Below are 57,671 nucleotides of genomic sequence, written 5' to 3' on the forward strand. Positions count from 1 at the left end.
CGCAATATAACTCCGGGAAGGCTTTGATATCTAATGAAGCAAAACCACTTTTACTTATATGGAAATGTCGTAACTGATAAAAGAATAGATGAAAATATGTTTGTTGAAGTCAAGGACGGAATCATTTTGTCCGCAGGCAAGAAAGCGGGCAACTCAATAAACGACCTGCCATGCCATGAAGTAAAAGGCTGGATCTGTCCCGGTTTTATTGATACTCATATACACGGTCTTAATGGTCATGATTTTATGGACGGCACAAAGGAAGGTTTTTATCGCATTCAGGATGGGCTTCCAGCTTTTGGGGTGACAAGTTTTTTGTCGACATCAAGGGCAGCACCATTGGAGGATATTAAAACCTTCCTTTTACTTAGTCTAGAAATCGCAAAAGAAGAACGGCGCGGGGCGGAATTACTGGGTGTTCATTTGGAAGGGCCCTGGATCAATCAAAAATTTAAAGGTGCCCAGAAAGCCGAGTATATGATTGCTCCAGAGATCAAGGATGTTCAGGAAATACATGGTCTGGCTGAAGATATGATTGTCATTATAACATTGGCCCCAGAGCTCCAGAATGCTAATGAAGTAATTCAGTTTTTACATGAAAAGAAGGTTACTGTTTCAGCTGGCCACACAGATGCTACCTATGACGAAATCCAGAATGCGATTCAAAATGGCCTTTCACGTGTGACCCATTGCTTCAATGCAATGGGGCCGGTATCACACCGGAATTTAACTGCTTCATTTGCTGCCCTCTACTTACAAGCTTTATCCTGTGAAATTATCGCAGATGGCTATCATGTTCATCCAAAAATGATTGAATTCCTGTACAAATTAAAGGGCGCAGATCAGCTGACGTTAATTTCCGATTGTACCGGAACCAATTCATTAAACGATGGATGTCATCAGATTGGCGGGAAAACGATCTATAAACACAAAGGGAAGGTTACACTTTCAAATGGCCAGCTTGCAGGCGGCTCGTTAACTTTGGATAAAGCAGTTAAATATATGGTACAGCATTGTGATATTCCGATTGAAGAGGCAGTGCAAATGGCGGCCTACAATCCAGCTATTGTGTGCAAAGCAAGTGATCGGAAAGGCAGGATCAGTGCAGGATACGACGCCGATTTAGTCCTTCTGTCAGAGGAGCTGGATGTTGAGTGCACGATTATAGCAGGAGAATTTGCTTTCAATAAGCATGAATAGAAATGGCAGTTAATTTTCAAATACTTCAAATGAAATGAGGTATCTTGTGTGCAAATTAATTTAATGGGTGAAACAAAACCGATTTTAACAGGATTACAGCTTTTAAAAGATGAGCTGAATATTCAACTACATAATCAAGGATACCCGATTTTTGTAACTCAGAGGGTCGGACCAATCCAAGTTAGCAATAAAGGTGGAAGGGGTGAAATCTTCTTCCAGGAAAAAATTCACTTCTACCGGGCCATCGGGTTATGGCTGGAACATTACAATAAAAATGAAGAATTTGAACTGACGGAACAGCCTCAATTTCAAACGAGCGGTGTGATGCTTGATGTTTCCAGAAATGCTGTTCTAAAAGCGGGTGAAGTGCAGCAGTTGCTTAGAAAAATGGCAATCATGGGATTGAATGTCGTTATGCTCTATACAGAAGATACGTATGAAATCCCCGACTATCCGTATTTTGGGTACATGCGCGGAAGATATACAGAAGCAGAACTAAAGACATGTGATGACTATGCAGATCATTTTGGGATTGAAATGATTCCTTGCATCCAGACACTCGCTCATTTAACAATGGCATTAAAATGGGGCTTTGCCTCAGAAATAAGGGATACCTATGATATTTTGCTAGTCGGAGAGGAAAAGACCTATCAATTTATTGAAAGTATGATAAAGGCTGCCTCAAAACCGTTTAGATCGAAAAGAATTCACATTGGCATGGATGAAGCGCATCAGCTTGGACTCGGCCGTTACCTGGATTTGAATGGGTATGAAAATCGGTTTGAAATTATGAATAAGCATTTAAATCGGGTAGTTTCCATCGCCGAGCGCCATGGGTTAAAGCCGATGATCTGGAGTGATATGTATTTCCGCCTGGGGTCAAAACATGGTGAATATTATGATGAACATGTACATATTCCAAAGGAAGCAATTGAATCGATTCCTGAAAATGTGCAGCTTGTGTATTGGGATTATTACCATGATGATGAAGAGTTTTATCGTTCATATTTTAAGAAACATAATGAGTTGGGGAAAAACACGGTTTTTGCGGGTGGAGCATGGACTTGGAATGGCATCTCCCCGAATTACGGCAGGGCGTTTGCGACATCGGAGGCTGCCCTGGCAGCGAGCAAAAAAGATGGGATTAAAGAGATATTCACGACATTATGGGGCGATAACGGAAACGAAACCCCAGTACTTACAGCATTGCCGGTCATGCAGCTTTTCGCTGAACATACCTACCATGAAACAGTTAAGAAGGAACAATTATCTGATCGCTTTCATTTTTGTACAGGGAACCATTTAGATGATTTTCTGTTGTTAAATTTATTTGATGAAACGCCTGGGGTGATGAAAAATAATCCAATGTCATCGAATGCCTCGAAGTTTTTATTATGGCAGGATCTTTTAATCGGGCTATTTGATGAAAATATCCGCGGCTTAAATATGAAAGAACATTATCATAGGCTTGTTCCAAAATTAAGAAAGGCCAAGGAACGAAACAAGAATGCAAGGTTATTATTTGAATTTTACGAACAGCTGGCAACGGTATTAAGCCTGAAGGCAGAAATTGGTATTGAGTTAAAGGCTGCCTATGACCAACAGGATAAGGTGGAAATGTCCTCTTTAGTGAAAAAAGTGAAGGAGCTGACTCTCGAAGCAGAAGTCCTCCATGGCAAACATAGGGATGTATGGTTCTCTTTGTATAAGCCATTTGGCTGGGAAGTAATCGAGCTTCGCTATGGCGGACTAATAGCCCGGATGGAAACGGCACAATTCCGGATCCAGCAGTGGCTGGATGGCGAGACCGGCAAGTTGGATGAATTGGAAGAAAAGAGATTAGTGCATGATGGGCCAAACGGTATTCCTGAAGGTTCTTTAGGTAACCACTTTTATTATCGTATTGCCACAGCAGGCAATTTCAACTTATAGGTTGTTACTGATCCAGGAGGGAAAAGCATGCCAATCATTCAGTTTCCAAAAACAATGAAATGGGGAACAGCAACCGCGGCATATCAAGTAGAAGGGGCAGCGTTTGAGGATGGGAGAGGGTTATCAATTTGGGACACCTTTTCCCGCACTCCGGGTAAGGTGAAAAATGGTGATAATGGCGATATCGCTTGTGACAGTTATCATCGTTATCCAGAGGATATAGACTTGTTGAATCAATTAGGTGTGAATGTATATCGCTTTTCAGTTTCCTGGCCAAGAATTTACCCAAATGGGATGGGAGAAATCAATCCTAAAGGGCTGGAATATTATCATAGGCTTTTGGATGGACTGTTAGAAAAAGGAATAGAACCAATGCTGACCCTCTACCACTGGGATCTTCCCCAAGCATTACAGGATCAGGGCGGATGGGCGAACCGCGAGACTGTAGCTGCCTTTAAGCAGTACGCTGAAACAGTTTTCAATGAATTTAATGGGAAAGTAAAGTACTGGCAAACCATTAATGAACCATTTTGTGCAGCCTTTTTATCAAATTATCTAGGCGTTCACGCGCCTGGTTACCAGGATTTGCAGTTGGCTGTCGATATATCCCATCACCTATTGCTGGCACATGGATACGCAGTCCAGTCTTTTAGGAAAATGGGGATTTCAGGCAGTATTGGCACTGCAACCAATACAACCTGGAGAGAACCATTTAGCACTGGATTAGAAGATATCGAGGCATGCAGAAGGGAAATCGGCATAAATATTGACTGGTTTTTAGATCCTGTCTGTAAGGGTGAATATCCTCACTATTTGCTGGATTGGTTTAAGCAAAAGGGTGCAGTGGTTCATATTGAAGCCCGTGATATGGAAATCATCCATCAGCCAATTGATTTTATTGGCGTCAACTACTACTCAGGCAATATTGGCCGGTACAAAGAGAAGGCTGGATTATTGGATATTGAGAATATTGAAATCGATTATGAATTCACCAATATCGGATGGCCGATCTATGCTGAAGGCTTTTATAAAGTTTTTCGTTATTTGTCAAAGCGCTATGGAAATATCCCGTTATTTGTAACAGAAAATGGGGCTTGCTGCATTGATGAGCTTCTGGACGGAAAAGTGAATGATCAGGATAGGATTAAATATTACCAGCAGCATTTAACAGCCGTCAGCAGAGCGATCGATTCAGGCATCAACATCGTTGGTTATCTGGCATGGTCGCTGTTAGACAACTTTGAATGGGCAGATGGCTATGGAAAACGGTTTGGTCTGGTTTATGTAGACTTCAGTTCATTGGAAAGAGTAAAAAAGGAAAGCTACTTCTGGTACAAAAAAGTAATTGCCAATGGGTGGATGGAAATTTAATTGGCATTTATGATTTATAACACTATTAAGCTACTGATTACTTCATGCTGTATCGGGAAATTCAGTTAGCAGCTAAGGAGGGGTTGATCTTTGCAAAAAATCGTTTTGGTGGGCGCAGGGACAATGGGGATGGAACACGCCGCTTCCTATTATTCAATGAAGGATGTTCATTTAGCTGGGATTGTTGACTTAAGCAAAGAACGAGCTGAAAAGGTAATAGGCAACCATGATACAACTTTCTTTCAGACATTAGAAGAAGCAGTAAAGAGCTTTGATCATATTGACGTGATTGATATTTGTCTTCCGACCTTCCTGCATAAAGAGTATGTAATGAAAGCAGCTGATTACGGCATTGATGTAATTTGCGAAAAGCCTTTAGCTTATACACTTCAGGATGCAAAAGACATGATGAATTATTGTGAAATGAAACAGGTCAAATTATTAGTGGGCCATGTCGTCCGGTTCTTCCCCCAATATACAAAAGCACGAGAGCTCGTGTTGAATGGAAAAATCGGGGACATCGGAGTCGTCCGTACGAGACGTGGGGGTGATTTTCCCGCTGGATGGAAGAATTGGTATTCTGATCAAACGAAAAGCGGTGGAGTGATCCTTGATTTAATCATCCACGACTTTGATTTTCTGCGCTGGACCTTTGGAGAGGTTGAGAGAGTTTTTGCAAAAGGACTCGCTAACCGCAACAATGAAAACCTTGATTATGCATTAGTAACACTTGTTTTTAAATCAGGAGTGATCGCGCATGTCGAAGGAACATGGGCTCATGAAACGTTCTCTTCACAATTTGAATTTGCCGGGAAAAGCGGGATTATTGAATATGATAGTTTAAAAGAAGAGCCAGTTGTGCTGTCGGTAAGACAATCAATTACAGTACAAAAGGGAGTATCTGTACCGCAAAGTCCTTTGAAAATATCTCCTTATCAAGCTGAACTGGAACATTTCCTGCAATGTTTGAAGACGAACGAAACTCCGATTGTAACGGCAGGAGATGCGTATAAAGCAATGGAAATATCAGTCGCTGCACTTCATTCATTAAGGTCGGGTGTACCTGTAACCCTTGATGGTAAAGGGGGAGAGGGGGCGTGAAAATCGGAATCATCAGCTTCGCCCATATGCACGCTGTCAGCTATGCGTCCGTTCTAAAAGAGATGGATGGTGTCACCTTAACGGCTATCGCCGATGTGAACAAAGAAAGAGGCGAAAAATATTCAGAACTTTTCGACATCGTTTATTATCAAACTTATGAAGAGTTATTAAAAACTGATATTGATGCTGTAGTTGTTACATCTGAAAATAATCAGCATAAAGAACATGTTATAGCAGCAGCAAAGGCTGGCAAGCATGTGCTTTGTGAAAAACCATTAGCAACAAACTTAGACGATATGGAAGAAATGATCAGAGCTTGCGAACAGAATAATGTCATATTGGGAACAGCATTTCCAGTCCGGTTCAATACTACGATTCAACAAGCAAAAAAGATCATTGACCAGGGTGTTTTGGGAGATATTTTAGCCATTAAAGGAACAAATCGCGGAACCAATCCTGGAGGCTGGTTTATTGATCCTGAAAAATCAGGCGGCGGTGCAGTCCTCGACCATACTGTCCATGTTGTGGACATTATGAGATGGTTCACAGGAGCAGAGGTAACGGAAGTATATGCGGAAATTGGCAGTCTATATACAGAACAGCCTATTGATGATTGCGGGATTATTACGATGGAATTCAGCAATGGAATGTTCGCGACTTTAGACTGCAGCTGGTCAAGGAATAAGTATTATCCAACCTGGGGCGATGTAACACTGGATATTCTGGGGACGAAGGGTTCCTTAAAAGTAGATGCCTTTGATCAAAAGGTCGATTTTTATTCTGATCAGGAAGGTGTTCAATGGGTTGGCTGGGGTGATGACATGGATGCTGGCCTAATAGAGGATTTTGTCATGAGCATCAAGGAAGGAAAGAACCCGCTTGCAACAGGACATGCGGGATTAAAGGCTGTAGAAACAGCTCTGGCAGCCTATCAATCTTTTGAAGAGAAAAAACCGGTAAAACTGAATAAGTGAGAAGGAATCAAGATGTGCTTGATTCCTTAAATACATCCTGAAAAGAAAAAGTTTTGGAGGTGGAAAAATGCATTCCATTCTAAACAGTTTAAAAGGCGGTCTAATCGTTTCTTGTCAGGCACTTGAAAATGAACCTCTCTTCGGTGCAGAAACAATGGGGAAAATGGCAACAGCTGCAAAAATGGGCGGAGCAGTTGGGATCAGAGCAAACACGGGAGCAGATATTTTTGAGATAAAAAAAGCCGTATCACTGCCTGTAGTCGGTCTAGTAAAGAAAGAGTATAAAGACAGTGAAATTTATATTACTCCCACTTTAAGAGAAGTAAAGGAGGCAGTCGAAGCTGGTGCTGAATTCATTGCTTTTGATGCTACCAATAGATTGCGGCCGGATGGCCAAACGCTGACTGAGTTCGTAGAAGAAGTGAAGGAGAAGTATCCAAATCATTTATTGATGGGAGATATATCTACATATGAAGAAGGCCTTTTTGCAGTAAAGCTGGGATTGGATATGATTTCTACTACTCTATGCGGTTATACCCCATATACGAGTGAATACAATTCCTTTAATAGGCAGCTATTGGTTGATCTCATTGATGCAACTGACGTGCCCATTATTGCGGAGGGAAGAGTCCATACCCCAGAACTAGCTGCAGAATGTATTCGATTAGGGGCATATGCCGTTGTGGTCGGCTCTGCGATAACAAGACCGCATGAGATTACGAACCGGTTTGTCTCAGAAATACATACTGCGAAGGGGAAGTAGTCTATGAACACATTAGGGATTGATATTGGCGGTACGAAGGTCAAGGCCGGGATAGTGGATCAAGCCGGCCAGATATTGACTATGATTGAGGAACAGACAAATAAGCAGGATTTAATGGGACAATTATTCTCAATTATTGAAAGACTATCACTCAATGAGAATTTATCATTTGAGGCGATAGGTATCGGTACAGCCGGAAAGGTGAATGTCAGAGATGGCTCGATACTCTATGCAACTTCTAACTTGCCGGGATGGACAGGAACAAAGGTGAAACAGCTGGTAGAAGAACGTTTTCATTTACCCACAGTAATCGATAATGATGCGAATTGCGCGGCTTACGCTGAAATGGAAATAGGCGCTGCCGCAAATCTTGAAAACTACATGTGTATCACGTTAGGCACTGGAGTAGGTGCAGGAATCATCATAAATAAAGAATTATATCATGGATCGAAAGGTGGAGCTGGCGAAGTAGGGCATATGATCTTTCTCCCTGATGGCAGGCCGTGTAATTGCGGAAAACGGGGGTGCTGGGAGCAATATGTTTCGGGTTCAGCCTTAAGGCTTGATATAAAAGAAGCTGCTTTCGCTGATCAAGGCCTGGATCCTGAGGAAGTGTTTAAGCTTGCCAAGGAAAATCAGCCAATCGCGGTTCAAATTGTTGATCGTTTTATTACGAACCTTGCCGTCGGCATTGTGTCCTTGCAAAATATATTAGATTTAGACAGTTTCATTGTAGGAGGCGGAGTGATCAATTCAAGTCCGTATTGGTGGGATCTCTTCTTATCTAAATTGAATACAGTTGCCAGCCAGCCTCCGTCTGTTAGGATCGCTATTTTAAAGAATGATGCCGGTATGCTCGGAGCAGCATTTTTGGCCAGGAAATATGCAAAAATCCAGCCTGCAATTTAGTTGGAGAACAAGTTTTTATTCGGTAAAGATACGATATTAAGCGGTAAAACTAAGGGGTGTATAAAATGACAGAGTCTCGAGAGCTGCACGGAGATCTTATTATTATTGGCGGAGGGCTGGGTGGATGTGCGGCTGCCTTGTCTGCACTGAATTCCGGGAAAAAAGTCATCCTGACAGAGGAGACATCTTGGATTGGCGGCCAAATCACCAGCCAGGGAGTACCGCCTGATGAACATCCCTGGATTGAAAGCTTCGGTGCCACAAGAAATTATCGGACATTTCGAAAAAGGATCAGAGAATATTATTTTAATAATTTCCCAGTTAAGAACAGCCTGCGGATGAATGAGCAATTTAATCCAGGTAATGCCCTTGTCAGCAATATTAGTCATGAACCAAGAGCAGCATTGCGAGTCCTATATGATATGCTGGCACCCTTCCTCCATAGCGGAAAGCTTACTTTGTTAACGGAGTATAAAATTACTGATGCAGAAACAGAAAAGGATCAAGTAGTGTCTGTTACAGTTCAGAATACTTTAACAGGACGCTCACGAATTTTAAAGGGAAGCTATTTTCTGGATGCAACCGAAATGGGAGATGTCTTACCGCTGGCGAAAGTAGAGTATGTCATTGGGGCGGAATCCCAGGCTGATACCGGTGAAGCCCATGCACCTGTTGGGGAAGCAGAGCCCTCCAATATGCAGGCTTTTACTTATTGCTTTGCGATGGATTATATAGAAGGGGAAGACCATACGATTGAAAAGCCAGCACAATACGAATTTTGGAAACAATATCAGGCGTATTTTTGGCCAGCAAAGCAATTGAGCTGGTGGGGTCTGGTTCCTCATACATTAGAACCAATTGAATATTCGCTCTTCCATGAGCCCAATCGCTTCTCATTATGGAATTACCGAAGGGTTATTGATACGGCGAATTTCGAACTAGGTACCTTTGAGAGTGATATAACAATCGTTAATTGGCCGCAAAATGATTATTGGCTCGGACCTATTATTGATGTAAGTGAGGAAGAGAAAGAAAAGCATATAACAAATGCAAAACAACTAAGCTTATCCTTGCTGTATTGGATGCAGACGGAAGCACCCAGACCAGATGGGGGCTGCGGATATCCTGGGTTGCGGTTGCGAAAAGACATTTTGGGAACAGAAGATGGATTGGCCAAGTATCCATACATTCGAGAATCAAGAAGAATAAAAGCAGAGTTCACCGTGAAAGAACAGCATATCAGTGGTGAAATAGAAGGGAAGAATTCTGCCACTTTTTTTGAAGATAGTGTCGGAATTGGCTGTTATCGTTTAGACCTGCATCCTAGTACTGGAATGAATACATATATTGATATCTCTGCTTATCCATTCCAAATTCCGCTAGGGAGCTTAATTCCGGTTCGAGTCAAAAATTTGCTGCCAGCCAGTAAAAATATCGGAACGACTCATTTAACGAATGGTTGCTACCGATTGCATCCGGTTGAGTGGAATATAGGAGAAGCCGCCGGACATTTAGCGGCATACTGCATCGAACATGATGTAAGTCCGAGTGAGGTTAGAAGCCATCAATTAAAGGATTTTCAGGCACGATTAGTAAAAGCGGGAATTGAACTGAAGTGGCCGGAAATTCATAAAGTATGATTGGAGTGAGAAGAATTGATCGCTCTTGTTGACAAAAGTGGGCAAATGAAAAATCGTATAAACTTCAATGATTACTATTCTAATATTGAAGAATTGGCAGATAAAGATCTTTCAAAATATAAATCAATTTTTTTAAATGGCAACGAAAATGGCCAACCTTTGAAGTTGTCTTATCACATTCTTGAGAAGTTATATGGTTTTGTTGAACAAGGTGGCTTTTTATATGGGGAACTGATCAATTGTGAGGACTTCCCCAGTTCCAGGCTCTTTGGATTTAAGCAGGATTTTGCTGTGACCAATCGCCGGCTTGAAAAATTAGTGATCAGCAAAGATACACAACTATATAAAAAAGGCCAGCTGCTCGAGTGGCAGGGCCCATTTTTAACTGGCTTCACCTTTGATACGGAAAGAATTTTGGATATCGGATTTTTTAAAGAAACTCATTGGACGAAAGCGGAAGGAACCTATCCTGGATTAATAGTGAAAAATCATGGGGAAGGAAGAACGATTTTTTCCACCTTCGCTTTTTTAAGCAATGATCAAATCTGGACGCTGCGGCCTAACTGGCTATGGAACGATGTCGTGAAAGAATTGCAGCAGGATTTTCAATTGCCAATATCGATGATTCCTCCTGTCGTTCAATTGGCCAAAGGAACAAACATAGACAAAACAATCGCAAAGGGAGTGAACTGGTTTTTAACTTCGGGAATTTTACCAAAAGAAGATGGAAGTGCCGGTGTATATGAAAATGTTCATTCAATCCGAAGCGACATCAGCGAGGATTTCCGTCCTGACTGTCATGCTCATACTGCACTGCTATTTTACTTATATGGTGAATATACAAAGGAAAGTAAATGGAGTGAGATTTCAGCAAACTTACTTACTTATTTGTTCGAAGCAGGCTACCAGGATATAGATGTTCGATCGGATACTTATGGATTTTGGAAATGGTTTCAGAGTCCGAGAAATAAGCCAGACCAAATTTTTTCAGATGATAACAGCTGGGTAGCACTGGTTCTGTTATATCTTTACCGAAAAACCGGAAACGAAGAATACAAAGAAAGAGGCCTGCTAACTGCCTATGCTCTCTTAAACACGCAAAATCGAAATGGACTGCGTCCAGAATGTATTCGAGAACGAGAATTAAAAGAGAAAGGGATTGCTTATTTTCAGCATTCAACTGAAGCCAGCATGAATCCCCATTTTGAAGCGATCGTCCACGCTGCGTTCATACAAGCCTACTACGTTTCAAATGATGAAAAATTTTTAAAGACGGCCCACCGGGGTGCTTTAACATTGCTGGAAGATAAAGAGAATCTTAAATTCATGTACAGCAAAACAGCTGGCTACAGCAGATTTCTTTTGTCGTTAGCACAAATATATGCAGTTACAAAGGATGAATCAATCCGAAAAGGCTTAAATGAAGTGATTGAATATTTAGCTGGCCATCAGCATGAATCAGGGGGGATTGAGGAAAGTGATAACCCGGACCCTGAAAGATATGGTACAGAAGATACCGGCGTTTTTAGATTGAATGGTGAGGGTATAGCCGATCAATTGTATACAAATAATTTCTTGCTTATGAATGCCTGGGAAGCCTGGAAAGCAACTGGTGACCCCGCAGTTAAAGATCTTTATGATAAACTAGCCCAATTTGTAGCTGACATTCAAATTTCTTCTTCGAAAAAAGAGTTCAACGGCGGCTGGATGCGTTCCTTCCATATGGAACGAGGAGAGTATTTTGGCAATAATGGCGACACAGGCTGGGGTGCATATGTACTTGAAAGCGGCTGGACCAATGCGATTATCTTATCAGGAATGCTGTTAAAGGAAATGAATCAATCGTTACTGGATTTTTAGTAAAAAGAGGTGTCTAAATGTCAAGCATACAGTGTTCCATTCTGAATGATGCTCCCGCTATCAAGTTTGCGCAATCGGAATTATTTAAATATGCCGAACAGGTCAGCACGAACTTGAATTATTCATTTATTTTGGGGCAGGAGCAGGATTTCCTACAAAAAGATTTAATTAATGAGCCCGTTTTTCAAACCGATGAAGCTATAGATACTTTTCAGCTTTTGGAGAATGGGAATGATTTATACATTATTGGTTCAAATCCGCGTTCGGTGCTTTTTGGAGTATATCATGCTCTGAAAAAACTATATGGGTATAAATGGGTTCATTTTTTATCCAAAGAAAATGCAGCTGTCACAGGGGAAGGGCTAAAGCAAACGCCTATTCTTACAGGGAAAATGAAAAGAAGAGGCCTGGTTGTTGAAAATTATAATGACCCGGAATTTCTCTTGCAGCTAGTCGACTGGGCAGCTAAACATTATATCAATGAACTGTTTTTTACTTTCATGCTATGGGATAAAGTAAAGCATATTCTTGCGAAAGAAATCGAGAATCGCGGCCTTTCCATTACAATTGGAGGGCATAGTATGCACTATTTAGCAGAGGGACTGTCGGCAGCTGGGAAAAAACAAATCGATTTTTCAGATGAAACATGGAAGAGCAAGATAATAGATAAAATTAAGGAATATTGTGAGGAAACCAGTTCTATAAAACGAATATCCTTATGGCCTGCAGACGTAGGAATTGAAGATGATCCACATTTTTTAGCAAGATATATTTCATTTACTGAGCTTATACAAAAGCAGCTTCCTGGTGTTGCAGTGGAGCATATTGCCTATAATGCAGGGTTATCCTGGGAAATGCTTGAACTCTCCGAAGAAACTCCAGGCTCTAAGTCGGTTCATACTTTATTTGCATACTGGGGAAGGAATTATCAGCAGTCTTATAAAAAAGAAGACAGAGCCATCAAGGCGTTGGAAACTTGGTGCTATGCTACGAAGGAAAGTGGCCGGGAACTTACGATTTTTGAATATTATAGTGACCATTTTATGTTAGGCAATTTGTTTCCGCCATTATTCCAAAGAATTCATGAGGATCTTAACCTCTATTCTCAGATGGGTATCGACCAAATGGTCAACTTGATTGTCCCCTATATTCCGAAGGCTGGATCAGATGATAGTGATTCCCTGTATCCTTGGAAATCAGTTCAGTTAATGAATGATTACTTTTTTGCCCGTTTAAGCTGGGGTGATTCTTTTAACGAAATCGAAGAAGATTTTTACTCAATGTTTGATCAGCGCCATACCGAAGTAAGGCAAGTAATTAGGAGCATTGAAAAAGTGCTATCAGAAGTTTCTAAATGGAATGTACCTTTGTTCCCTAATCGTCTTATTGATCCGGAAAAAGTAGAATTCCATGACGAATTGCACTTAATAGTGGATGACTTAAAAAAATGGAAACAAGAGATTGAACCATTTGCAGGAAAGGCAGTTTCCGGTATCGAGGACCCGTATAGCATGATTTCCTTCTATATTAACTATTTAGTTGAAAAGTTAGAGGGGTATCTATGTACCTGGGAAGAAATGGAATCGAAGGGCCGGGAAATCATTTAATCTTAGATTAGGAGGAATAACATGAAACAGCGGATCGTTTTTATTGGTGACAGTATTACATGGTGGGGAATCAGTGAGAATGATGAAATCGGTACCGGATATGTACGATTGGTTCATGACTATTTAAAGGTTACTTATCCAGAGAGAGAGCTGGAGATTTTTAATAAAGGCATAAGTGGACATCGGGTAAATGACCTGGCTGAACGCTGGGATCAGGATGTCATTTCCTTAAATCCAGATATTGTTTCCATCTCAATTGGGATTAACGATGTTGCGAGACAATTTGATTCTCATGACCTTGAACAAATGTATCCTGAACCATACGAAAAAATATATGAATCTATGCTTAAGAAGGTCGTTGAAAACACCAACGCTTCCCTTGTGCTAATGGAGCCGACCGTTATTAAAGAAGACCCCCAAAGTGAAGGGAATAAGAAGCTGGCCGCATATGTTGAGATCATCCATAGGTTAGCAGAGAAATATAATGCTACACTTGTACCAACACATCAAGCATTCATGAAATACTTGGAGTCTGGGAATGGCCAGCCACTGACCAATGACGGTGTTCATATGAATACTATGGGGAATACATTAATGGCAAAAACTTGGATTCAGGCAACTAAGGGTTTATTTGAGGGAATATAATTTTTTTAGATACAACTAAAGGGACAAAAATGATATTCCCTTAGTTTTTGATTGAAGAAGAATGTGCGCTCCCATGCTATCATATCACTCGCGCATAGTCGTAAGTGAACCTGGTTTAAGAGGCGATAGGATGCTGGGAAAAACAGAGGAGAGTGGATCAAATTAGGGGATCCGCTCTCCTTTTTGCTTTACCAGAAGTTTGGATGGAAGCAAAAGGTACGTCCCCGTGCTTATATTGGTATTTATATATTGTTTAAGATAGAATAGGACTTACTTAGTTATGTTGGGAGAAGGATAATGGGTAATTCTAACTATGAGATAAAAGTGAACAAAAATCAGTTCGTATGGAATAGCTATGAAGGTCAGCTGACGTTTGATGGTGCCCCTGCTTTGCTGTTCTGGGATTCGGCGATCGAGCTGTTCTTAAAAACAATAGAAGAAATATCCGGAAGTGACGTGTCCAAGACGGTTTATGAGGTAACCGGCTTTCGTATGGGACATCTTGTAAGCTCATATTACGAAGGCAGAACAGATGTGGTGCAGCTGCTGGAGGAATATGGGGATATCTATAAGAGTGCAGGCTGGGGACATTTTGAAATTCATGAGTATTCTTATGAAGAGAAAAGGGCTGTCGTAAGAATCCGCAACAGCTGGGAACATCGGATTTTCAAGCTTTCCGATAAAAATAAAGCAGGGGTCCTGCTGCCAAGTCATTGGGCAGGGATTTTCACTGGTCTGTTCCAGCAAAATATGTGGTATGAAATGGTGAAGAGCCAGCAGGGGGGCGATGAATACGATGAGATTGTAATCAGCCCATCGACTGTGACCATTTCGCAAAACATTCATGAATTAGCGAGGAAGAAAGAACAGGAAAGCATCTCGGAGTTGGAAGAGATGGTCGAGACTCGTACAGAGGAACTCAATTCGATGATTCAGGAGCTGTCTTCTCCAGTCATTCCAGTTCTGAAGGATATTCTCGTTATTCCTTTGATCGGAAAGTATAATGATGAGCGGTTAAGCAGTATGATAGAAAAAGCTTTGGTGGAGATCACCAGATTGAAGGCTAAATACCTGCTTATCGACTTAACTGGAATCAAGCAGGTTGATTCATACACCATCCATGGCATCCAAAAAATGATCCAGTCGGTCCGCTTGATCGGCGGACAATGCTTTGTTGTCGGTGTGTCCGCTGAACTAAGTATTCAAATCTTAAGTTCAAACGTTAATCTAGCAGGAATCCACACCTTCTCAAGCCTCCAGCAGGGGGTAGAGTACGCTATTCAGCAGAATGGGTATGAATTAGTAAAGAAAGATTAAGTAGAAACATGGGGACGTACCCTTTGCTTCCATTTGGAAGCAAAGGGTACGTCCCCATGTGTTTATTTCGCAAAAAAAGACCATATTAATCTATTAAACTGATATTGATCTTCTTTCGGATAAGACTGTATCTGGAGTTTTATTATATTTTCCTTCCCAAAAGTCTGCACCCTCGATCCCTAACGTTTCAGGCTTGAAAACTGGGTTTTTTCCAGCGTTCTTTTGTTTTACGTAGTCTTTATATACCTTTAGAGCTGGTTTGGTCAGCAATAGGATGACTGTTAGGTTAATCCAAGCCATTGCGCCCATTCCTAAATCTCCCATTGCCCAGACAAAAGTAGCTGATTTGATGCTTCCGTAAAATGTACCCGCTAATAGGACTACTTTCAGAATATGATTTGCCCAAATAGGCATTTTCTTTATATGGCCTGCAAGGAAAGCAAGATTTGTTTCGGCCTTATAATAATAAGATAAAAGTGTCGTAAAGCAGAAAAAGAATAGGGAGATTGCCAGAAAGGCAACACCGAATGTTGGGAACACTGACTCTACTGCCAGCTGTGTATAGATAGAAGGTTCGGCATTACCGAGTTTATCAATAACAGGGGTCATCCCTTCCGGTTTAACATCATACATCCCGGTAATCAGAATCATAAAGGCAGTGGCTGGGCAGATAATCAACGTATCGATGTAAACGGAGAATGCCTGGACCAGTCCTTGTTTTGCCGGATGGGAAACTTCAGCAGCGCCGGCTTCGAATGTTTCACTGCCCAGGCCCGCTCCATTAGAATAAACGCCTCTTTGTACTCCCCAAACAATCGCAGAACCCATCAGGCCGCCAAATGTTGAATTGAAGTTAAATGCACTTGAGATAATTAAAGAAAAAACTTCTGGAATTTGATTTAGATTAAAGCTAAGAATAGCAATACAAAGCAATATGTAGCCGATGGCCATGAAGGGAACCATTACTTCAGCAACTTTAGCAATCCGTTTAACCCCGCCAAAAATGATAAAACCCAGTAATATGCAGAGCACGATTCCAGTCGCGATCGAAGGAATCCCGAAAGTATTGTTCATTGTTAATGCCACAGTATTTGCCTGGATGCCAGGCCATAAATAACTCATAACAATCATGGTCAATACTGCTGAAACGACGGCAAACCGTTTCGATTTCAGCCCTTTTTCAATATAAAAGGGCGTTCCTCCGCGATATTGACCATCAATTTTCCTTTTATAAACCTGGGTAAGCGTAATTTCGATGAAGGAAGTCGCACTTCCCAACAGGGCAGCCACCCACATCCAGAATACAGCCCCTGGACCTCCGAACGCAATGGCTGTTGCCACTCCAGCAACATTACCTGTACCAACACGGCTTCCTAGTGACATGGACAATGCCTGAAAGGAAGAAACGCCTGCCTTAGATTCGCCTCCATTAAAAGTCAGTTTGATCATATCCTTAAAAAATCTTAACTGAACAAAACGAGTAAGAATCGTATAAAGCAAACCTAACCCTAAGAACGCGAAGACTAAAAATGAACTCCACACATACCCATTCAACCAATTTACTAACTCCATAGATGAACCACCTTTGATGAAAGATTTTTGATGCTATGCTATCAAATTTTAAAGAACATATAATTGAGTTATTTACACCCAGATACGCCCCCGACAGACATGGTGAAATAACAAGTTACCTACTGTTTTATTTAGTAAATTTACCCTTAATTAAAATTGGACAAACAGAATTTGAAATATTTCTACTATTTTTACATTCTTGAATATAAATTTTTCGGGACAGATTGCTTTAGGCGAGGGGCTAGAAAAAGATTGAGGGATAAGATAGATTTTATAAAATATGATCAGCGGGCTGGACACTTTTGGACTAAGGGGCGATTTGATGTTAATAGTTTTTATAGACTGATACGAAGAAAAATGGATATTTATATTGGTGTTTTAAAACTAAAAAAGCGTCCCGGTGCTTTTTTAAAGCAAGGGGACGCTTCATTTTATACTTCTCGCGGTTTTTCAATAAAGAAAGTTACAACCAGGAATAAAATGAATGCTAGTAGCAACAGTGACCCTCCGACGATAAATAGAACCATGACGAAGGTTTTGTCCATGTTGAATGGATTCAGGTTGTACATCCACATTCCGATGGTGAGTCCTAGTGAGCCAATCATGCCGAGGATGCTGTGGATGGCTACTAGTTTTTTGTACTTAATTTTATAGTTTTTGTAAAAGATTCCCCAGGCGAATACGGATAGCCAGCCGACTAACAGGATGTGGGCGTGGATGGGGCGCATGGCATAGTCGCCGGCACCTGCCATATGTGAGCCCAGGAAGGTTCCAATCAGTCCGAATAATGCTGAAAATCGTATAAGCCGAATACTCCAAGTTTGTTCCATGTTTTATTCCTCCGTTTGTTTTTCTCTAGGGAGCTTTATCGTAAAAGTCGTTCCTGAATCTTTCTCGCTCTCCACTTCAATATTTCCGTTGTGCAATTCGATGATATGTTTGACAATCGACAGGCCTAATCCTGTTCCGTTCTTTTTGCGGGCGGCATCGACACGGTAAAAGCGTTCGAAGATTTTCGAGGCCTGCTTTTCGTTCATTCCGATTCCGGTATCCGCGAAGGTGATGTTGATCCAGTTATAGGTTTCGGTTATCTGGATAAAAATGCTTCCGCCAGCTCGATTGTACTTGATTGCATTCGTGAGCAGGTTGTCCCAGACGTTCATCAAAAGTTCCGGATCTGCGAGGATCGGGGCAGGGGGGAGATGGTAAGAGATTTCAATCTCTTTTTCCTCCAGACGCCATTGATGCCTTCTGACTGTTTCCTTGATCTGTGTGTCAATCCTGACCGTAGACAACTTCATCGGATAGGATTTCTGATCCAAGGATGTAAGCAGCAGCAATTGTTTTGTCAGATTGGACAGCCGCTTGGATTCCTCGTCGATGATTTCGACATACTCCCGATGCTCCTCGTCGAGCTCCTGTGTTTTTAAAAGCTCAGCGTATCCCTGAATATTCATCAATGGTGATTGAAAGTCATGGGATACATTATTAATGAATGATTTACGTGCTTCATCATTATGCTGCAGCTGAGTCTGCATTCTGCTGAAGCTTTCGGCAAGCTGGCCGATTTCATCACTCCGATAGATGTTCAAAGGATAGTTGAAATTCTCTCTTGTGATTTCCCTTGTCGCTTCTGTCAGCTTTGTAATCGGCTGGATCAGGTGTTTGGCAAACCAGAAGACCCCGCTTATACTGACGATCGACACCGCGACAAAAAACCAGGCAAAAATGACATGTACGTCGGAGAATAACATTTTATTATTCGGCCTCAGGTACAAGCCAAAATCCTCGTCTCCAATGGTGAAGGGGACGCCGACGGTATTATCAAGCTGATTTGAAAAATGGCTCATCATCAGCCATGGTGAGCTTGTTTTATCCATGCCGTGATAGATTTCTTTTTCCTCAATTACGTCAATAGCTTTAGCAGGCAGGTTCTTTTTCGAAAAAGCTTCGCCAAAAAAGAATTCCTCACCACTTTCGCTTAGAACATAAATTTGATACCCCAGTTTACTGATTGAATCAAGATAGGCTGTGAAGCTTAAATGCGATGTAGAATGCATTTGCTCGAGACTTGAAGTAACCTCTTTGGCAATTTTAACGTTTTGTTCATCGATTCTTTCCCTTGTCGATGTCATATAGACCCAGTTTGCCAGGATGAAGGCGATGACAATGCTGATGCCCAGGATGAGAATGGTTGCGATGATGAACTTCCTGTACAACGTATTCATTTCACGTCCTCAAGTCTGTAGCCAATCCCGCGAATCGTCTGGATTTCCACAGTGGCTCCATGCTTCTTAAGGCGTTCACGGATCCGGTTGATATGAGTGTTTAGCGTTTGTTCACTGCCCTCATAATCGGCTCCCCAGGCCTGTTCAATTAAAGTTGAACGAGGAGTGGTTTTATTCATCCGTGAAGCAAGGATGCTCAACAGCTCGAATTCCTTCAGCGGAAACAGGATGGTCTCCTGATCGATTTCTACCTCAAAGCTGTTGCGGTCAATCTTCATATTGCCAGCCTGGATGACCGAATCGATGGCCCGCTGCATCCTCCTTAATACAACAGCAACCCTGAAGAGCAGCTCCTTCACCTCGAATGGTTTTACAATATAATCTTCACTGCCTGAAAGGAAGCCTTGCTCTTTATCGCTTAGCTGGCCTTTCGCAGTAAGGAGGATGACGGGAATCTCCCAATCATCAGTCAGGATTTTCGTCAGTTCAAAGCCATTCATCCCAGGCATCATCACATCGACAATTGCAAGGTCGACATTTTGCTTTTCAATCAGGGATAAAGCCTCGTCAGCATCGCTGGCCTTGAAAACCTGGTACCCTTCCTGGGTTAAATGGATGGTCACGAGTCTTTGGATATTCGCATCATCATCAACAACAAGTATTCTCATTCTTTACGCCTCCTTAAGGGGGAAGAGGAGAGGAGGCCTCTCCAGCTCTTATTGATTCTCCACACTTGTCTGCTTATCTTTTTCAAAGAAAAGAATCAGTGCAGGCAGCAGCATGCCGCGAACGAGGAAGGTGTCGATCAGGATGCCGACAGCGACCATGAATCCGAAGATAAACAAATCGGCGATTGGCATCGTCGTCAGCGCTGCGAACGTTGCCGCCAAAATTACACCTGCGGACGAAATCACTCCGCCTGTATTGCGTATGGCAATTTCAAGGGCTTCCTTCACTTTGTGTTTACTGCGCTCTTCATTAAAGCGGGAAGCCAGGATAATATTATAATCGATTCCCAGTGCAACAAGGAAGATAAACGCATACACAGGAACACGAGTACTGATAGCATCGTATCCGAACAGAACATCAATCAGGAATACACCGAGGCCAAGGGCAGATGCATAAGAAAGCAGGATGGTTGCCATCATGTAAATCGGCATTTTCAGTGAGCGTGTCAATACAATCAGCAATACAAGGATCAACGCTGTTTCAAGCAGGACAATTTTCACGATGTCAGAATTATTGACTTCACGCTCATCCACAAGCTTTGGTGTGACCCCGCTAAAATAAGCATCGGCTTTCAGTCCGAGATCTTCCTGCAGCTCAGGAGATTGATTGCGCAAATCCTCCATATAATCCATTGCTTCAACCGAGTACGGATTCATGTCCAGCGCGATGCTGAACTTCGCCGCATCACCATTTTCCGTGATACCAGCCAATCGGACAGAAGCGATTTCTTTTTCAGCATTCAGCTTTTCGGTAATCTTCAGTGCATCTTCTTCTGTTAATGGTGTATCACTTTTAATCAATAGCGTGGTAGGGGCCAGTTCACCCTTATCATATCTCTGTTCTACTATTTCATAACCAACCCGGGATGGCAAATCCTCTGGGAAGCTTTTAACCATGTCGAATTCATAATTCAGATTGAAAATGTTTAACGCGGATAGGACGAGAAGCACGCCGACCACTCCGCCGGAAAGGCCAGGCTTATTGACAACGAATTTGGCAATTGGTCCCCAGACACCATGCTTGATCTCTGTCTCGACACCATACTTAGGAACCTTCGGCCAGAACGCCTTGCGTCCGAATAACGTGAACAGTGCTGGCACCAGGGTAACGGAAGCGAGCATGATGAAGAACATCGCCGTACCGAAGATCGGTGCAAAGTTCTGATAATCACGGAAATCCGCAAACAGGAGCACGAGCATCGCAGCAAGGACAGTTCCGCCGGCAAAAAAGACAGGCTCGCCCGTCGCGCGCATCGCATGCTTCATCGCATCGAATTTGCTTTCATAATGGTTCAGCTCTTCGCGGAAGCGAGAGAATACAAACAATGAATAATCAATGACGGCCGCAAAAAGCAAGATGCTCATGATGGAGGTCGTCTGATTATTGATTTCAAGTCCTCCAGCTCCAAGCAGGGCGACACTCTGGTTCACGACTTGATAAACGATAACTGTAGCCAGCAATGGAATGATGGCCAGGAGCGGTGAACGGTAAATGACAATCAAGAGAACAAGGATGATCCCGACTGTAGCCAGCAACAGAACGAAGTCCGCCCGCTCAAAAAGCTTGATCGTATCACCTGCAATCCCGGCAGGACCGGTGATATAAAACGATGTGCTTTCAAGCTTGTCAGCAATGCCCGTACCAATTTCGGTAGCCCGGTCATTGATTTCGGCATACTGATCATTGCCCAGGCCTGGTTCAAGCTCCATCGGCACAATCATCGTTGATTTGTCTTCAGAAATGAACGACCCCAGCGCCTGTGGGGGAAGTTTCCGAGTATCAATGATATTCTTAATCCCTTCAATGTCCTCGGAAATGATTTCATCAAGGATTTGATTCACTTCATCAAGATTGATGTCCCCATTCTCGTTATGGAATACAAGAATGCCCGGAGTACCCTGTTCATTCGGGAAAAAGTCCTCCGTCTTATTTTGCGCGATGACGGACTTCGCATCATCCGGCAGCGATTGAAAATTGTTCACCTTGTAATCGCCAAGCTTAGGGCCAGCACTTAAGCCCACCATCAATACCAGCCAGGCGATGATTGTAATCCACATCCCGCGTTTGGTAGAAACCCAGTCTGTGATGAAATAGAGCATCTTCTTCATGTATAAACCTCCTATGGTAAAACTTTTCTCAATGGCTGGCTGCGTTCCACCCATTTTTTACATCAAAGCTCTTCATCAGAAAAAAACGAAGTGCCTTTGTCAATGAACATCATATAACATGAAAATAAACACAACCTCAACTTTCAATTACAAATTGCGATAACAGTCAAAAAGGTGAGCCAGCAATAGCTGCAAATCCTTTCACCTTTCACCGTCATAAATGATATACTCAGGTTCTACTATATATAGAAGAAACTATTCAGGCCGACTTTCTGTCATATAGAGCAAAGGAGTTAAAAATATGGCGAATGTACATATCTTTACGAAGAGAGAGGAAATCGCAAATGCGGTGATCCATGGAATCGGGGGACTATTAAGCATTGCAGCCCTCGTGATCCTGATTGTCTTTGCCTCGCTGTACGGTACAGCATGGCATGTCGTGAGCTTCACCTTGTTCGGGACAACAATGGTCCTGTTATATACATCATCCACCCTCGTCCACAGCTTTCCGCCCGGCAAAGCAAAGGATGTATTCGAAATCATGGACCACTCATCCATCTATTTTTTCATTGCCGGCACCTATACGCCATTCCTGTTCATTGCGGTAAAAGGAGCACTTGGCTGGACACTGTTCGGCATCGTCTGGGGACTCTCCATCGCCGGAACCGTATTCAAATCCCTGTTCGTCAAAAAGTTCCTGCATACATCAACCGCGCTCTATGTCGTCATGGGCTGGCTGATCGTGTTTGCTTGGGGACCGCTGACTGAAAACGTCTCAATAGAAGGACTGCGATTCCTGGTGATCGGAGGCGTCCTATATACACTGGGAGCGATATTCTATGTATGGCGCGGCTTCCATTATCACCATGCCATCTGGCACCTGTTCGTAATGGCAGCTTCGATCATGCACTTTTTTGCGGTGTTGTCTTTGTTGCCGTAACTGATTGTTCTCTTAGCTGGAAAACATACGAATGCTAACCGTAGAAACGGAAAAAATCAAGTGAGGGAAGAAGCACCGGAAGCGTCCACGTGCTTTTGATAAAATCATGGAGAAATACAGACTAAAGAAGAATTTTAGAGGCTTTAAAAGGGGCATGCAATTTTATTTGGTGGCCCATTCTGAATTTATTGGTGTCAAAGAGTTTGTCCTGCGAACGGAAGACTTGTCGATCAGGATATCGATCAATGAAGCAGAGCTGCAAAAGAACTTTGTTTTAATGAAATGATCGTTTGATGACAGAATTAGAAAAAATGGCAGCTCTATCTTTGATAGGGCTGTTTTTTCTTGGATAAATCAAAGGATAATGAAGCAAAGGGAAAGAATATAAGAAGCATAAGAATTTGTATCCGACCAAGGGAGTGAGGCTCATGGCTGAAACAAGGCTTTCCAACAAGAGTTCCGCCGCTGGATATAAAGGTAAAAAGCATAGAAAACCACTATTGGAAGGTATCTCTTTCTTTCGCATACTCCGCTTTGCCTTCTTATTATTGCTATCCATACTATTAGTCTACATCTACTATCTGTACCTAAAAGACAGCCTTCAGAAGACCATTCTCGATCTTTGGAAAAATAATAAAAAAGTCATCATACCTGTTTCGATTTTCATTGGTTATTCAGTGTTCATCTTTCAACTGGGTGTTTGGAAGGGGAAAAGAAGGTAAAACAACTTAGGAAAAATCATTTAGCTAAATAGATAATAAAGAAAGACTTTAATTAAATGCTTCTAAGAACCTAGTATTAGTGTAAGCCGTTCTCTTTTAGAGCACAAGGTATAAAAACACGTATAAAAGCAGTGGATTTAACAACTTTAAATCACACTGCTTTTGGCGTTTTTATGAGCAAATATAAAAAATAATTTAAATAACCTCTTAAACGCTCAGTTTAGGGTAACAGGACAGAATAGAAAGCTTCATCATAACGATGAAGGCCAATGCTTTATAAAATTATAATATTTTCACTTGCTCAATCTTTAACCCGAATATTTGAGGGGGTTCAATTTTGTTCATTTGTAAATACGTAGAGATTTGCCCACGATGATGGATTTCATGTTCTGGAATTGCCATAAGAATTCTCCATGCACTAACTTCATGACCATGTAAAGTTAAAAGCTTTTTTTTCAACACATCATTGCCAACTTTTAATAGACCCTCTTTTAGTTCAATATGAGATGCCTCTAAATAAATTGAAATATCCTCAATAAATGCTCCCTTACCTATATCATGCCCTGGATATTTCCACGTTCCATGTTCAAATATACCAAGAAACATCACTCGGGATGATGCGATATGCCGCAATAAATCACCTGTAGAAAATTTATCTTCAGAAGGCTACCATTGTAAGAAATCATTTGGTATTACTTTCACATATTGCATTGTTCGTTTATGAATACCATCTAAATATTTTATATACTCCTCCATATCATAAATCATGACCCACTCTCCAATTTTTGGAATTTTATTATGTTTATTCTAGATTCTTTGGAAATAATCCTGTAAATTATTGAATCCAACTGCTTTAAGCATTTAAAAAAGCAATTTTGTTGATATAACCAAAAAACCAATAACAAACGATTTAGGTTTCACAAGAAGGGACAAATACCATAACAGGTTGGGGTCACCACAACGCATCGCTTTTATACAAGTTTTAATAGTTGCGGGTACCAAAATAGAGAATGGCTTGACATTAGTCCAGGTTCATTATTTTTGGTTGTTTATATCTCTTTTTCTGTTGTTTTTAATTCGGCTTCTTTAATAAAAATATGGATATTATTTTAATGGGATATATTTAAGTGTGGTCAAATAGCAGTCCATCTGAATATTATTTAGCCGTGAGAAAATGTAAATGTATGAAAAAGGATAGCAACCGCTTTCAGAAATTATGATAAAATATTAATTGCATTGTGTTTATATCATATATCTGGAGGACTTACATTGGCTTATCAATTATCAAAGCGTTTTAAAATGTTTACGTTGAATTCTAACCCTAAATTAGCTGCAGAAATGGCCTCACTTTTAGGATGCGAGTTAGGGAAAAGCTCTGTGAAAAAATTTAGTGATGGAGAAATTCAAATTAATATAGAAGAAAGTGTTCGCGGAAGTGATGTTTATTTGGTCCAGTCGACTTCACAGCCTGGCAATGAACATCTTATGGAGCTACTCATCATGATCGATGCTTTAAAAAGAGCATCAGCTAAAACGATTAATGTTGTAATTCCTTACTACGGATATGCGAGGCAAGACCGGAAAGCACGTTCACGGGAACCGATTACAGCTAAACTAGTTGCAAACCTTCTAGTAACAGCAGGAGCGAACAGAGTTCTTACAATTGACCTTCACGCCCCGCAAATACAAGGTTTCTTCGACATCCCCGTTGACCAGCTGGTAGGTGTCCCGATCCTTGCTCAATATTTCGAGAATAAAGGATTAGAGGATGTTGTCGTTGTTGCCCCTGATAACGGAGGCGTAGTAAGAGCAAGAAAATTGGCCAACCGTCTGCATGCACCAATCGCATTAATCGATAAGCGCCGTCCTCAACCGAATGTTGTAGAGGTTATGAATATCGTCGGTAACATTGAAGGGAAAAACGCGATTCTGATAGATGATATGATCGATACAGCCGGCACAATCACTTTGGCAGCTAATGCATTAATGGAAAAAGGCGCAAAAGCAGTGTACGCATGCTGCACTCACGCCGTACTTTCCGGCGCAGCCATCAGCAGAATAGAAGGATCAGCAATAAAGGAATTAGTTGTAACGAATTCAATTGAGCTGCCAGAAGAGAAAATGATAAATAAAATTACAACATTATCAATCGCACCATTACTTGTTGATGCAATTGATCGTATTCATAATGAAAAAGCAGTAAGTCCTCTTTTTGAATAATTAGAAACACAGGGACGTATCTTTTGCTTCGAAGCAAAAGATACGTCCCTGTGCTTTGTTCATGCTTTTAGATCAATACTATAAAGCTTCAGTTCTTCCGTGTCATGTGGAAGAGTCACATATCCTTCAAGAACCATGCCAAGGTTTTCCAGCAGCTGATAAGAGGCTCTGTTATCTTTAGTGGTGATGGCAACAATTCTATTTATACCCAATTTGCCGGCGTATTTTAATGTACCCTTAGCGGCTTCATAGGCATAACCCATTGACTGATATGCTTCAAGAAAGGCGAAGCCAAGATCCACATCCTCTAGGCCATCTCGTTTGATCAATCCGCATATACCTAATGGAATTTGAGTTTCTTTCGTTTCAACAGCAAAGAGTCCAAACCCATGACGTTCATACATGCTCCATGGACCGGACGAAATATAATTCTCCGCATCCTCAAGGGACCGAATACCTTTATCCCCTATATACTGAGGCCATCCCGGTTCGTTCAATAATTGTAAAATAAATTCCGAATCGCGAACTTCTAGCCAGCGGACATTCAAGCGCTCCGTTTCAAAAACCTGCACATTCCTTACCTCATTTCGGCAAATATTCGGTGGTCGTACCTGCTTATGATTATAGAAGACTTTTAAATAGTTACAAGGGGCTTCTTTGCTTTGTTACTGAATAAACGCTGCTTTATAAATATAATTGGAAAAAGATGGTTTCGCTATTTGCAAATCGGGTATTTTTGTTAAAAAAGTGTAGCTATCTCGTATGGACCATATCCATCAGTAATTCAATAAAAACCCCACAAAACACTTCCTAAAAGCGAACCTATATTATTGGTCAATGAAATAGTGTTCTATATAATTATTTGGTGCCCTCATTAAATGTCAGGCACATAGTAAGTTATAAAACTTATTAAACAACTAGTTCATCAACATAAGAAAACAAGGTGGGAATGACAATTGGGAAGAATGGAAAGAAGGCAGCAAAGGAAGAAATCAAGAATCGATTGGAATGAAATTAAATCCAAAAGTATGGTGAAGAAATTCATTGCCATTAGTGGGGCTTTGGTCGTTCTGGGGTTTTTGGTCCTGAATATCATGATCTGGAGCACGGATGTGAGCAAATTGGAAGATCCAGCGCCGCAGCCAACGATCATTTTTGATCAACATAACAAGGTTGCAAGTAAAGTTGCGGCTTCGAATATCGAAGGAGTGAGCATCAAACAAATACCGGATCACCTGATCCAGGCTGTGATTTCAACAGAGGACCAAAGGTTTTATAAGCACGACGGAATCAATTATTTCGCGATTTCCAAGGCGTTCGTTCAGAATACAATGAGTGGAGATATTGTTGCCGGCGGCAGTACGCTGACTCAACAGCTGGCAAAAAATGCGTTTTTATCACAGGAACGTACGTATACGAGAAAGTTTAAAGAATTGATCCTTACGAAAAGGATTGAACAAAAATATTCAAAAGATGAAATCATGGAACGGTACCTGAACCAGATCTATTTTGGCGAAGGTGCATGGGGAATCCAGCGTGCCGCACAAACTTATTTTGGCAAAGAGGTCAGTGAATTAAGCTTGAGTGAATCGGCGATGCTTGCAGGGTTAATCAAGGCTCCGTCCCTCTTGTCACCGTTTAAAGACATGGATAAATCGGTTCAGCGGAGAGATGTCGTTTTGTCCTTAATGGAAAAAGAAGGCTACATCAGTAAAAAGGAAATGGAAAAGGCCAAGGAACAGCAAATTGTGTTACAAGGCAAGAAGATCGACGATTATGAAGGGAAATATCCGTATTATCTTGACCATATCATTGACGAAGCCATCCAAAAGTACGACCTGACAGAAAACGAAATTCTTTCAGGAGGACTGAGAATCTATACGGAAATGAATCCGGATATTCAGGATGCTGTTGAAGAAGTTTTCAAGGATAAAAGTTTGTTTCCGGAAAGCCAGCCTGATCAGCTGATCCAAAGCGGTGCTGCTTTTATCAATCCATCAACCGGAGGCTCAGTGCACTTGTTGGCGGCCGCGGGGAACATACTTTTCGAGGATTCAACCGTGCTACACATCTAAAAAGGCAGCCAGGTTCGACGATGAAGCCGCTCGCCGTCTATACTCGTGCCCTTGAACAAGGATATGAGATGTTCGATATGCTGCAGGATATGCCAATCAATCTCGGCGGTTACCAGCCGATGAATTACGACCGCCAATTCCGCGGTCAGGTATCCATGTATGATGCGGTCATCCACTCCTATAATGTCCCGCCTGTTTGGCTGCTTGATGAAATGGGATTGAAGTATGGGATTAATGCAGTCGAGCGTTTTGGGATAAAACTAGAGGAAAAAGATCAAAACCATGGTCTGGCACTTGGCGGGATGGACAAGGGAACCTCTCCTTTAGCATTGGCACAGGCTTATTCCGCATTCCCGAACAAAGGATTAAGGACAGAAGCTCATGCGATTAAAAGAATAGTGGATGCTGAAGGAAATGTAATCGGAAAGTGGCAAAACAATGCGACGAAGGTAACGGATGAAAAGGTAGCGGCTAAAATGACGTATATGCTTAAAGGAGTCGTCGAAGAAGGAACAGGTAAGAATGCAAAAGTGGATGGCTGGGAGATTGCCGCTAAAACGGGCACGACAGAAGTTCCATTTGCAAATGAAGCAGGAACAAAGGATCACTGGTTTGTTGGATATACGCCTGAAATAGTCGGTGCCGTATGGATGGGCTATGACCAAACAGATGAAAATCATTACCTGACAGAATCCAGCGGCAGTACCGTTACCGTCATTTTTAAAGAGATTTTTACGAAATCGATCAATCAATTTTCAAAAAAACAATTTGATCTGTCTACTATTAATAAGCTGGTTGAAGAGCATAGGAAAAAAGAAGAGCAGCAAAAAGCGCTAGAAGAAGAAAAAAAGAGAAAAGAGCAAGAGAGAATGGAAGAGGAGAAGAAGAGAGAGGAAGAAAAGGAAAAAGAAGATAAGAAGTGGGCGGAAGAGCCGAAGAAAAAAGAGAAAGGAAAAGGTAAAAAGAAAGAAAAAGAACATAAGAAGCATTGATTTAAGACTAATGCATTGAGGCAAAATGAAGGCAATTACTCAAATGGTAATTGCCTTTTCTGCTTTTTGATGAAATAAGTTTTTTAATGGACACCCCAGATGATTGATTTTAATATTATACATCCATTCATGTGGAGGGCTAATGAAGTGCCTGATTATGAATTTGGTCTTTACTTTGACAACTATCTATATTGGTTCCGTAGGCTGGAAATAGGGAAAGATTTAGCATTTGATAAACGAGTAGAGCAAATGTTTATTTCAGCACCTGCTTATGATTATAGGAGAAGAACTATTAGTTACAAAGCGTTAATTCCACAATTATTAAAAGCAGAACAGGAATGTATATAAGAAGGGATGATGCATTACAGGCCCCTTGGATAATTGGCTGCCACATCACTATGTGTGTCAATACTGAAGCAATGGGTATGTCCCTGTATATTCACCGCCATTTTCGCATATAAATGGTGCAACTATTTCCGAATGGCAGGTGAATGGAATGGCACTTCAAAACGGCTTTCAGAATTTGTCCAAGCGGAATATGTATTTTGAAGAAGTTTTCCAGCATATCCTGGCGTTCATCAAGATACAGCCAACTGGCAATCACCGGCTGATCATTGGAACGGACTCACATGTGCATAGTTCTTATACGCGCTTCATTACAGGAGTGGTAATCCCGCGTGAAGGCAAAGGTGTCTGGGCATGTTACCGGCGTGTAGATATAGCAAGGAGAATTCTAAGCTTAAAGGAGAAAATTACGTTGGAAACAAACTTCACCCAGGAAGTCGCCTACATGTTCACTCCCGAGAAGCAAAACCAAATTATCGATCTATTGCTGCCTTATGTCGAAAAAGGTGCCAATTTCATTATGGTGGGGCATTTGGATATGGGCCGGGATACGAAAAACAAAACAAGAGTGTACGTAGATGAGATGATTAAGCGGATCGAATCGGCAGGTTTGGAAGCCCAGATTAAGCCTGATTCGTTTGTGGCTTCAAGTTATGCGAACAGGTATACCAGGTAGGTTGGATTACCGCAAACGTCCTATCCTAAACTCCTTTATTTTCCACAAAGGATATAATTTATGGTGCATTATTTCATATCAACTGAGAGGGGATACAATGAATGGATAACAGCAATGGGAATGTTCATGATCATTCTGGTATGATTGCTGATTTTACCTCTGCATTGGAGAAAATGGGTTACATTGTTCAGGAAGGAAGTCTTCAATATTTAGATATACTGAAGCTATGCAGTTTAGGGATCATTGAAGATTGTTTTGGAAATCACGCAGGTGCCCCATACGCTAGCTATATGCTGCCGCCCTCTCCAAACCAGGAACCATCCAAAGGCCAGAGACCTTCAAAAGTGTATGACCCTGCTAACCCTCATAATTATCCGCCAAATATAAACTATTTAGGGCCCGGAACGTATTTTAAACTTCGGCCTGATGAAGCGATCGTCATGATAGGGAAAACGCCTCCGCCTGCCTATTATTTTGGATTCAGGAGTTATATTGGGTTCGCTCAAAATCAACCAGAAAAAGATTATAGTGACTATATTACGGTAGGCAATGAGGAAACGGGGAAGTACCATAGACTCTTTAATAGCCTGGGTGATCAAGTGAACAATGTGAATATCTGGACCGAAAACACTCCAGAGGGAACATACGGCAATCCTTACAGCAGTTCAACCATCATTATCACCACGGCAGACATGGGGATCAACGGCCAAATGCGTGATGCACTGAGAGCAGCCGGCTTTAGCTCGAGCCTCATGAATAATGATAATATCCCTTTGGGAATGGCCAACATGGGACTTGAAAAAGGAAAAGACCACTTCAACTTCGTGATGAGAGTCATTCTTTTTGCCGTTCCAACGGTTGGAAAGGAATATTTAACAAATCTTTCAGACTATGTAAAGGTATTCCGTATTACACCGAAAAATCCTGTCACTAAACTTCAACCATGGCCTATCCCAACTCTTAAACGCAGAGAAACAAACACAACTGAATTTGAAGTTCTTCCAAATGCCAGGAATGAGATGATACATTTGCGAAATGAAATTATACAGAAGTATGGCAGGGCAGACTACAGCATTGTCGATTTGGAAACAGACCTTTGGATTATCGATGGATATGTAGCGACTGTAATGGATTACGACACGATCGGTGATAACAGAGACGCTGCCTATTTGAGGTCAGAAAACTTTCAATTAACATCAGATGATGATTTTGTCATTCTGTATGGAGTCAACCACGAACAAACCGGAAAAGCCATCATCAACAATGCAAGTTTCTATGGGGTGGAACTGTTTAATGGTGTAGCGGTCGCCCAAATCTCAGCACAATTCCAAAACTCTGCTGCTGAATATTTTCCGGAAGGCTATCAGAACGGTAAATTCTATTATGTATGTAAGTTTTCAAGGAAAGAAAATGGAGATAGCATTACAGTACCTTACAGTACAGGAAATACCGATGGAAAATCATACGGAATAGATAATAATAAGGACGCTTTCATCGGATATAGGCTTTATGTCGACAAAGAAGCTCTTATTGGCCCAGCCCACATGGACGTTATCTGGGATCGGGCTATCCTGTTCACTAAGAAAGGTAATGACACATTAAAGGGGAAAAAGGAAAGGGAAGATCAATCACAGCAAATCTCTGTCAAAATAGGGAGTAATGAGAAAGTACTGTGAATATCTATATACTAGCGTTTTTCTTTTGAGTCGGCTGCCAAATATGCGGCCGACTTCTTTATTTTTGTGAAAACTGACCTTCTACTCCGGTATTTATAACAAGGTCGGACCGGCAATGTACCATCTCTACTCAAATTCCATTACTAACCCAAATCGAGAGGGTAAGAGGTTTGCGATATGATAGAAAGGAATTGACAGCTTCATAATAGAATATGTATTAAGAATTAGTTATCAAAGGGGAGCTGTTAGGAAAATGAAGCTGTTTCTTCAAGCCATAAGCGCTTCTGTATCTATCCATTTCATTTATTTTGCTGTTGTTATGTTAGCAGGCTATATAAAAACGAAAAACTATCAACCAAATGTTACGGGTGCGTGGGATCAGGTCGACACACTTCAAACACAAGTAGCCTTCGGATATACTGGTTCACCTTTTTTATTTTTATTTACCTTCCTAGCAGTCGCGCTGATTACTGGAATGATCTTATTTGCGTTTAAAGTAATCGCGGGATAATGCTGAATTTTTAATAAATACCTTTGGAGGATTGCTATGCACAATGACATCATTGTTGATGTAAAAGGAGTTAAAAAACGATATGGTTCTTTCACTGCTGTCAAAGGAGTATCCTTTCAGGTGAATAGAGGAGAAATTTTCGGCCTGCTTGGCCCGAATGGTGCTGGCAAAACGACCACCATTGAAATGTTGGTCGGCCTCAGAAAGCCAGACGAGGGCACCGCAACACTATCAGGCTACGATGTGATAAAAGAAGTGAACAAAGTCAAAGAGGTGATTGGGGTACAGCTTCAGTCCACCTCTTTGTTCGAATTGTTAAAAGTAGAAGAAATCCTGCATTTGTACGAAAGTTTTTATCCGACTCACGTAGATATCAATGGACTGATTGAAGATATGCTGTTGACAGAGAAGCGAAATGACAGGATTAAAGGACTATCCGGCGGACAAAAGCAGCGTCTTGCCATTGCACTTGCACTGATCCACGACCCAGACATTGTGTTTCTCGATGAACCAACGACCGGGCTTGATCCGCAGGCAAGAAGGACTCTTTGGGACATTGTGCTCCGATTGAAAGACCGAGGTAAAACCATAATCCTATCGACGCATTATATGGATGAAGCCCATGTGCTCTGTGACCGCATTGGCATCATGGATCAAGGTGAACTGATTGCACTTGATACACCAATGAATCTCGTGAAAAAACTGCAGTCTACAAGTTCAGTGGAATTCCATTTGAGTAATCCTCCAGAGCGAGACTGGTTTTTGAAAATGGAGGGAGTTGAGGAAGTGTCAATAAAAGATAACTTTGTCCAGTTGTATACGGATGATGTTCAAGTCACCTTGACCTCCTTGATCCATGCATCAGCAGAACATCAGTTCAAAATTGAGGATTTACAGACTCGATCAGCGACATTAGAGGATGTATTCATCCATATGACTGGAAGGAGCATCAGGGAATCATGAGGGCTTATTGGCAACTAACGCTTGCGCAATTACGTATTTTTGCACGAAATAAACAGGTTTTGTTTTTCACCTTACTTTTTCCAATCATTCTGATGCTGGCCCTTGGAACTTTTGCCGGAAATGACAGCAATCTATCCCTATCAGTAGGGCTGACAGACCTCGATCAAACAGCTGCTTCAAAAAACTTAACAGAACGATTTTACAAAAATGAGGGGCTTGAGGCGAAAAAGTTCAAAAGTATCAAAGGCGGGAAAGAAGCCCTGAAAAATGGAGACATACAGCTGTTCATGGAGATTCCAAAAGGATACGAAGCAAAACTGGAAGAGCAGAAAGAGTCCTCGAAACTTCCTGTTTATTACAATGAAAAGAATCTCACAACCTCTGAGCTCGGCCTCACTGTTGTGAACGGAATCATTGATCAATACAGCAAGGAACTTGCAGACTACAAGCCTATCGTAACGATTGAGAAAGTGGGAATTCAAGCACTGACCATCCGTTATGTGGACTTCCTTGTTCCAGGAATCGTCGCAATGATGATCATGAGCAATAACATGAACGGAGTCGCCGGCCAAATTTCTGCCTGGCGTGAACGGGGAATATTGCGAAGAATGCAAGGAACGAGACTGAAAGCCTCAACCTTCATCGCTGCACAAATCACCGCCCGCCTGCTGCTGAACGGAACCCAGGCACTGCTCGTCGTCCTTATCGCTCATTTTATTTTTAGCATTCATGTCGCAGGTTCCTGGCTTGCCTTGATCTTCTTCATTATCCTTGGCACACTTGCCTTCATGGCACTTGGTTTCATCATAGCCGGAATCGCGAAAAACCCGGAAAGCGCAGGACCGATTGCTGGCTTCATCACCTTCCCGATGCTTTTCCTTGGAGGAGTGTTCTTCCCAATTAACAATATGCCAGATATCATCCAGCCAATCGTGAAAATTCTGCCAATCGCCCATTTGAGCTCTGCTTTAAGGGAAACAATGAACCTTGGTACACCATTCCTCCAGTTAGGAACAGAAACACTTGTCCTCGGCGGTTGGTTAATTGGCGGATTCATTATGGCAAGTTATGTGTTTAAGTGGGAGTAGAGGAGGAAGAAGGGGTCCGATCTCAATAAACAACCAGGCATCTGCTTGTCTCACTGAACTTTTAAAATCATCATTTGCTTTCTTGGAAAAATAATATTTAAAGTTATGCGGCAGTTAAGAAACTGCAGCTTTTCTATGTGAGTTTTGAAATTTCAATAATTGAAAGGACTACATTCGCGAATGAAATACAGGAAGAGTCTCTGTGTCTCTTCCTGAAGTGAAAAATAATTTGATAAAATCCGCCTTTTGTCAATCCAGTATGTTATACTGGAAACAAACCTTTTTATCTTTAAACCTTTTTACATTACCAGTTCCATCTCCCTGCTCAAATTTTGAGCAGGGTTTTTTATTGAGAATTTTTTTAAAAGGAATATAAAAAACAGGCTCTATATATAGAGCCTGTTCGTAAAGATGATTTTAGATTATGCTTTTTGAACGTTAGCAGCTTGAGCTCCACGAGCACCTTGCTCAACGTCGAATGTAACTTTTTGACCTTCGTCTAAAGATTTGAAACCTTCACTTTGGATAGCAGAGAAGTGTACGAATACGTCGTCTCCACCTTCGCGCTCGATGAATCCGAAGCCTTTTTCTGCATTAAACCATTTAACTGTACCTTGTTCCATTTTTGTTGCCTCCTAGTGCGTTATCGCACAACGTATTACTATCCTTGCCCAAAGTGATCATCAAGACGAAAAGTTGATACTTATACTATCCTTTACACCGAACAAAAATAATTCTTATTCATCATAACAAGAAACGGAGGATATAGCAAATCATTTCCGCCTCAACTTGAATAGCACACTATTAACGCTGGCCATGACAAGACGAAGACATAAGCAGAAGCCAAAGCATCTGCAGCTTCAAGTGGAGGATCAGAGATCTTTGCCGATTGTACCTGAGGAAGAAATATCCGAATAGAGTTCCTTCAGTTCATTCAGCCTATCGACCTAAAAAGGATAGAGATAATGATAATTTTGCATGTGAAAGATAGTGTATTATCAATTACTAGACCTTTCTAAGGTATTGAATTATGAATAATCCCTTCTCAGATATTGAGATGGGATTATTTTTTCTCATATCAATTCTTAACCAGAATGGCTAATTGAGGGTAGATTGAGCCGTAAGTGCTAAAAAGTTCGAGGTGCAATTTGAAACTGTACAAACCTTTATTGAAATTTAATACTACACACATCGAAAATGTATATTCTGAATTAAGGTTAATCTTGGAATGTACTATTATCAATTGGTTAACAATGTTAAGCTAGGTTATGAAACTATTGTAGGAGAGTCATAATATGAAAAAGAAAATGAACTATTTAATTTTACTTTTAACGATCATCTTTATGGTTGGTTGTACCAACGTAGAAGAAGCAACCATTACAGATAGAGAAACAGGGCCACAAGAAGTAACCTCAGTTAATTCAAATGAAAATAGTAAAAAAGAAGAAAGTACGGTTGTAGATGAACCAATAGTAGAGGAAAAACCAACTCAATCAAATGATGAATTGTTCCCAGGATACAAACTTATTGAAGTTGATGGTGGTGATTTGTCTGGATATCGTGAACCAAACGTCGTCGTCGACATTGGATTTGGAGGCCGGGAATATTGGGCATTTACAAATGAATACGGGCAACTAGTACGTGTCATTGCTGACGAAATCATTCTTCAAGATGACCGTAACGAACCTGTATTATCTTCTGGCAGATATTACTCTGATGAAGCAAAGGTTCCCGGTGTCGTAAGTGACGTGTTAGATGAAGGGCATGTAATTGCTGATTCTCTCGGAGGGGTATCGAATGCATATAATATTACCCCACAAGATAGTGCACTCAACCGACATGGTGATCAAGCATATATGGAAGACGTGATCCGTAAAGCAGGCGGAGCCACTCATTTTGAAGCAATCATCACATATCCGAACAATCAAACGCAGATTCCTTCAAGCTATAAGTATACTTATACTTTAATGGGGAACGAAATCGTTGATGAATTTGACAATGTGAACCCCGAGGTAGTAAATAAATCAACCGGTTCAACAGGCAGTGAGCCTTCCGATTCCACTAGTTCAAACACAACCGGCGATATCTCAAGTGTTGATACAAACGGAAATGGACAGGTGACGATTAAAGAAGCAAAAGCCGCAGGTTTCAGCATGCCGATCACGAGTGATCATGGGTTATACCCATATATGGACGATCGTGATAACGACGGTATGGTTGGTGAGTAAGCCTCTAGAACGGAATCTAATTCGTCAATTTAGATTGTTTGGGAAAGTAGATCAAGGTGAACAACTAAGCATACATTTAGCATAATATAATTTGATTCAGCGACAACTATAGGTTGTCGTTTTTTTGTCGTTTCGCATAAATGTTGGGAAAGGCAAACAAATGGTCATTATAGTGCGTGGTCAGTCCTTTCCCTTAGGTATCTAATGGTTGTAAAAAGGAGTCACTGCATTGGAAGAGAAACAGACCATTAGATTCGGCCACAAACTTAAAATGTTACGCAAAAAACCTTTCCTAAGCCAAGAAGATTTAGCAGAATTAAGCAAGCTCGATCGAAAATACATAAGCAATTTAGAAAGAGATGTATCCAGTCCAACGCTTGAAACATTGTACAAACTAGCCGCAGCATTCGGCATAACATACCAGGAACTGAGTCAGGAAATTAATGAAGTAGAAGAAAACCAAAATTACCTTATCAGCGCTACAAAAGAAGCAGATGAAATTAGGGCTATGCAAAAAAATAAGAAGCGGTAGATCTCTATTCCACTGGAGGTAACTATGCGGACATTAGATTTTATTGAACGAAGAGTTTCCCAATTCATCAATGAGTATAGGGATGAGATTGAGATGGAAATAATTAAGTACCAAGATCATTATAAAGTAGTTGTGACGATTTGCCAGGAAGAGCCGCCGTTTGAGGATTTTATAGCGATTGGGATGGATAGGCGGAGTGCGAGAAGAGCCGCTAGGAAGGCTTTAAAAGGTTTATATTTGGAAGCATATAGTGAGGAAATAAATCATTAACCAACATTAAAAACAAAGTTATTATTTGTTGGATACAAACCTTATATTCTGTGAAGTTATTGTGAAAATATTACTCTAATAAATTTAACCTTATCCCTTGGTGGATAAGGTTTTTTGTAGCGAGATTTTAATAATTACACTCTTTTTAGACTCTCGAATAATACATAAGAACCGTCCCTGTGTCTCTCTGAAAATAGAAGAGGTTATTTACATATGTCTGTAGTACCTTTTGTATTAGAAGGACTAGAAAAAAGCATAGTAAGATTTCAATAAGATTGGCAAAAAAGTGGGGAGATCGATGGCAATGTTATTAATATTTTTAAGAAGGACATTGACCAAATAAATAAATCAGAGGATGAAAATAGTTCGTAGGACCTAACAGTGGGCAGTGAGTATAGAGATCATCATGATATTCATAAAACTGAATTGAAAATAGGTGGAGTCATAAGCTTCTTCCTCGATCTGCTGTTGTTATTCAAACAGAAGAATATCTTCACTTTCCAAAGAACCGGTTTGGCCAAATTTTAACGAAGCTAGGTTTATTACAAAATGGATTATCGAATACAACATCTAAGATAGACCCCGGATACTATGGTAATTTGAATATAACTGTTTTTAACCTAGGACAACAAACAGTTGAATTAAAAAAGGCGAAAAGCTTTGAAGTCTAGTAATACATGAAATTTTACCAGGTGCTAGGGCACGTCAAGATAGCCCTAAACGGATTGAAGGACGAACAAATGAAGGGATAACAAAAAAATTTAGGATATTGGGGCTGCAGCATTGGTTGTTTCTTTGGTAGTCGGAATAACCCGATTGTTTACATTACTACAGTAAAAAATAAAAACCAACCAAAAAAATGGTTGGTTTTTGCATCAATTCTTTCTTTGTAATTTGAGTCCAAGTTCTTCTTCAATTATTCTTTTTAAAGGTATGACTTGAATTTTGATCGGGTGATCAGGCTGTTCAAGGTAATATTTGTAAGTATCAAGCAAATTATCGATTCTAAATAGTGCTTTTTCACCTTGATTATTTGACACTATTGAATTGTTAAAGATTTTAGTATCTATGTCCCAACAAACTATAAACGCTAAAATTTGAAATGAATGGTTAAAGTTTTTACCATAAAAAGTGTGTTTCAGTTCTAAATAAAATGGTCTTTTATCCACTGATGGGTTGTAACCCTTATTATTATACTCAACTAACAAATCAATTCCTTGGTGGGATGAATAATCAAGTACAGTGAATGGAAACAGATTAGGGAAAAGGTTATATAATTGCATGAATACTCCATAAGTCTCAGCCTCGTTAAAAGGTTCATAAATTCTTCGCACGTAGTCATTTGATATACTTTGAGTTTCCAAATTAACAATACTTTTACCTGATACTTCAAAAAAACGTTTATTATTTATTTTATTTATCCTTTCTTCGTAACGAGTTCTCTCGTCATTATTAGGGGGAGTATTATTACCATTTGGATTATAGTTGCCGCCAGTGTTACTATTGCCGCCAGGGTCACTGTTACCGCCAGTGTTACTGTTGCCGCCAGTGTTACTGTTGCCGCCAGTGTTACTGTTGCCGCTAGTGTTACTGTTGCCACCAGGGTTACTGTTGCCGCCGGTGTTACTGTTGCCGCCAGTGTTACTGTTGCCGCCAGTGTTACTGTTGCCGCCAGTGTTACTGTTGCCGCCAGTGTTACTGTTGCCGCCAGTTTTACTGTTGCCACCAGGGTTACCGTTACCGCCAGTGTTACTGTTACCATTTGGTTTTCGTTTCTTATTATCTATTTCTTTTAATATCCGAGTTAAATTATCTTTAATATAGTAAATTCCGTTGTTTTCTTTTAATTCATCATCAATCTCTTTCATTAAACTGACGAGTGATTTTTTAAGTTCATTTGCAAGCTTAGGATTAGTGGAAGCCATGTTACTACGGTCAGAAGTCAGTTGAATATCCTGACAATTTATAAACCCATGAAGAACTTGGCTAAACGCTGCACTTCCATCCCCAATCCGTGGAAGCCAATCATTTATTCTTTGTAAAGGAATAAAATCCTTAGCCAAATATACTCCATATCTGTCGCCTACTCTATATAAGCTATTCTGTCCTTTCTTCCCTTTAGGTTTTAATGCCATATTATAAATTTTTTTGGCTGAGTCTCCTTCAAAATAAATAACATATTGGTACTCAATTTCTTTTTTAATGTATTCACTATCTATAAAAGTTATTTTTTTGGTTCCAACCCATTTTTGTACAGCATGTTTAAAGAAGTGTTCTCTTTTCTCTTCCACTAACTGCATAATATTATCAGTTGGTTCCGGAAACTTATGTCCAATAGGACAAATTTCATATTGATCATCCAATAGAGAAAATTGTATTGAATAGTCATAATCGATTCCTCTTAGATGTACAGTAAAATCCTTTGTATTGTAGCCAAGGTAACTTAATTCATTTTCAAAGGTTCCTAGTTTAGTAAACCAATAAATATGGTCACGCATACTTTCATGAGTAAAATCTTCTGCAACATTTTGATTAAATCCAATTAGGGTGATTTCAGTTCCAATTTTCCCAGTAGGATTTGGTATTTCATCAACGGAGAACTTAAATAACCTTCCTTGGGACAGTTCCTTAAGTGGGTTAACTGCAATTGACCTATAGGAACCACTACTATGGTAGGTATCTACTATAATTTTTTCGGACCTTAAATAAATTAACGTACCATGGCTTTTATAGCCAATATGTTCAGAGGAAAACTCATTTTTATCGCTATATCCTAATCCCCAAAAATTTGTTAATAATGTTTCCCTGTTCATTCCTACTCCATTATCAACAAAACGCAAAATTAGTTTATTTTCTTCATTGAGGTAAGCTGAAATATAAAGGTCAGTAGCGTCTTCATCATATGAGTTTGAAATGGCTTCCCTAAGTACTTCAAGAGATTTACCAAAGTTGCTTGAGATCTCAAACATCTCTTTTACAGAATTAATTTTTGGTTCATACAAATTTTTTACTGTCATAAAAGCACACTCCGAGGTTTTAATAAAGGTAGCTTTATTTTACCATAACAAACGATAAGCTTATTAAATAGGGGAGGAATTTTCCCGAAATTCTTAATTTCAATATAAAACCCTTATGAAAAATAGTATTTTAGCGATAATAAAACCGGGTGATTTAAGAGTTAAACCTGGTAGGAGTTTACTATAAAACCTAGTTAAGACGTAAAGTTGATCTACCGTGGCTGAATGGGGTACTGGTGTCCCTAACGGTCTTCAAAATCGTGTTTGACTAGATCTTACAATATGCTGAGATTTTAATATCTGAAGTTGCACACTATCAAACTAGAATGGAAAAAACATTGATGTGAATATCACTTGGTTCTTGTTATATTTATATTATAAAGTTAAGGAGGAAAACTATGCCTACATACAATAAATTAGTACGAGATCGTATTCCAGAGGTAATTGAAAATACAGGGAAGAAATTTTCCACAAGAATATTAAACGAAAATGAATACATAGAACAACTTAAGAAAAAAGCCTACGAGGAACTAGATGAATACGTGAATACTGATAACATGAAAGATGCTATTGAAGAACTTGCAGATTTGTTAGAGATTATTTATACACTTTCTGAATATCATGGTTCTTCTATTGATGAAGTTGAAGAAGTTCGAAAACAGAAGGCGGAGAAGCGCGGTGGTTTTAAAGAGAAGATTTTTTTGATAGAGGTTGAAGATGAGTAAGATTGAGTTAATTACAAATGACCTTGGTAGTCATTTGTTGCGTCAAATTGAAAAGGCGTCGACGATATGTATTCTGACTTCTTTTGTAATGAAATCTGGTGTTGCTTTTTTAAAGGACGTTTTGGCAAATGCTGCTAAAGCGGGTGCGGATATTAAGATTTGTACGGGGGATTATCTTCATATCACTCAGCCTGAAGGTCTTGCTGAATTGTTAGCTATTGATGACAATATTGAGATTCGTCTTTGGAAGAGTAATGGTGTTTCTTTTCATCCTAAGGCTTATTTGTTTAAGTCTGATTCTGAGGATTGCTTATTTATAGGGTCTTCGAATCTATCAAAATCTGCTCTTAATAATGGAATAGAATGGAACCTGTCAGTAAGCAATGAGAAGACAGTCTTCAACGATGCTCTAGATGAGTTTCTAAAGGTATTCTATGCTGACCAAACTGTTAAGTTAAATGATGAAACATTGAAGGATTATAAGGAAGCTTATGAGCATTATCATAAAGATAATCCAAATTTAGCAAAGGTTTGGTCAGAAACGGAAGAACTAGATTTGATGTTACCTACAAAAAAAGGGTGGAATATTCAGCCAGGTATCATCCACGATCCACCTTTAAGTGAAAAGTATGGAGATATAAGGCCACGGTTTGCTCAGATTGAAGCACTTGAAGAGCTTGATAAGACCAGGGAAGAAGAATACCAAAAGGCACTTGTGGTAATGGCGACAGGCTTGGGGAAAACTTATCTCGCTGGGTTCTTTGCAAAGGATTATCAGAAGGTCTTATTTATAGCACATAGGGAAGAGATTCTTTACCAGGCGAGGAAATCTTTCGAAAATATAATGCCTAACAAAAAGTATGGGATATATAACGGAAAGTACAAGGATAGCGAAGCAGATGCTATTTTTGCTTCCATTTATACCTTGAGTATGAAGGCGCATATTGAGAGATTTAGTCCAGATGATTTTGACCTGATTATAGTTGATGAATTTCACCATGCAGCAGCTGAATCTTATCAGAGGGTATTGGACTACTTTAAACCAGAATTTTTACTTGGAATTACAGCTACTCCTGATCGTAATGACAATAAGGATGTTTATGCAATTTGTGATGGTAATGTAGCATACCGACTGGATTTCCTTGATGCTATTAATCGTAAATGGCTTGCTCCTTTTAAATACTTTGGAGTCTACGATGAAACGGATTACAGTCAAATTACATGGCTAGGAACACGTTATGATGAAGAAGAACTACTTCACGCTCAGTTAAGAGAAGAAATGGCATCAAAAATACTTGAAGCATGGAAAGATAAAAAACAGACAAGGACAATTGGTTTTTGTTCTTCAATTAGGCAGGCAAACTTTCTTTCCAGCTTTTTTTACAACCAAGGGTATAAAACAGTCAGCCTTCATTCACAACAAAAAGAAGTAGATCGTGCTGCTGCTATAAAAATGCTTGAAACAAGAGAACTGGACATCATTTTTACGGTCAATTTGTTCAATGAAGGTGTGGACATTCCTCCTGTAGATACACTTTTATTTGTGAGGCCGACAGAATCATTGACTGTATTCACTCAACAAATCGGGCGAGGTCTACGATTAGCTCCTGGTAAGGACCACTGTGTGATTATTGACTTGATTGGAAATTATCGTAATGCGGATGTTAAGTTAAGCTTATTTGATACTGCAAGGGCTGAGGGCAAGTCTAAAAAGATTGAACCAAGAATTCCTTCAAACTGTGAGTTAAACCTGGATTTACAGGTGGTCAATGTCCTTAAAGAAATGGCTAAGAAGAGATCTCCGCGTAAAGAAAAACTACTAAAAGACTACTTTGATCTTAAACATAATTTGGGCAGAAGGCCTACATACCTTGAACTGCATTTAAAAGGACATTCTGATTCCTATCATTATAAGCAAGAGTTTAACTCCTATGTAGGCTTCTTAGCTTGGGCAAATGAGTTAAGCAAACAAGAAAAGATTGTCTTTGAGCGTTATGAGAATTGGTTAGTTGAAGTTGAAAAAACCGGCATGTCTAAAAGCTACAAAATGGTTCTCTTGCTGGCAATGCTACAACGAGGAAATTCAGAATGGTTTAAACCCATCACTTCAAAAGAAGTGGCTCCATTTTTCCATCATTACTTAACTGAAACAGAATACAGGAAAAGAATAGACTTCTCTGATAAGTCATCGAAAAAATTTTGGGGATATAACGAAAAAGCAGTCAGCAAGCTCATTGAAACAATGCCAATGACAATGTGGGATCGTGGAGCAGATGGATTAACCAGTTTTTCAGATGGAGAATTCAGGATAAACTTTGATGTTTTAGAAGAAGACAAAGAAATTCTTTATCACTGGACAAGAGAAATTACTGAATACCGTTTACATGTTCATTTTGAAAGAAGAGCTAAGAACAGCACTCATTAATTAGGGTGCTGTTTTATATTGACCAAGTCCATATCAAAAACTACTTCTTGGAATTATCCATTTATAGTACAATTTTACATATGGTTAAATAAGAAAAGATAAAGGTGATAGCATGGAAGTAGTAGAAAAGGAATTAATCGTAAATTCCGAAGCTGGTAATCTATTAACTGAGTTAGTAGAGTCCATACAGGAATGTGAACGGTTTTACTTTAGTGTAGCGTTTATCAATTTTAGTGGATTGCAGTTGTTGCTTGATCCGATAAAAGAAGCTGAAACAAAAGGGATTAAAGGAAAGATTATTACCTCTACGTATTTAAATTTCACTGATGCTAAGGCATTGGAACGGTTAAAAGACTTCTCTAATGTTGAATTAAAGGTTTTTGTAACGGATAAAGAAATTGGTTTCCATACAAAAGCGTACATTTTTGAATATAAAGATCATTTTAAGGTTATTATCGGGTCCTCCAATATTACTCAGAGCGCTCTGAAAAGCAATATTGAGTGGAATGTCAAATTAATATCTAAAGAGGAAGCCCATTTTATTAAGGATGTCATAAAAGAATACAATAATCTATGGGATATGAGTGTCGAAGCTGATCATGATTTTATTAAACGTTACGAAGAGTTTCTAGATAGGTTTAAGAAATCAAATCCTTCCCAAAATGTAATATATGAAGATAGAAAATATATAGTACCAAACCGGATGCAGAAGCGAGCAACAGAGAACCTAGAGCGATTACGAAGTTATGGGGAAAATAAAGCACTGGTCATTGCAGCAACCGGAACAGGAAAAACATATATGTCTGCATTTGATGTGAAAAGTTTCAATCCTCGTAAACTTTTATTTGTTGTGCATCGAGAAGAAATTTTGAAAAAGGCCAAAGAGACTTTTGAGTTGCTTCTACCTAATGAAGGCTACTCATTTGGGCTATTAACAGGGAACCATAAACAAAAAAACGCAGACTATGTTTTTACAACAATTCAGACGATCTCTAAATGTTATCAAGAATTTACAAAAGATGAATTTGATTACATGATCATTGACGAAGCTCATCACGCAGCTAGTCCAACCTATCAAACAATTCTTGATTATTTTAAGCCTAAATTCACTTTAGGAATGACGGCAACACCTGAAAGAAGTGACAGCCATAATATCTTTGACATCTTTGACAATAATGTTGCTTTAGAAGTGAGATTGCATGAAGCGCTTGATGATGAGTTGGTTATCCCATTCCATTATTTTGGTATTACTGACATCAAAAGTGTTGACTTGAGCGATGTTGATATTGATGACATTGCGGAGATTACGAAGAGATTAAAGGTCAATGAAAGGGTCGATTTCATTATTGATAAAATGGAATTTTACGGCCACGATGGGGATAAGAGAAAAGCCCTCGGTTTCTGTGCAAGCATTGAACACGCTCAGTATATGGCATCTGAATTTAATAAAAGAGGCTACAAGAGTGTTATTTTACATGGCGGAGATTCTTCGGAAAAAAGGCAGTTGTTCATCAATAAATTAGAAGATCCCAACGATGACCTTGAGTTTATTTTTAGTGTAGATATCTTTAATGAAGGGGTAGACATTCCGTCCGTCAATACAGTGTTAATGCTAAGACCCACAAACTCCCCAATTGTCTTCATCCAGCAATTAGGAAGAGGGCTTAGGAAATATCCTAACAAAAGCTTTTTAACGGTGCTCGATTTTATTGGAAACCATAGTAAAACCTTCCTGATTGCATTAGCATTGAATGGAAGCAGATATTATGACAAAGAAAGTTTGAAGGTAGCAATCGCTACTGGCTTTGCCAATATTCCTGGTGCGACTCATATTCAAATGGACAAGATCTCTCAAGAAAGAATTCTAGAACAGATTGATCGAGAGAATTTTAACTCCATGAAATATTTAAAGGAAGAGTACCAGGAATTTAAAAAACTAAACTCAGGTAGAATTCCATTCCTTCTTGTCGATTATCTTAAATATGATGGTGCACCAGATCCGGTAAAGTTTATCAATAAAGAGAAAACATATCTTCAGTTTATAGCAAAGGTTGAAAAGCATGATCAATTGAAGAAGTTACTTCTTAATGACGATTTTGATGCTACCCTTAAGGAGTTATCAAGTAAGCTTCCGATAAAAAGAATTCATGATTTTGTAATTTTAAATTATTTAATAACTCATGAATTAATTAGTCTACAAACCGCAAAGGAGCAAATTCTAAAAGTAGTTAAAAATGTAGATGATGATACAGTACTTCATGCTTTTGAAACGCTGAATCAGGATTACTATGATTCTGGCCAGCTAAAATCCAAACCGAAGTTAGTTCAATATAAAAATGGTCAACTATTTAGAACCAAGTTGTTTTCAACTTTGCTGCAAAAAGAAGAGTACCATGATTATATAGAAGATGTGATTTCATACGGGATATTTCGATACGAGAAAGAATTTCGAAATGAATATTACGGAGTGCCACACTTCAAATTATACGAACAATATCAAATGGTTGATGCAGCCTTACTCTCTAATTACAGGAAAATTCATAGCTCATTCAGGGGATCAGGATTACTTGTCAATGGGAAAGAATTTTTCTTGTTCGTGGACTTACACAAAGAGGCGGATGTTAAAGAGAGCATTAATTACAAGGATAAGTTTATTAACCAACATTTGTTCCAGTGGCAGTCTGTTAATAATACCACCCAGGAATCTAATAGGGGACAAGATATTATTTTTAACAAAAAACGTGGTGTTAACCTTCATTTGTTCATCAGAAAATATCGAGAGCTTGATGGAAAAACAGAGCCGTATATTTATATTGGAAAAGGAAATTCCGTAGATTTTGAAGGGAATAAGCCGATAACAGTTCAAATAGAATTAGAGTGCGAAATACCGGCCAACTTATATACAGAATTCACTAAAAAAGTATAGTCTTCTCATTATGAGAAGACTATTTTTTCGTGTATTAACTGGTCTACCGCAGGGAGATCAGCTGGGGCCCATTTTAGGGAATTAAGATTCTCTCGCTTTAGCCAAATAAGCTTTGAATGCTCGCTTGCCGTTGGTGTTCCCGAAACAACCTTGCCTTTGATTGAAGTTAAATTAATGATAAATGTCTCATATTCGTGCGTATGATCGTTAAACACTTCAAAATTGGTTTCAATCTTACACTCCAATTCCTCTTCAATTTCTCTTTGAAGGGCAGTGTAGATATCCTCACCTATTTCCACTTTACCACCAGGAAACTCCCACATATTAGGGATTGCCATGTCAGGTGACCTAAGTGCGCATAGAATTTCATTTTGTTCGTTTTCGATAATTGCAGCAACGACTTTTATTTTTTTTTTCATTATTGGCCTCCGAGAAAGTTGTTTAAAGTTTTATGATATAAATACTAACATTCACTACAAAGTAATAAAAAGAATACTTTGGTATTAGAACTGTCTACCTTTATTTTATATATCCCACATGGTAGTTGTCCATTCACAATCAGTTATCAGAGAATTTTGTTTTATTTTATTGAATATTGTTATAATATGTAAGTAAATATAAGTTTGCAAAATATGGTATCTAACAAAACCGTGAGAAAAATAATATTTCATAAATGAGGTGGAACATGATTTTTGTTGCCGGTATACACGGAGTCGGGAAATCTTTTTTCTGTAATTCATTATCAAATCAAATGAATATACCTCACTATTCTTCTAGTCAATTAATATATAACAAAAAGAAAGAATTATATAATTCAAATAAATATATTAAAAGTTCAAATGAAAATCAAATATTTTTACTTGAGGCCCTTGCAGCTATTTCACTGAAGGAAAACTTGTACATTTTAGATGGGCATTTTTGTTTGTTAAATCTTGAAGGACAAATAGTGAGGATCCCGGAAAGTACATTTTCTAAGATTAATCCCTCCTTAGTAATTCTTCTAATTGACAGTGTTTATTCTATAGTTGAAAGGCTATATCAACGCGATGGAGAACAATATGATAATGAACTAATAGAAATGTTTCAGAATGAAGAAATTAAATACGCAAAAGACATTACAAATATATTAAGTGTGCCTTTAGAAATAATTAACCCTAAGGATAATATCGAAAAATTGAATTTAAAAAAGTACATGTAAGCCAAAAAAATCTTGGTATAAAGAGGGGGAATTAAGTATGGAAAATAAATATATGGAAAAGAAAAAGTTTAAAGAAATTGATATAAATAATTCTTTTTTCAATTCATTGATAAATGATTATCAAGGATTTAAAGAATGGTTCAAAAGAAAAGAAGAAGAGGAAGCATATATTCAAGTGAATAAAGGTAAATTAGAAGGTTTCCTTTATCTAAAATATGAGTATGGACCCATCAATGATGTACACCCCACTCTATTAACAAAAAAGGCCCTTAAAATAGGGACATTAAAAATAGTACCACATGGCACAAGATTGGGAGAACGTTTTATTAAAAAAGCACTCGACTATGCTATAATTGGTAATGCTGATTTATGTTATGTGACAATATTTCAGAAACATGAGGCACTTATACAATTGTTTGAGAAATATGGTTTTGTTAATCAGGGTCATAAAAAGGGTGATGAATTAGTTCTTGTAAAAAGTATGATAGAACTAAAGGATAATATTCTACTAGATTATCCTCTCATTAAAAGTAAAAATACACGAAAATATTTATTATCAATTTATCCAGAATATCATTCAATAATGTTTCCCGATTCAATCTTAAACAATGAAAAGGTGGACATTCTAGAGGACGTAACAGTAACCAACAGTATTCATAAAACTTATGTAACGAATATGAGGGTAAATGCTGCAAAACCGGGGGATATTCTGGTTATCTATCGAACTGGAACTAAGGGGATGCCTGCTGAGTATACTGCCGTGGCAACTTCAATTTGTGTGATAGAAGAGGTTAAAAGTCAATACGAGTTTAGGGATTTCAATGATTTTTATACATATGCAACAACTTATAGCGTTTTTGATCGTAATGAAATACAATCATACTATAAGAAAGATGCAACTACCTATGCAATAAAAATGACTTATAATGCAGCATTGAGTAAAAGGTTAATTAGACAAAAGTTAGCTAATGACATTGGTTTAGATCGGAGTATTCGATGGTCCTTTGTAAAGTTAACGGATGATCAATTTTTTGCGATTCTAGAAGAAGGTGGAGTAAGTGAAAGTATTATTATCGATTAAACCAGAATATGTACAAGAAATAGTGAATGGCAACAAGAAATTTGAATATAGGAAACGGATTTTCAAAAGGGATGTTGAATCGGTAATCATATACTCAACTATGCCTGAAGGGAGAATTATCGGAGAATTTACAATTGATAAGATAATAAATGATTCTCCAACAGAATTGTGGAATAAAACATGTTTGTATTCAGGAATTTCTAAAGATAGTTTCTTAGACTATTTCTCGGGGAGAGAAGATGGATTTGCAATAAAGATAAAAAAATTTATTAAATACAAAGTACCTATTAATCCAAAAGAACTAGATACTAACTTTGTAGCTCCCCAATCTTACAGGTATATAGAATCCGCATCACATTTAGTGATTGAGAGTTAAAATCGTTATAGTTAAAAGAGAATCAGAATTATTGAAAACACACACTTTTTCCCTCTTATAAAAGTGTGTGTTTTTTTTGAATTTATGGGTGTTAATGGTTCCTTCTAATATATTGTGACTATTTTATACCAGCTTTATACAGCCTGTAGCACTGAAAGCCGACAGGTCTTCCTCGCGTGCCCGTTTTTTAACCACTCGAAGCCAAAGTTTGTACCAAACCGCCAATGCTGTTAGCTGACGGTCTTGCCTGTCCAATTATAGACGAGTAATTTTTCAAAAAGAATAATCTAAACACGGATAAGATGCATCCCTTAATGTGAACTGTTTCAATTATTGCGGACAGTATTACCGTCAGTATTAGGACAATTAGCGAGGTTATTTTCTGGCCAGGTTAACCCGGCAATTAAATTAATCGCAATCCGACTTGCATACTTTGCATGGGTTAACTGATGGATCGTTTAGCTCTTCAAGGTGTTGTAGAGCCTGATAGTATCCGTTCTTCTCCTGATTGATGATCACTTTCAAATCAAAGTTTTTTCGTGATGTAGGAGCAGCTGGTCTTATGAAGTTTGTTTCCGGTAGCGGTATCATAGACGATTACATACGGATATTTTAATATTTTCGCAAACATTTTTATAGTCATAAAGAACAACTCCCTTTTTCTATGAATATATCACTTGGAGAGCTGAAATGGTATAATTTAACAACAATATATTCTGAATTGAGGGGAAACGACATGACTTCTTTTACTCAGGAGAAATTTGATTTGCCGAGAAATTTAAGGGGCAGGAGTATTCATCTTAATGTCATTTCAACTGTGTCCAACTTAAAGAATTTGATTGATAAATTGATTTTAGTTGATGGTGATGTAAGTCAATTAAAACAATGGGAGAAAAGAAGCTATACCGCTTACCGGATTAATCTTATCAAAAGAGAAGTAATGAATGCGCCAACAAAGGATAGCAGAGTAAATCTTATTCGTCAGCATATTTTAAATCAGAATCCTAATGATTTGGGTGCGAGCTGTATTGATATTTATCTGGTTGCCTATGTTGCAGAGAACGTTAAGCCTGGGAAGCAAGCGTTATTTGAATACGTGATGAGTAACTGCATAACAGATAAGCCTAATACTGCACAAGCTATTTGGCAGGTAGGAAAAGGGGATGGTACCTATCTGGGGCTTTTAAATGAAGACGGCTCTGTCCGGGATGGGATTTTTTCAGGAAATGGGTTAATGGCCAAAGCATGGGTAAGTCAAAGTTGTATAACAAGCTAGTCCGAGACAGAATTCCTGAAATCATTCATCAGTCAGGAAAATCATTTAACACAAGAAAATTAACACCCCAGGAATACATAAAAGAGTTGAAAAATAAAGCGTTTGAAGAACTGAACGAATATGCTAAGAGTACTAGCAATCAAGAAGCAGCTGAAGAATTGGCCGATCTTTTAGAGGTAATGCAGGCACTAGCAGAACAACATGGCTATTCATTTAACTATATAGAAGAAATTCGTAAACGAAAAGCTGAGGAAAGAGGCGGGCTTAAGGAAAGGATTTATTTGATTGATGTTGAGGAGTAGATAAAAAGATTAGGGAGAAAAAAGATGGATAAAAAGACCTTTAAAATGAGTTTTAATAGATTACTGGAAGTTTCAGTAGATGGACTAACATACGAACAAAAGGTCAAGTATATGAAGAAGTGGATTAGAGACCACGAGAATGCGGAAGAAAAACCAACGAAGAACTCTATTACACTGTCTAACACAATAAATATTGATAGCTCAGAGAAGGTAGGTGAATTGGTAAGAAAAAATTAGCTCGAATAATAATCAATAACCTTCTAAGTGCAGAAAAAGTACGAGTTTTACAGTATGCAAGACACTGTAAGAATTTATTCGACATTAATTATCCGATGCTAAAAAAGGTAACATATGATCGTCCCTTAATAGAACAAAGAACAGTGAATGGATATTTCCGTTATTGGGCTAAGCCGGTTACTATACATCATGACAAATATCTTGTCTGTAATGATTGGTATGAGAGGAATAGAGCAAAGTTCAATAATTGGGTGGATAGTTTGAACTAAAGTTTGGGTTTTACTTTGTTTAAACTGGATCCAATTTATTTTGAATGATTGAAGAGAACAAAATGACCTATTTATTTTCTTAATTGGAATGATCAAATTTTTTTATGGTTACGAATGGGGTGTCGGGCAAGTATTTGTTTTAAAAATTGAAATCAAAATCATGAGGAATAGAGGATATATCTAAATCTTTTTTCAGCGAAGAGAATTTTAAAAGACACCTGGCTTCCAGTATTTCATACTAGAAGAGGTGTCTTTTTTTAAAAAACTATGAGATCAGGCGAAAAATGCTTTAGTGATTAAATATAATACGGATGGTGCCATTAGGCAGCCCAAACCTGTATAAAAAGTGGCGGTAACTGCACCATATGGAACCAGTTTTGGGTCCGTAGCGGCCAGACCACCGGCGACTCCGCTTGTTGTTCCCATGATTCCGCCATAAACCATTGCGGTACGAGGGTTGTTCAGGCCAATATATTTGGCGATAAAAGGGGTACCGATCATTGTCAATATAGATTTTACCAGTCCGGCTGCGATACTAAGGGTGATTACTTCAGAGCTTGCACCTATTGCCGTTCCTGTTACAGGGCCAACTATGTAAGTTGCTGTCCCGGCACCGATTGTTGTTAAGCTTACGGCATCTCTATACCCAAACGCAAGTGCTACTATCACACCTACAACGAAGGAGAGCACAACTCCAATAAACAGGGATAATACTCCGTTGAAGCCCGCCTTTTTGATTTCGCTAAAGTTTGCTCCAAAGGCTGTTGCCACGATGGCGAAGTCGCGGAGCATCCCGCCGCCCATTAGACCGATTCCCGTGAACATGCTAAGGTCTGCCAGCCCTTTTTCTCCTCCAGACACAACCCCGCCTATATATGCAAGAACAAGGCCCAGGGCAATCGCTATCGCCGATCCATGGATTCGTCCTTTCGTCAATTTATCAGAGATAAAATAAGAGATAAACATCGTTAAACCGACAATGGCAAATGCCAGAATTAGTCCATTTTTCTCAAATAGGCTACCTGCTATTTCCAACACTCTGTTCACCCCCTATAATGCTGCCTTCAACAGTCTCATTTACAGAACCGCCTTTGCTTAAGAGGGGAACAACCGCCCAGCTAATCAAAACAACTGCAACACCTGCTATAATGGCAAGCATTCCGCCATCGAGAGCGCCAACTACATTTTGCTGCGCGGACATGGCAATGACAATCGGAATGTACATGCCACTCCAAAAAGACAAGCCATCCTGGGTTTGCTTGTTTAATTTCTCTTTCTTCTTTAGGTACTCAACCAGCAGAATCAGCATTAACATGGCAAAACCAACGCCGCCGACATTGGAGTCTATCCCCAGTACCAAGCCTAGAAGATCTCCGAAAAACACTCCTGTTAAAAAGCAGATGGCAAGCAAAGCGACTCCAAAAATGACCATAACATATCCCCTTTTCAATTTTTTACCAAAGACAAAAGAAACAGACAGGAGAATCATGGGGTCTGAACCAAGATGGGGTATTAAAAAATAAGAAAGCGTTTGCAAAAACTGGAATCTACAGTCGACTGTATTCTTAGACATCATAATAAATTGCCGGAAAGGCATTGTCAAATAGTTTTTCTAATTTTCTTAAAATATTGAATTATTGAAAAAGAGAAGCTATAATAAAATCGACAGTCGACCAAATTTATTTTTAAAGAAGGAGACCGTGTCATGAACTCATCAAAAATTAATCAAAATGCCTTATCAAATCACATCGCTGAACATATTACAGAGCAAATCATAAAAGGGGAGCTGGTACCTGGAGAAAAACTAGTAGAACATATTTATGCAGAAGAGTATGGAACAAGCAGAGCCCCAGTAAGGGAAGCTATATATCTTTTATCAATCGAAGGACTAGTAGAAAGGATTCCCCGTAAAGGTGCAGTGGTGAAGGAATACACCGAGAATGAGATTTATGATCTCCTTGAAATCCGCAATATGCTTGAGTCAATGGCAATGGAACGGATTCGGAGAAATGGTGTAGAAAAAGAAGGACTTTACCGAATGGGTGATCTTCTCGGGCAAATGAAAACTTGTACAGAAATCCATCAGTACACTCATCTGAATCAAAGTTTCCATATGATGCTCGTTGAAATGAGCAAAAGTGAAACCATTAAAACAATGTATACACGTTTAGGATGGCCGCTCCTGAGAATACAGAGTGTCTCATTCGCAAATCAAGGAAACATAGAAAAATCAATAAGAGAGCACGAATTGTTGGTAGAACTTTTGCGTAACGAAAAAATATCAGATGCCGCAGATCTTTTAGTTCGCCATAACGAGGATGTTATTTCCAGCATTCAGAAAAAACTAGAAAAATAGGCTAGTGGGGTGGGAGTTATGAAAATAGCATTCTTATTTCCCGGTCAGGGATCCCAAAGGCCAGGCATGCTGCAAGCCCTTCCGAAGCATCCTGCAGTTAATCAGGTCCTTAAAGAAGCAAGTGAAATCCTGGACGAAGACCTCGTTTCCCTGGACTCAAAGGAATCCCTTAAATCCACTGTGGCTGTCCAGCTTTCCCTGCTGATTGCTTCGGTTGCTGCTGCAAGAGCTTTTGAATCCGAGGGTGTCAAACCTTATATAGTTGCCGGCCATTCTGTTGGCGCCTTCAGTGCCGCTGTCACCAGCAAGGCAATTGAATTTGCGGATGCGCTCAGACTGGTAAGGCTTAGGGCCCAGTTAATGGAGCAGGCATTTCCATCCGATTACGGAATGGGAGTAGTGACAGGGATCGATGCACGCACAGTTAAAGAGATTACAGCATCCTGTTTTACCGAAAAGGAGCCTGTGTATGCTGCGAATATTAATGCTCCAGATCAAATAACCGTTTCCGGTTCTCTCGTGGGAATTAATAGGGTCATTGAACAGGCCAGAGAAAAAGGTGCCAGAACAGCCGAACTACTTAATGTCAGTATTCCATCACATTGTCCCATTCTTGAACCTGTGTCGCATGCTCTGAAGGAAGAACTTTCTCGAATTCAACTTCAATCCCCTGAGATACCCTATGCATGCAACCGGACTGCCAGGCTTTTAAGGTCTGCAGAACAAATAAGGGACGATCTGGCCTTCAATGTTTCTCATCCAGTAAAATGGCATGATATTTCCTCGATACTTTGTGAATCTGGAACAAGGCTGTTTATTGAAATGCCTCCCGGGAATGTTCTTACAACATTGGCAAAACGAGCATTGCCAGGTGCAAGATCCGTTTCAGTTGAAGAGAACGGGTTCGAAAATTGTGTGTTTTTAGGTAAACGATACAGTTTAATACAGTCCTAGTTTAATAAATTGAAAAATGAAAGGGGTTACAGTAATGCAGGCAACCAAACAGCGTTCATGGAAAACACGATTGGAAGCGAAAGAAAAAAGGATCGAAAAACTGAAGAATATTACATCGAGCCGGATTATTCCTACAGACAAAATCGTTGAGGCGCTGGAGCAATTAATCATGCCTGGCGACCGAGTCGTCCTTGAGGGAAACAATCAGAAGCAGGCTTCATTTCTATCTGCTGCCCTGGCGAAGGTAAGCCCTCAAAAAGTGCATGATTTACATATGATTATGTCGAGTATTTCACGCCCGGAGCATTTGGATTTGTTTGAATATGGCATTGCAAAGAAAGTGGATTTTTCCTATGCCGGCCCCCAGAGCCTTCGAATTGCACAGATGCTTGAGGATGGCAAGCTAACGATGGGGGAAATTCATACCTACGTTGAGCTGTATGGGAGGCTGTTTGTCGACTTGATTCCATCGGTGGCATTGGTCGCAGCTGATAAGGCTGATGCATCGGGGAATTTATACACTGGTCCCAATACAGAGGAAACTCCGACACTGGTGGAAGCCGCTGCCTTCCGTGATGGCATCGTAATCGCCCAGGTCAATGAAATGGTTGATGAGTTGCCTCGCGTCGATATTCCGGGTTCATGGGTTGACTTTGTGGTCGTGGCCGATAAGCCATACCAGCTTGAGCCTCTTTTCACCAGGGACCCGAGACATATTACAGATATTCAAATTCTCCAGGCAATGATGATGATTCGCGGTATTTATGAAAAACATCAAGTACAGTCGCTTAATCACGGAATTGGCTATAACACCGCTGCAATTGAACTGCTATTGCCGACGTATGGTGAATCACTGGGCCTTAAGGGCAAAATTTGCAAGCATTGGACTCTAAATCCGCATCCAACACTGATTCCTGCAATCGAGAGCGGGTGGGTCGAGAGCATCCATTGTTTTGGCGGGGAAGTCGGAATGGAAAAGTACGTGGCAGCCAGGAGAGATGTATTTTTTACAGGGCGTGATGGCAGCCTGCGTTCCAACCGGACGTTATGCCAGTTAGCTGGACAATATGCTGTCGACTTGTTTGTGGGTTCCAGTCTGCAAATAGATGGTGCCGGAAATTCCTCGACCGTAACGAGCGGAAGGCTGGCCGGCTTTGGTGGTGCACCCAATATGGGCCATGATCCAGGCGGAAGACGGCATTCCTCTCAGGCCTGGCTCGACATGATGACTGACAAAGATCCGCTGGCACGTGGAAGAAAACTGGTTGTCCAGGTTGTTGAAACCTTCCAGAACGGCAATAAACCAGTGTTTGTGGAGTCGCTGGACGCTGTAAATGTGAAGAAAGACGCTGCACTGGCAACGGCACCTGTCATGATTTATGGAGAAGATGTCACCCATATTGTCACGGAGGAAGGAATTGCCTATTTATATAAAGCAAGCAGTATGGAAGAGCGCAGGCAGGCCATTGCGGCCATTGCCGGTGTCACCCCCATCGGCCTTGAACATGACCCTAAAAAAACAGCCAAGTTAAGAAGCGAAGGATTGGTTGCCCTGCCTGAAGACCTGGGTATCAGGAGAACGGATGCAACGAGGTCCTTGCTGGCAGCTAAAAATGTTGAAGAGCTTGTGGAATGGTCGGAGGGATTGTATGAGCCGCCTGCTAAATTCAGAAGCTGGTAAGAGAGCTTCTGTAATGTTATTGGATAAACAAGAATTCAGTCAGTATCTTGCAAATTTAGCTGTGAAGTCACTGATCGAAGAAGCTGAGCTTACCCCTAAGCCAGGACTTGTCGATAAAGATAATTCCGGCTCACATTCAGATATGACTTTTGAACTTATGATTAAATCAGCAGAAGCTTTGGAACCATGCTTCAGGGGCATTGCAGAGGCAAGCTTTAAGCGTGAAGCCTCCCAGGAACTCCGGGAAGAAATTGCCGCAATCGGGCGCCTAGGGGAAATCGATATGCTGGAGGCAACAGGCGGCATCAACACTCATAAAGGCGCAATATGGGCACTTGGCCTGCTTGTCTCGAGTATAGCTGCAAATCCTCACGTTACTTCACTGCAGGAGATTGCTTTGACTGCGGGAGAGCTTGCCCGCTTTTCAGACAGGAATCTGACGGAACAGATGACCAATGGGAAGAGGGTAAAGGCAAGATACGGAGTTAATGGGGCAGCAGGTGAGGCCCAGCAAGGTTTTCCTCATGTAGTAAAAGTCGCATTGCCTGAGCTTTTTTCCTCGAGAAACCGAGGTATCGAGGAAGAGCATTGCAGGATAAACGTACTGGTGTCTCTTATGGCTAGTGTTGATGATACATGCATTTTACATCGAGGAGGAGCAGAGGCACTGAACAGTACCAGGAGTCTTGCTGTGGAAATCATGAAAAATGGCGGAGTGTCGACAAAGCCTGGGTGGAATCTTTTAGGAAAGCTGAATCAATTAATGCACAAGTACCATGCATCCCCAGGGGGCAGTGCAGACTTGCTGGCTGCTGCATTATTCCTGGATTTTTTTCAAAAGAGCAGGACCCAAATGACTCAAAAGCAGCAATTGCTATTAACTTATTGATCGGAGGACTGGCACATGGAAAAAATAATTTTTAAATATCCTGCATCAACATTCCTTCAGTCTAGTGCACATGTTGGTGTAGTAGGTTCAGGTGATCTTGAAATTGTGATGGAACCATCTGATCTAGGGTTTGCTGAAGTGACAATAAGGACCGGGACTACAGGTTTTAATGAAACATGGAAGAGGGTCCTGGAGAGGTTTTTTACTCAGAATGACGTTTCGGCAAGCGTCTTGATCAACGATTTCGGAGCAACTCCCGGAGTTGTATCATTGAGATTGGCACAAGCATTGGAGGTGGCTAATGATGCTGGATACGCTAAAAAATAGCTTCACTGAATGTGGAGGCCGTGAACGGGCCCGTATGTTGCTGGATCCCAATACTTTTAGGGAACTCCTTGATCCATTTTCCGGGATTGAGTCTCCACACCTGGAACCACAGGGCATTGTTCCGCAAAGTGATGATGGAGTTATTATTGCCAGGGGAGAATTGAACAATCATTCTTTACTTGTAATATCGATAGAAGGGAAATTTCAGGGCGGAGGAATTGGTGAAGTCTCAGGGGCTAAAATTGCAGGAGCACTTGAGCTTGCATTGGAGGAAAACAAGACAGGGAATAGCATATATCCAGTACTGATCTTTGACACTGGCGGAGTCAGGCTTCAGGAAGCGAATTATGGATTACTGTCTATCGCTGAAATTGGTTCGGCTATTGTTGCGCTGCGGGAATTTGTCCCTGTCATTGCAATCATTCCGGGAAAAATCGG

Annotated in this window: 53 protein-coding genes and 2 pseudogenes (1 of these 55 only partly in view); 43 read left to right on the forward strand and 12 right to left on the reverse strand. The window is 40.0% G+C overall.

Features of this window, described 5'->3' with window-relative positions:
* The first annotated feature begins 33 nt into the window (after window positions 1–33).
* The 12 genes from nagA (at window position 34) to AC3EBE_RS07070 (ending at window position 15,319) form a co-directional block, all read left to right on the forward strand.
* Complete coding sequence (gene nagA, locus AC3EBE_RS07015) at window positions 34–1,200, forward strand: N-acetylglucosamine-6-phosphate deacetylase (protein ID WP_488594305.1); 1,167 nt, start codon at window positions 34–36, stop codon at window positions 1,198–1,200.
* Window positions 1,201–1,248: 48 nt separating this feature from the next.
* Window positions 1,249–3,132 carry a beta-N-acetylhexosaminidase gene (locus AC3EBE_RS07020; RefSeq protein ID WP_488594306.1) on the forward strand — a complete coding sequence of 628 codons (1,884 nt, stop codon included), beginning with the start codon at window positions 1,249–1,251 and terminating at the stop codon, window positions 3,130–3,132.
* Window positions 3,133–3,159: 27 nt separating this feature from the next.
* Window positions 3,160–4,503 carry a GH1 family beta-glucosidase gene (locus tag AC3EBE_RS07025; protein WP_488594307.1) on the forward strand — a complete coding sequence of 448 codons (1,344 nt, stop codon included), beginning with the start codon at window positions 3,160–3,162 and terminating at the stop codon, window positions 4,501–4,503.
* Window positions 4,504–4,593: 90 nt separating this feature from the next.
* Window positions 4,594–5,604: a Gfo/Idh/MocA family protein gene (locus AC3EBE_RS07030; protein ID WP_488594308.1), complete on the forward strand. Its 1,011-nt coding sequence runs from the start codon at window positions 4,594–4,596 to the stop codon at window positions 5,602–5,604.
* The gene (locus AC3EBE_RS07035; RefSeq protein WP_488594309.1) at window positions 5,601–6,578 is read left to right on the forward strand and encodes a Gfo/Idh/MocA family protein; all 978 of its coding nucleotides are present in this window, start codon (window positions 5,601–5,603) and stop codon (window positions 6,576–6,578) included. The genes AC3EBE_RS07030 and AC3EBE_RS07035 overlap by 4 nt, the downstream gene beginning before the upstream one ends.
* Window positions 6,579–6,645: 67 nt before the next feature.
* Complete coding sequence (locus AC3EBE_RS07040; RefSeq protein ID WP_488594310.1) at window positions 6,646–7,341, forward strand: N-acetylmannosamine-6-phosphate 2-epimerase; 696 nt, start codon at window positions 6,646–6,648, stop codon at window positions 7,339–7,341.
* Window positions 7,342–7,344: 3 nt separating this feature from the next.
* Window positions 7,345–8,250, forward strand: a complete 906-nt coding sequence (locus AC3EBE_RS07045) for an ROK family protein (RefSeq protein WP_488594311.1) — start codon at window positions 7,345–7,347, stop codon at window positions 8,248–8,250.
* 65 nt (window positions 8,251–8,315) lie between these two features.
* Entirely contained in the window at window positions 8,316–9,890 is a 1,575-nt protein-coding gene (locus AC3EBE_RS07050; RefSeq protein ID WP_488594312.1) for an FAD-dependent oxidoreductase, read from the forward strand.
* A gap of 45 nt (window positions 9,891–9,935) precedes the next feature.
* The gene (locus AC3EBE_RS07055; protein ID WP_488594313.1) at window positions 9,936–11,750 is read left to right on the forward strand and encodes a hypothetical protein; all 1,815 of its coding nucleotides are present in this window, start codon (window positions 9,936–9,938) and stop codon (window positions 11,748–11,750) included.
* A gap of 17 nt (window positions 11,751–11,767) precedes the next feature.
* Entirely contained in the window at window positions 11,768–13,357 is a 1,590-nt protein-coding gene (locus AC3EBE_RS07060) for a hypothetical protein (RefSeq protein ID WP_488594314.1), read from the forward strand.
* 21 nt (window positions 13,358–13,378) lie between these two features.
* Complete coding sequence (locus AC3EBE_RS07065; protein WP_488594315.1) at window positions 13,379–14,002, forward strand: SGNH/GDSL hydrolase family protein; 624 nt, start codon at window positions 13,379–13,381, stop codon at window positions 14,000–14,002.
* Window positions 14,003–14,299: 297 nt separating this feature from the next.
* The gene (locus AC3EBE_RS07070; protein ID WP_488594316.1) at window positions 14,300–15,319 is read left to right on the forward strand and encodes an STAS domain-containing protein; all 1,020 of its coding nucleotides are present in this window, start codon (window positions 14,300–14,302) and stop codon (window positions 15,317–15,319) included.
* Window positions 15,320–15,412: 93 nt separating this feature from the next.
* Here AC3EBE_RS07070 and AC3EBE_RS07075 read toward each other — a convergent pair whose 3' ends face one another.
* The 5 genes from AC3EBE_RS07075 to AC3EBE_RS07095 all read right to left on the reverse strand — a co-directional run bounded on the left by AC3EBE_RS07075 (window position 15,413) and on the right by AC3EBE_RS07095 (window position 21,956).
* Window positions 15,413–16,891 carry an alanine/glycine:cation symporter family protein gene (locus AC3EBE_RS07075; protein WP_488594317.1) on the reverse strand — a complete coding sequence of 493 codons (1,479 nt, stop codon included), beginning with the start codon at window positions 16,889–16,891 and terminating at the stop codon, window positions 15,413–15,415.
* A gap of 431 nt (window positions 16,892–17,322) precedes the next feature.
* Entirely contained in the window at window positions 17,323–17,721 is a 399-nt protein-coding gene (locus AC3EBE_RS07080; RefSeq protein WP_488594318.1) for a hypothetical protein, read from the reverse strand.
* A 3-nt stretch (window positions 17,722–17,724) separates the two neighbouring features.
* Window positions 17,725–19,119, reverse strand: coding sequence for a sensor histidine kinase (locus tag AC3EBE_RS07085; protein WP_488594319.1), 1,395 nt, complete (start codon window positions 19,117–19,119; stop codon window positions 17,725–17,727).
* Complete coding sequence (locus AC3EBE_RS07090) at window positions 19,116–19,787, reverse strand: response regulator transcription factor (protein ID WP_488594320.1); 672 nt, start codon at window positions 19,785–19,787, stop codon at window positions 19,116–19,118. Before AC3EBE_RS07090 ends, AC3EBE_RS07085 begins: the two co-directional genes overlap by 4 nt.
* 48 nt (window positions 19,788–19,835) lie before the next feature.
* Entirely contained in the window at window positions 19,836–21,956 is a 2,121-nt protein-coding gene (locus tag AC3EBE_RS07095) for an MMPL family transporter (RefSeq protein ID WP_488594321.1), read from the reverse strand.
* Between the two features lie 301 nt (window positions 21,957–22,257).
* On the opposite strand from AC3EBE_RS07095, the gene trhA reads away from it, so the two are divergent.
* The 3 genes from trhA to AC3EBE_RS07110 all read left to right on the forward strand — a co-directional run bounded on the left by trhA (window position 22,258) and on the right by AC3EBE_RS07110 (window position 23,618).
* Window positions 22,258–22,896 carry a PAQR family membrane homeostasis protein TrhA gene (trhA, locus tag AC3EBE_RS07100; protein ID WP_488594322.1) on the forward strand — a complete coding sequence of 213 codons (639 nt, stop codon included), beginning with the start codon at window positions 22,258–22,260 and terminating at the stop codon, window positions 22,894–22,896.
* A 154-nt stretch (window positions 22,897–23,050) separates the two neighbouring features.
* Window positions 23,051–23,182, forward strand: a complete 132-nt coding sequence (locus tag AC3EBE_RS07105; protein ID WP_488594323.1) for a hypothetical protein — start codon at window positions 23,051–23,053, stop codon at window positions 23,180–23,182.
* Window positions 23,183–23,324: 142 nt separating this feature from the next.
* Complete coding sequence (locus AC3EBE_RS07110) at window positions 23,325–23,618, forward strand: hypothetical protein (protein WP_488594324.1); 294 nt, start codon at window positions 23,325–23,327, stop codon at window positions 23,616–23,618.
* 282 nt (window positions 23,619–23,900) lie between these two features.
* On the opposite strand, the pseudogene AC3EBE_RS07115 reads toward AC3EBE_RS07110, so the two are convergent.
* Window positions 23,901–24,254, reverse strand: a pseudogene (locus AC3EBE_RS07115) (DinB family protein); the annotation flags it as partial.
* Between the two features lie 633 nt (window positions 24,255–24,887).
* Here AC3EBE_RS07115 and AC3EBE_RS07120 point away from each other — a divergent pair.
* A complete protein-coding gene (locus AC3EBE_RS07120; RefSeq protein ID WP_488594325.1) occupies window positions 24,888–25,838 on the forward strand; it encodes a ribose-phosphate diphosphokinase in 951 nt (316 codons plus the stop codon).
* Between the two features lie 59 nt (window positions 25,839–25,897).
* Here AC3EBE_RS07120 and AC3EBE_RS07125 read toward each other — a convergent pair whose 3' ends face one another.
* A complete protein-coding gene (locus AC3EBE_RS07125; protein ID WP_488594326.1) occupies window positions 25,898–26,410 on the reverse strand; it encodes a GNAT family N-acetyltransferase in 513 nt (170 codons plus the stop codon).
* A 393-nt stretch (window positions 26,411–26,803) separates the two neighbouring features.
* Between AC3EBE_RS07125 and AC3EBE_RS07130 the strand changes: the two are divergent.
* From AC3EBE_RS07130 to AC3EBE_RS07160, 7 genes and pseudogenes are all read left to right on the forward strand, one after another.
* Window positions 26,804–28,905, forward strand: a pseudogene (locus AC3EBE_RS07130) (transglycosylase domain-containing protein).
* A gap of 147 nt (window positions 28,906–29,052) precedes the next feature.
* Window positions 29,053–29,253 carry a hypothetical protein gene (locus AC3EBE_RS07135; protein ID WP_488594506.1) on the forward strand — a complete coding sequence of 67 codons (201 nt, stop codon included), beginning with the start codon at window positions 29,053–29,055 and terminating at the stop codon, window positions 29,251–29,253.
* 148 nt (window positions 29,254–29,401) lie between these two features.
* On the forward strand, window positions 29,402–29,926 hold the full coding sequence (locus tag AC3EBE_RS07140) for a ribonuclease H-like YkuK family protein (protein ID WP_488594327.1): 525 nt from the start codon (window positions 29,402–29,404) through the stop codon (window positions 29,924–29,926).
* 101 nt (window positions 29,927–30,027) lie between these two features.
* A complete protein-coding gene (locus tag AC3EBE_RS07145) occupies window positions 30,028–31,602 on the forward strand; it encodes a hypothetical protein (RefSeq protein WP_488594328.1) in 1,575 nt (524 codons plus the stop codon).
* 253 nt (window positions 31,603–31,855) lie between these two features.
* A complete protein-coding gene (locus tag AC3EBE_RS07150; RefSeq protein ID WP_488594329.1) occupies window positions 31,856–32,113 on the forward strand; it encodes a hypothetical protein in 258 nt (85 codons plus the stop codon).
* A 36-nt stretch (window positions 32,114–32,149) separates the two neighbouring features.
* A complete protein-coding gene (locus AC3EBE_RS07155) occupies window positions 32,150–33,076 on the forward strand; it encodes an ABC transporter ATP-binding protein (protein ID WP_488594330.1) in 927 nt (308 codons plus the stop codon).
* The gene (locus AC3EBE_RS07160; protein WP_488594331.1) at window positions 33,073–34,164 is read left to right on the forward strand and encodes an ABC transporter permease; all 1,092 of its coding nucleotides are present in this window, start codon (window positions 33,073–33,075) and stop codon (window positions 34,162–34,164) included. Before AC3EBE_RS07155 ends, AC3EBE_RS07160 begins: the two co-directional genes overlap by 4 nt.
* Window positions 34,165–34,586: 422 nt before the next feature.
* Here the strand turns inward: AC3EBE_RS07160 and cspC are convergent, their stop codons facing one another.
* A complete protein-coding gene (gene cspC, locus AC3EBE_RS07165; protein ID WP_044394619.1) occupies window positions 34,587–34,787 on the reverse strand; it encodes a cold shock protein CspC in 201 nt (66 codons plus the stop codon).
* Window positions 34,788–35,053: 266 nt separating this feature from the next.
* On the opposite strand from cspC, the gene AC3EBE_RS07170 reads away from it, so the two are divergent.
* The 5 genes from AC3EBE_RS07170 (at window position 35,054) to AC3EBE_RS07190 (ending at window position 37,865) form a co-directional block, all read left to right on the forward strand.
* Window positions 35,054–35,155 (forward strand): excalibur calcium-binding domain-containing protein, encoded by a 102-nt coding sequence (locus AC3EBE_RS07170; protein ID WP_488594332.1) that lies wholly within the window; start codon window positions 35,054–35,056, stop codon window positions 35,153–35,155.
* 304 nt (window positions 35,156–35,459) lie between these two features.
* Window positions 35,460–36,392: a DNA/RNA non-specific endonuclease gene (locus AC3EBE_RS07175; RefSeq protein ID WP_488594333.1), complete on the forward strand. Its 933-nt coding sequence runs from the start codon at window positions 35,460–35,462 to the stop codon at window positions 36,390–36,392.
* Between the two features lie 229 nt (window positions 36,393–36,621).
* A complete protein-coding gene (locus tag AC3EBE_RS07180; protein WP_488594334.1) occupies window positions 36,622–36,924 on the forward strand; it encodes a helix-turn-helix domain-containing protein in 303 nt (100 codons plus the stop codon).
* 24 nt (window positions 36,925–36,948) lie between these two features.
* Window positions 36,949–37,194, forward strand: a complete 246-nt coding sequence (locus tag AC3EBE_RS07185; RefSeq protein WP_488594335.1) for a hypothetical protein — start codon at window positions 36,949–36,951, stop codon at window positions 37,192–37,194.
* Between the two features lie 425 nt (window positions 37,195–37,619).
* A complete protein-coding gene (locus tag AC3EBE_RS07190) occupies window positions 37,620–37,865 on the forward strand; it encodes a dCTP deaminase domain-containing protein (protein ID WP_488594498.1) in 246 nt (81 codons plus the stop codon).
* 204 nt (window positions 37,866–38,069) lie between these two features.
* On the opposite strand, the gene AC3EBE_RS07195 is transcribed toward AC3EBE_RS07190, so the two are convergent.
* Entirely contained in the window at window positions 38,070–40,211 is a 2,142-nt protein-coding gene (locus tag AC3EBE_RS07195; RefSeq protein ID WP_488594336.1) for an ATP-binding protein, read from the reverse strand.
* 398 nt (window positions 40,212–40,609) lie between these two features.
* Between AC3EBE_RS07195 and AC3EBE_RS07200 the strand changes: the two genes are divergently transcribed.
* The 3 genes from AC3EBE_RS07200 (at window position 40,610) to AC3EBE_RS07210 (ending at window position 46,287) form a co-directional block, all read left to right on the forward strand.
* Window positions 40,610–40,936, forward strand: coding sequence for a nucleoside triphosphate pyrophosphohydrolase (locus AC3EBE_RS07200; RefSeq protein WP_488594337.1), 327 nt, complete (start codon window positions 40,610–40,612; stop codon window positions 40,934–40,936).
* On the forward strand, window positions 40,929–43,361 hold the full coding sequence (locus AC3EBE_RS07205) for a DEAD/DEAH box helicase family protein (protein WP_488594338.1): 2,433 nt from the start codon (window positions 40,929–40,931) through the stop codon (window positions 43,359–43,361). Before AC3EBE_RS07200 ends, AC3EBE_RS07205 begins: the two co-directional genes overlap by 8 nt.
* 112 nt (window positions 43,362–43,473) lie before the next feature.
* Entirely contained in the window at window positions 43,474–46,287 is a 2,814-nt protein-coding gene (locus AC3EBE_RS07210; RefSeq protein ID WP_488594339.1) for a DEAD/DEAH box helicase, read from the forward strand.
* An 8-nt stretch (window positions 46,288–46,295) separates the two neighbouring features.
* Here the strand turns inward: AC3EBE_RS07210 and AC3EBE_RS07215 are convergent, their stop codons facing one another.
* Entirely contained in the window at window positions 46,296–46,706 is a 411-nt protein-coding gene (locus tag AC3EBE_RS07215) for a (deoxy)nucleoside triphosphate pyrophosphohydrolase (protein ID WP_488594340.1), read from the reverse strand.
* 266 nt (window positions 46,707–46,972) lie between these two features.
* On the opposite strand from AC3EBE_RS07215, the gene AC3EBE_RS07220 reads away from it, so the two are divergent.
* The 6 genes from AC3EBE_RS07220 (at window position 46,973) to AC3EBE_RS07245 (ending at window position 50,757) form a co-directional block, all read left to right on the forward strand.
* Window positions 46,973–47,485: an ATP-binding protein gene (locus tag AC3EBE_RS07220; RefSeq protein ID WP_488594341.1), complete on the forward strand. Its 513-nt coding sequence runs from the start codon at window positions 46,973–46,975 to the stop codon at window positions 47,483–47,485.
* Between the two features lie 37 nt (window positions 47,486–47,522).
* Complete coding sequence (locus AC3EBE_RS07225) at window positions 47,523–48,566, forward strand: N-acetyltransferase (RefSeq protein WP_488594342.1); 1,044 nt, start codon at window positions 47,523–47,525, stop codon at window positions 48,564–48,566.
* The gene (locus AC3EBE_RS07230) at window positions 48,544–48,942 is read left to right on the forward strand and encodes an ASCH domain-containing protein (RefSeq protein ID WP_488594343.1); all 399 of its coding nucleotides are present in this window, start codon (window positions 48,544–48,546) and stop codon (window positions 48,940–48,942) included. The genes AC3EBE_RS07225 and AC3EBE_RS07230 overlap by 23 nt, the downstream gene beginning before the upstream one ends.
* 736 nt (window positions 48,943–49,678) lie before the next feature.
* A complete protein-coding gene (locus AC3EBE_RS07235) occupies window positions 49,679–50,218 on the forward strand; it encodes a hypothetical protein (protein WP_488594344.1) in 540 nt (179 codons plus the stop codon).
* Window positions 50,188–50,520 (forward strand): nucleoside triphosphate pyrophosphohydrolase, encoded by a 333-nt coding sequence (locus tag AC3EBE_RS07240; protein ID WP_488594345.1) that lies wholly within the window; start codon window positions 50,188–50,190, stop codon window positions 50,518–50,520. The genes AC3EBE_RS07235 and AC3EBE_RS07240 overlap by 31 nt, the downstream gene beginning before the upstream one ends.
* A 24-nt stretch (window positions 50,521–50,544) precedes the next feature.
* Window positions 50,545–50,757, forward strand: coding sequence for a hypothetical protein (locus AC3EBE_RS07245; protein ID WP_488594346.1), 213 nt, complete (start codon window positions 50,545–50,547; stop codon window positions 50,755–50,757).
* A gap of 542 nt (window positions 50,758–51,299) precedes the next feature.
* On the opposite strand, the gene madM is transcribed toward AC3EBE_RS07245, so the two are convergent.
* Together madM and madL are read right to left on the reverse strand one after the other, a co-directional pair.
* Entirely contained in the window at window positions 51,300–52,064 is a 765-nt protein-coding gene (gene madM, locus AC3EBE_RS07250) for a malonate transporter subunit MadM (protein WP_488594347.1), read from the reverse strand.
* A complete protein-coding gene (madL, locus tag AC3EBE_RS07255; RefSeq protein ID WP_488594348.1) occupies window positions 52,045–52,458 on the reverse strand; it encodes a malonate transporter subunit MadL in 414 nt (137 codons plus the stop codon). The genes madM and madL overlap by 20 nt, the downstream gene beginning before the upstream one ends.
* A gap of 273 nt (window positions 52,459–52,731) precedes the next feature.
* Between madL and AC3EBE_RS07260 the strand changes: the two genes are divergently transcribed.
* The 6 genes in view from AC3EBE_RS07260 to AC3EBE_RS07285 are tightly spaced (at most 34 nt apart) and all read left to right on the forward strand, a layout consistent with a single transcriptional unit that may run on beyond the window.
* On the forward strand, window positions 52,732–53,382 hold the full coding sequence (locus tag AC3EBE_RS07260; RefSeq protein WP_488594349.1) for a GntR family transcriptional regulator: 651 nt from the start codon (window positions 52,732–52,734) through the stop codon (window positions 53,380–53,382).
* Between the two features lie 18 nt (window positions 53,383–53,400).
* The gene (gene mdcH / locus AC3EBE_RS07265; RefSeq protein ID WP_488594350.1) at window positions 53,401–54,336 is read left to right on the forward strand and encodes a malonate decarboxylase subunit epsilon; all 936 of its coding nucleotides are present in this window, start codon (window positions 53,401–53,403) and stop codon (window positions 54,334–54,336) included.
* Between the two features lie 34 nt (window positions 54,337–54,370).
* Window positions 54,371–56,017: a malonate decarboxylase subunit alpha gene (gene mdcA / locus AC3EBE_RS07270; RefSeq protein WP_488594351.1), complete on the forward strand. Its 1,647-nt coding sequence runs from the start codon at window positions 54,371–54,373 to the stop codon at window positions 56,015–56,017.
* Window positions 55,986–56,906 (forward strand): triphosphoribosyl-dephospho-CoA synthase, encoded by a 921-nt coding sequence (locus AC3EBE_RS07275; protein WP_488594352.1) that lies wholly within the window; start codon window positions 55,986–55,988, stop codon window positions 56,904–56,906. Before mdcA ends, AC3EBE_RS07275 begins: the two co-directional genes overlap by 32 nt.
* Window positions 56,907–56,921: 15 nt before the next feature.
* Window positions 56,922–57,233 carry a malonate decarboxylase subunit delta gene (locus AC3EBE_RS07280; protein ID WP_488594353.1) on the forward strand — a complete coding sequence of 104 codons (312 nt, stop codon included), beginning with the start codon at window positions 56,922–56,924 and terminating at the stop codon, window positions 57,231–57,233.
* Window positions 57,211–57,671, forward strand: the 5' end (the start) of a protein-coding gene (locus AC3EBE_RS07285; protein WP_488594499.1) for a biotin-independent malonate decarboxylase subunit beta. It continues 1,237 nt past the right edge of the window; the window shows 461 of its 1,698 coding nt (coding positions 1–461); its start codon is at window positions 57,211–57,213; its stop codon lies beyond the right edge, outside the window. The genes AC3EBE_RS07280 and AC3EBE_RS07285 overlap by 23 nt, the downstream gene beginning before the upstream one ends.

The sequence above is a fragment of the Mesobacillus sp. genome, assembly GCF_057785455.1.

Bases quoted from the DNA above. Each gene is read 5' to 3' on its own strand.
- AC3EBE_RS07220 (WP_488594341.1), top strand. From the start codon at position 46,973: ATGATTTTTGTTGCCGGTATACACGGAGTCGGGAAATCTTTTTTCTGT.
- AC3EBE_RS07060 (WP_488594314.1), top strand. From the start codon at position 11,768: ATGTCAAGCATACAGTGTTCCATTCTGAATGATGCTCCCGCTATCAAG.
- AC3EBE_RS07210 (WP_488594339.1), top strand. From the start codon at position 43,474: ATGGAAGTAGTAGAAAAGGAATTAATCGTAAATTCCGAAGCTGGTAAT.
- AC3EBE_RS07245 (WP_488594346.1), top strand. From the start codon at position 50,545: ATGGATAAAAAGACCTTTAAAATGAGTTTTAATAGATTACTGGAAGTT.
- AC3EBE_RS07205 (WP_488594338.1), top strand. From the start codon at position 40,929: ATGAGTAAGATTGAGTTAATTACAAATGACCTTGGTAGTCATTTGTTG.
- AC3EBE_RS07280 (WP_488594353.1), top strand. From the start codon at position 56,922: ATGGAAAAAATAATTTTTAAATATCCTGCATCAACATTCCTTCAGTCT.
- AC3EBE_RS07275 (WP_488594352.1), top strand. From the start codon at position 55,986: ATGAGCCGCCTGCTAAATTCAGAAGCTGGTAAGAGAGCTTCTGTAATG.
- AC3EBE_RS07040 (WP_488594310.1), top strand. From the start codon at position 6,646: ATGCATTCCATTCTAAACAGTTTAAAAGGCGGTCTAATCGTTTCTTGT.
- AC3EBE_RS07090 (WP_488594320.1), bottom strand. From the start codon at position 19,787: ATGAGAATACTTGTTGTTGATGATGATGCGAATATCCAAAGACTCGTG.
- cspC (WP_044394619.1), bottom strand. From the start codon at position 34,787: ATGGAACAAGGTACAGTTAAATGGTTTAATGCAGAAAAAGGCTTCGGA.
- AC3EBE_RS07140 (WP_488594327.1), top strand. From the start codon at position 29,402: ATGGCACTTCAAAACGGCTTTCAGAATTTGTCCAAGCGGAATATGTAT.
- AC3EBE_RS07055 (WP_488594313.1), top strand. From the start codon at position 9,936: ATGAAAAATCGTATAAACTTCAATGATTACTATTCTAATATTGAAGAA.
- AC3EBE_RS07075 (WP_488594317.1), bottom strand. From the start codon at position 16,891: ATGGAGTTAGTAAATTGGTTGAATGGGTATGTGTGGAGTTCATTTTTA.
- AC3EBE_RS07215 (WP_488594340.1), bottom strand. From the start codon at position 46,706: ATGAAAAAAAAAATAAAAGTCGTTGCTGCAATTATCGAAAACGAACAA.
- trhA (WP_488594322.1), top strand. From the start codon at position 22,258: ATGGCGAATGTACATATCTTTACGAAGAGAGAGGAAATCGCAAATGCG.
- AC3EBE_RS07070 (WP_488594316.1), top strand. From the start codon at position 14,300: ATGGGTAATTCTAACTATGAGATAAAAGTGAACAAAAATCAGTTCGTA.
- AC3EBE_RS07195 (WP_488594336.1), bottom strand. From the start codon at position 40,211: ATGACAGTAAAAAATTTGTATGAACCAAAAATTAATTCTGTAAAAGAG.
- AC3EBE_RS07150 (WP_488594329.1), top strand. From the start codon at position 31,856: ATGAAGCTGTTTCTTCAAGCCATAAGCGCTTCTGTATCTATCCATTTC.
- AC3EBE_RS07095 (WP_488594321.1), bottom strand. From the start codon at position 21,956: ATGAAGAAGATGCTCTATTTCATCACAGACTGGGTTTCTACCAAACGC.
- AC3EBE_RS07110 (WP_488594324.1), top strand. From the start codon at position 23,325: ATGGCTGAAACAAGGCTTTCCAACAAGAGTTCCGCCGCTGGATATAAA.
- AC3EBE_RS07145 (WP_488594328.1), top strand. From the start codon at position 30,028: ATGGATAACAGCAATGGGAATGTTCATGATCATTCTGGTATGATTGCT.
- AC3EBE_RS07105 (WP_488594323.1), top strand. From the start codon at position 23,051: ATGCAATTTTATTTGGTGGCCCATTCTGAATTTATTGGTGTCAAAGAG.
- AC3EBE_RS07260 (WP_488594349.1), top strand. From the start codon at position 52,732: ATGAACTCATCAAAAATTAATCAAAATGCCTTATCAAATCACATCGCT.
- AC3EBE_RS07160 (WP_488594331.1), top strand. From the start codon at position 33,073: ATGAGGGCTTATTGGCAACTAACGCTTGCGCAATTACGTATTTTTGCA.
- AC3EBE_RS07185 (WP_488594335.1), top strand. From the start codon at position 36,949: ATGCGGACATTAGATTTTATTGAACGAAGAGTTTCCCAATTCATCAAT.
- AC3EBE_RS07085 (WP_488594319.1), bottom strand. From the start codon at position 19,119: ATGAATACGTTGTACAGGAAGTTCATCATCGCAACCATTCTCATCCTG.
- AC3EBE_RS07240 (WP_488594345.1), top strand. From the start codon at position 50,188: ATGGGTAAGTCAAAGTTGTATAACAAGCTAGTCCGAGACAGAATTCCT.
- madL (WP_488594348.1), bottom strand. From the start codon at position 52,458: ATGGTCATTTTTGGAGTCGCTTTGCTTGCCATCTGCTTTTTAACAGGA.
- AC3EBE_RS07225 (WP_488594342.1), top strand. From the start codon at position 47,523: ATGGAAAATAAATATATGGAAAAGAAAAAGTTTAAAGAAATTGATATA.
- AC3EBE_RS07155 (WP_488594330.1), top strand. From the start codon at position 32,150: ATGCACAATGACATCATTGTTGATGTAAAAGGAGTTAAAAAACGATAT.
- AC3EBE_RS07025 (WP_488594307.1), top strand. From the start codon at position 3,160: ATGCCAATCATTCAGTTTCCAAAAACAATGAAATGGGGAACAGCAACC.
- AC3EBE_RS07065 (WP_488594315.1), top strand. From the start codon at position 13,379: ATGAAACAGCGGATCGTTTTTATTGGTGACAGTATTACATGGTGGGGA.
- AC3EBE_RS07200 (WP_488594337.1), top strand. From the start codon at position 40,610: ATGCCTACATACAATAAATTAGTACGAGATCGTATTCCAGAGGTAATT.
- mdcA (WP_488594351.1), top strand. From the start codon at position 54,371: ATGCAGGCAACCAAACAGCGTTCATGGAAAACACGATTGGAAGCGAAA.
- nagA (WP_488594305.1), top strand. From the start codon at position 34: ATGAAGCAAAACCACTTTTACTTATATGGAAATGTCGTAACTGATAAA.
- AC3EBE_RS07050 (WP_488594312.1), top strand. From the start codon at position 8,316: ATGACAGAGTCTCGAGAGCTGCACGGAGATCTTATTATTATTGGCGGA.
- AC3EBE_RS07175 (WP_488594333.1), top strand. From the start codon at position 35,460: ATGAAAAAGAAAATGAACTATTTAATTTTACTTTTAACGATCATCTTT.
- mdcH (WP_488594350.1), top strand. From the start codon at position 53,401: ATGAAAATAGCATTCTTATTTCCCGGTCAGGGATCCCAAAGGCCAGGC.
- AC3EBE_RS07080 (WP_488594318.1), bottom strand. From the start codon at position 17,721: ATGGAACAAACTTGGAGTATTCGGCTTATACGATTTTCAGCATTATTC.
- AC3EBE_RS07235 (WP_488594344.1), top strand. From the start codon at position 49,679: ATGACTTCTTTTACTCAGGAGAAATTTGATTTGCCGAGAAATTTAAGG.
- AC3EBE_RS07045 (WP_488594311.1), top strand. From the start codon at position 7,345: ATGAACACATTAGGGATTGATATTGGCGGTACGAAGGTCAAGGCCGGG.